The organism is Clostridium sp. TJA038, assembly GCF_058310255.1.
The window spans coordinates 115344-173014 of the sequence record NZ_JBZEFA010000002.1; the positions used below are offsets into that span (position 1 = coordinate 115344).

Annotated in this window: 50 protein-coding genes and 1 riboswitch (1 of these 51 only partly in view); of the genes, 5 read left to right on the top strand and 45 right to left on the bottom strand. The window is 26.7% G+C overall.

Going from position 1 to position 57671, the window contains the following annotated elements; all coding sequences use genetic code 11:
* Positions 1–94: 94 nt before the first annotated feature.
* The 17 genes from AC4FQV_RS06455 to AC4FQV_RS06535 form a co-directional block, all read right to left on the bottom strand.
* Positions 95–1441, bottom strand: coding sequence for an FAD-binding oxidoreductase (locus AC4FQV_RS06455; RefSeq protein WP_491165135.1), 1347 nt, complete (start codon positions 1439–1441; stop codon positions 95–97).
* A gap of 133 nt (positions 1442–1574) precedes the next feature.
* Positions 1575–2588, bottom strand: a complete 1014-nt coding sequence (locus AC4FQV_RS06460) for a LacI family DNA-binding transcriptional regulator (protein ID WP_491139634.1) — start codon at positions 2586–2588, stop codon at positions 1575–1577.
* 29 nt (positions 2589–2617) lie between these two features.
* A complete protein-coding gene (locus AC4FQV_RS06465; RefSeq protein ID WP_491165136.1) occupies positions 2618–4633 on the bottom strand; it encodes a heparinase II/III family protein in 2016 nt (671 codons plus the stop codon).
* A gap of 137 nt (positions 4634–4770) precedes the next feature.
* Positions 4771–5049 carry a preprotein translocase subunit YajC gene (locus AC4FQV_RS06470; RefSeq protein WP_491139636.1) on the bottom strand — a complete coding sequence of 93 codons (279 nt, stop codon included), beginning with the start codon at positions 5047–5049 and terminating at the stop codon, positions 4771–4773.
* Positions 5050–5051: 2 nt separating this feature from the next.
* Positions 5052–5465, bottom strand: a complete 414-nt coding sequence (locus AC4FQV_RS06475) for a PTS sugar transporter subunit IIA (protein WP_491165137.1) — start codon at positions 5463–5465, stop codon at positions 5052–5054.
* Positions 5466–5534: 69 nt separating this feature from the next.
* Positions 5535–6350 carry a PTS system mannose/fructose/sorbose family transporter subunit IID gene (locus AC4FQV_RS06480; RefSeq protein ID WP_491165138.1) on the bottom strand — a complete coding sequence of 272 codons (816 nt, stop codon included), beginning with the start codon at positions 6348–6350 and terminating at the stop codon, positions 5535–5537.
* On the bottom strand, positions 6334–7134 hold the full coding sequence (locus AC4FQV_RS06485; protein WP_491139638.1) for a PTS mannose/fructose/sorbose/N-acetylgalactosamine transporter subunit IIC: 801 nt from the start codon (positions 7132–7134) through the stop codon (positions 6334–6336). The genes AC4FQV_RS06480 and AC4FQV_RS06485 overlap by 17 nt, the downstream gene beginning before the upstream one ends.
* Before the next feature lie 41 nt (positions 7135–7175).
* Positions 7176–7664, bottom strand: a complete 489-nt coding sequence (locus AC4FQV_RS06490) for a PTS sugar transporter subunit IIB (RefSeq protein WP_491165139.1) — start codon at positions 7662–7664, stop codon at positions 7176–7178.
* A 14-nt stretch (positions 7665–7678) separates the two neighbouring features.
* The gene (locus AC4FQV_RS06495; protein WP_491165140.1) at positions 7679–8869 is read right to left on the bottom strand and encodes a glycoside hydrolase family 88 protein; all 1191 of its coding nucleotides are present in this window, start codon (positions 8867–8869) and stop codon (positions 7679–7681) included.
* A gap of 16 nt (positions 8870–8885) precedes the next feature.
* Complete coding sequence (gene kduI, locus AC4FQV_RS06500) at positions 8886–9716, bottom strand: 5-dehydro-4-deoxy-D-glucuronate isomerase (RefSeq protein WP_491139645.1); 831 nt, start codon at positions 9714–9716, stop codon at positions 8886–8888.
* 155 nt (positions 9717–9871) lie between these two features.
* On the bottom strand, positions 9872–10891 hold the full coding sequence (locus AC4FQV_RS06505) for a sugar kinase (protein ID WP_491165141.1): 1020 nt from the start codon (positions 10889–10891) through the stop codon (positions 9872–9874).
* 1 nt (position 10892) lies between these two features.
* A complete protein-coding gene (locus AC4FQV_RS06510) occupies positions 10893–11534 on the bottom strand; it encodes a bifunctional 2-keto-4-hydroxyglutarate aldolase/2-keto-3-deoxy-6-phosphogluconate aldolase (protein ID WP_491139643.1) in 642 nt (213 codons plus the stop codon).
* A complete protein-coding gene (kduD, locus tag AC4FQV_RS06515; protein WP_491165142.1) occupies positions 11531–12307 on the bottom strand; it encodes a 2-dehydro-3-deoxy-D-gluconate 5-dehydrogenase KduD in 777 nt (258 codons plus the stop codon). Before kduD ends, AC4FQV_RS06510 begins: the two co-directional genes overlap by 4 nt.
* A 26-nt stretch (positions 12308–12333) precedes the next feature.
* Positions 12334–13164, bottom strand: a complete 831-nt coding sequence (gene kduI / locus AC4FQV_RS06520; RefSeq protein WP_491139645.1) for a 5-dehydro-4-deoxy-D-glucuronate isomerase — start codon at positions 13162–13164, stop codon at positions 12334–12336.
* A gap of 108 nt (positions 13165–13272) precedes the next feature.
* A complete protein-coding gene (locus AC4FQV_RS06525) occupies positions 13273–16071 on the bottom strand; it encodes a polysaccharide lyase family 8 super-sandwich domain-containing protein (RefSeq protein WP_491165143.1) in 2799 nt (932 codons plus the stop codon).
* Between the two features lie 215 nt (positions 16072–16286).
* The gene (locus AC4FQV_RS06530) at positions 16287–17159 is read right to left on the bottom strand and encodes a YitT family protein (protein WP_491139647.1); all 873 of its coding nucleotides are present in this window, start codon (positions 17157–17159) and stop codon (positions 16287–16289) included.
* A 413-nt stretch (positions 17160–17572) separates the two neighbouring features.
* Entirely contained in the window at positions 17573–18106 is a 534-nt protein-coding gene (locus AC4FQV_RS06535; RefSeq protein WP_491139648.1) for a YcxB family protein, read from the bottom strand.
* Between the two features lie 264 nt (positions 18107–18370).
* Positions 18371–18472: riboswitch (purine riboswitch) on the top strand.
* A gap of 245 nt (positions 18473–18717) precedes the next feature.
* Between AC4FQV_RS06535 and AC4FQV_RS06540 the strand changes: the two genes are divergently transcribed.
* Positions 18718–20073, top strand: a complete 1356-nt coding sequence (locus AC4FQV_RS06540) for a nucleobase:cation symporter-2 family protein (protein WP_491165144.1) — start codon at positions 18718–18720, stop codon at positions 20071–20073.
* A 62-nt stretch (positions 20074–20135) separates the two neighbouring features.
* Here AC4FQV_RS06540 and AC4FQV_RS06545 read toward each other — a convergent pair whose 3' ends face one another.
* The 5 genes from AC4FQV_RS06545 to udp form a co-directional block, all read right to left on the bottom strand.
* Entirely contained in the window at positions 20136–20996 is an 861-nt protein-coding gene (locus AC4FQV_RS06545) for an NAD(P)-dependent oxidoreductase (protein ID WP_491139650.1), read from the bottom strand.
* 68 nt (positions 20997–21064) lie between these two features.
* Positions 21065–21217 (bottom strand): hypothetical protein, encoded by a 153-nt coding sequence (locus AC4FQV_RS06550; protein WP_491139651.1) that lies wholly within the window; start codon positions 21215–21217, stop codon positions 21065–21067.
* 42 nt (positions 21218–21259) lie between these two features.
* The gene (locus tag AC4FQV_RS06555) at positions 21260–22093 is read right to left on the bottom strand and encodes a metallophosphoesterase (protein WP_491165186.1); all 834 of its coding nucleotides are present in this window, start codon (positions 22091–22093) and stop codon (positions 21260–21262) included.
* A 488-nt stretch (positions 22094–22581) separates the two neighbouring features.
* Positions 22582–23772 carry a phosphopentomutase gene (locus AC4FQV_RS06560; protein WP_491165145.1) on the bottom strand — a complete coding sequence of 397 codons (1191 nt, stop codon included), beginning with the start codon at positions 23770–23772 and terminating at the stop codon, positions 22582–22584.
* Between the two features lie 66 nt (positions 23773–23838).
* Entirely contained in the window at positions 23839–24618 is a 780-nt protein-coding gene (gene udp / locus AC4FQV_RS06565; protein ID WP_491139654.1) for a uridine phosphorylase, read from the bottom strand.
* 226 nt (positions 24619–24844) lie between these two features.
* Between udp and AC4FQV_RS06570 the strand changes: the two genes are divergently transcribed.
* Positions 24845–25576 (top strand): GntR family transcriptional regulator, encoded by a 732-nt coding sequence (locus tag AC4FQV_RS06570; RefSeq protein WP_491139655.1) that lies wholly within the window; start codon positions 24845–24847, stop codon positions 25574–25576.
* A 26-nt stretch (positions 25577–25602) separates the two neighbouring features.
* On the opposite strand, the gene AC4FQV_RS06575 is transcribed toward AC4FQV_RS06570, so the two are convergent.
* Entirely contained in the window at positions 25603–26421 is an 819-nt protein-coding gene (locus AC4FQV_RS06575) for an SDR family NAD(P)-dependent oxidoreductase (RefSeq protein ID WP_491139657.1), read from the bottom strand.
* A gap of 359 nt (positions 26422–26780) precedes the next feature.
* Here AC4FQV_RS06575 and AC4FQV_RS06580 point away from each other — a divergent pair, with 359 nt between their 5' ends.
* Positions 26781–27656: a polysaccharide deacetylase family protein gene (locus tag AC4FQV_RS06580; protein WP_491165146.1), complete on the top strand. Its 876-nt coding sequence runs from the start codon at positions 26781–26783 to the stop codon at positions 27654–27656.
* A 68-nt stretch (positions 27657–27724) separates the two neighbouring features.
* On the opposite strand, the gene AC4FQV_RS06585 is transcribed toward AC4FQV_RS06580, so the two are convergent.
* From AC4FQV_RS06585 to AC4FQV_RS06635, 11 genes are all read right to left on the bottom strand, one after another.
* Positions 27725–28123, bottom strand: coding sequence for a phage holin family protein (locus AC4FQV_RS06585; protein WP_491139659.1), 399 nt, complete (start codon positions 28121–28123; stop codon positions 27725–27727).
* A gap of 112 nt (positions 28124–28235) precedes the next feature.
* Entirely contained in the window at positions 28236–29261 is a 1026-nt protein-coding gene (locus AC4FQV_RS06590) for a GH25 family lysozyme (RefSeq protein WP_491165147.1), read from the bottom strand.
* Positions 29262–29587: 326 nt separating this feature from the next.
* Entirely contained in the window at positions 29588–31366 is a 1779-nt protein-coding gene (locus tag AC4FQV_RS06595; RefSeq protein ID WP_491165148.1) for an ABC transporter ATP-binding protein, read from the bottom strand.
* Complete coding sequence (locus tag AC4FQV_RS06600) at positions 31359–33092, bottom strand: ABC transporter ATP-binding protein (protein ID WP_491139662.1); 1734 nt, start codon at positions 33090–33092, stop codon at positions 31359–31361. Before AC4FQV_RS06600 ends, AC4FQV_RS06595 begins: the two co-directional genes overlap by 8 nt.
* A 317-nt stretch (positions 33093–33409) precedes the next feature.
* Positions 33410–35203, bottom strand: coding sequence for an oleate hydratase (locus tag AC4FQV_RS06605; protein ID WP_491139663.1), 1794 nt, complete (start codon positions 35201–35203; stop codon positions 33410–33412).
* 331 nt (positions 35204–35534) lie between these two features.
* Positions 35535–36116: a TetR/AcrR family transcriptional regulator gene (locus AC4FQV_RS06610; protein WP_491165149.1), complete on the bottom strand. Its 582-nt coding sequence runs from the start codon at positions 36114–36116 to the stop codon at positions 35535–35537.
* A 201-nt stretch (positions 36117–36317) separates the two neighbouring features.
* Complete coding sequence (locus tag AC4FQV_RS06615; RefSeq protein ID WP_491165150.1) at positions 36318–38585, bottom strand: family 16 glycosylhydrolase; 2268 nt, start codon at positions 38583–38585, stop codon at positions 36318–36320.
* 293 nt (positions 38586–38878) lie between these two features.
* Positions 38879–39250, bottom strand: a complete 372-nt coding sequence (locus AC4FQV_RS06620; protein ID WP_491165151.1) for a hypothetical protein — start codon at positions 39248–39250, stop codon at positions 38879–38881.
* A gap of 39 nt (positions 39251–39289) precedes the next feature.
* Positions 39290–40117, bottom strand: a complete 828-nt coding sequence (locus AC4FQV_RS06625) for a carbohydrate ABC transporter permease (RefSeq protein WP_491165152.1) — start codon at positions 40115–40117, stop codon at positions 39290–39292.
* A 16-nt stretch (positions 40118–40133) separates the two neighbouring features.
* Positions 40134–41060 carry a carbohydrate ABC transporter permease gene (locus AC4FQV_RS06630; RefSeq protein WP_491165153.1) on the bottom strand — a complete coding sequence of 309 codons (927 nt, stop codon included), beginning with the start codon at positions 41058–41060 and terminating at the stop codon, positions 40134–40136.
* Positions 41061–41129: 69 nt separating this feature from the next.
* Complete coding sequence (locus AC4FQV_RS06635) at positions 41130–42398, bottom strand: ABC transporter substrate-binding protein (RefSeq protein WP_491165154.1); 1269 nt, start codon at positions 42396–42398, stop codon at positions 41130–41132.
* A gap of 169 nt (positions 42399–42567) precedes the next feature.
* On the opposite strand from AC4FQV_RS06635, the gene AC4FQV_RS06640 reads away from it, so the two are divergent.
* A complete protein-coding gene (locus AC4FQV_RS06640) occupies positions 42568–43431 on the top strand; it encodes an AraC family transcriptional regulator (protein WP_491165155.1) in 864 nt (287 codons plus the stop codon).
* Positions 43432–43789: 358 nt separating this feature from the next.
* Here the strand turns inward: AC4FQV_RS06640 and AC4FQV_RS06645 are convergent, their stop codons facing one another.
* The 5 genes from AC4FQV_RS06645 to AC4FQV_RS06665 form a co-directional block, all read right to left on the bottom strand.
* Positions 43790–45733, bottom strand: coding sequence for a GmrSD restriction endonuclease domain-containing protein (locus AC4FQV_RS06645; protein WP_491165156.1), 1944 nt, complete (start codon positions 45731–45733; stop codon positions 43790–43792).
* Positions 45726–47045, bottom strand: coding sequence for a DUF262 domain-containing protein (locus tag AC4FQV_RS06650; RefSeq protein WP_491165157.1), 1320 nt, complete (start codon positions 47043–47045; stop codon positions 45726–45728). The genes AC4FQV_RS06645 and AC4FQV_RS06650 overlap by 8 nt, the downstream gene beginning before the upstream one ends.
* A gap of 299 nt (positions 47046–47344) precedes the next feature.
* The gene (rlmD, locus tag AC4FQV_RS06655) at positions 47345–48712 is read right to left on the bottom strand and encodes a 23S rRNA (uracil(1939)-C(5))-methyltransferase RlmD (RefSeq protein ID WP_491165158.1); all 1368 of its coding nucleotides are present in this window, start codon (positions 48710–48712) and stop codon (positions 47345–47347) included.
* 139 nt (positions 48713–48851) lie between these two features.
* Positions 48852–50411 carry an aminotransferase-like domain-containing protein gene (locus AC4FQV_RS06660; protein ID WP_491165159.1) on the bottom strand — a complete coding sequence of 520 codons (1560 nt, stop codon included), beginning with the start codon at positions 50409–50411 and terminating at the stop codon, positions 48852–48854.
* Between the two features lie 82 nt (positions 50412–50493).
* Entirely contained in the window at positions 50494–50781 is a 288-nt protein-coding gene (locus AC4FQV_RS06665) for a DUF2628 domain-containing protein (RefSeq protein WP_491139669.1), read from the bottom strand.
* A gap of 198 nt (positions 50782–50979) precedes the next feature.
* On the opposite strand from AC4FQV_RS06665, the gene AC4FQV_RS06670 reads away from it, so the two are divergent.
* Positions 50980–51138, top strand: coding sequence for a DUF1540 domain-containing protein (locus tag AC4FQV_RS06670; protein ID WP_491139670.1), 159 nt, complete (start codon positions 50980–50982; stop codon positions 51136–51138).
* 60 nt (positions 51139–51198) lie between these two features.
* On the opposite strand, the gene cls is transcribed toward AC4FQV_RS06670, so the two are convergent.
* The 6 genes from cls to AC4FQV_RS06700 all read right to left on the bottom strand — a co-directional run.
* Entirely contained in the window at positions 51199–52734 is a 1536-nt protein-coding gene (cls, locus tag AC4FQV_RS06675) for a cardiolipin synthase (RefSeq protein ID WP_491165160.1), read from the bottom strand.
* Between the two features lie 66 nt (positions 52735–52800).
* The gene (locus AC4FQV_RS06680; RefSeq protein ID WP_491165161.1) at positions 52801–53598 is read right to left on the bottom strand and encodes an SDR family NAD(P)-dependent oxidoreductase; all 798 of its coding nucleotides are present in this window, start codon (positions 53596–53598) and stop codon (positions 52801–52803) included.
* 139 nt (positions 53599–53737) lie between these two features.
* The gene (locus AC4FQV_RS06685) at positions 53738–54094 is read right to left on the bottom strand and encodes a DUF1540 domain-containing protein (protein WP_491139673.1); all 357 of its coding nucleotides are present in this window, start codon (positions 54092–54094) and stop codon (positions 53738–53740) included.
* A gap of 411 nt (positions 54095–54505) precedes the next feature.
* On the bottom strand, positions 54506–55909 hold the full coding sequence (gene pyk / locus AC4FQV_RS06690; RefSeq protein ID WP_491139674.1) for a pyruvate kinase: 1404 nt from the start codon (positions 55907–55909) through the stop codon (positions 54506–54508).
* Between the two features lie 99 nt (positions 55910–56008).
* A complete protein-coding gene (gene pfkA, locus AC4FQV_RS06695) occupies positions 56009–56968 on the bottom strand; it encodes a 6-phosphofructokinase (protein WP_491139675.1) in 960 nt (319 codons plus the stop codon).
* Positions 56969–57647: 679 nt separating this feature from the next.
* Positions 57648–57671, bottom strand: the end of a protein-coding gene (locus tag AC4FQV_RS06700) for a DNA polymerase III subunit alpha (protein WP_491165162.1). The gene runs 3555 nt beyond the window's last position; the window shows 24 of its 3579 coding nt (coding positions 3556–3579); its start codon lies beyond the right edge, outside the window; the stop codon is at positions 57648–57650.

Consider the following 57671-nt stretch of genomic DNA (forward strand, 5'->3'; position numbering starts at 1 on the left):
ATACAAAATATTTCCTCAAATATTTTGCAATGTATCAAATTTACTACATATAAATAGAAAGCATAGAAAACTTTGAAGTTTTCTATGCTTTCTATTATTTAATTCCTTGCTCAAAGGCAAAAAATCTATCCTTATCATATTTTTTTCTTACATCTCTTAATTTATATTTATTTTTTCCATAATAATCTTCCTCATAATCCATAAGACCTTTAAAAGGAAAGTTTATAAAGGAACCTTCTGTAATGCTTTTTACATACTTAAAATTATTTTCTACCCATTTTATATTTTTTTCTGCAAAACAATCTTCTTCCCAAACTGATTGTATTCCCATTATAAATTTCGCATCTCTATAATAAAATGCACTATCCTCTTTGTTTATATCTTCTACAGCTCCCCCTAATCCATAAAAAGATATTGCATTATAATATGCTCCTTCAGCTTTTTTTGAAACTATATTTATAAGATTTTCTATTTCTCCTATACTATAATCTCTAAATACAAATCTTCCTGTTGATTTATATTTCTCATAAGGAGGATGACTATATTCTATTTTTCTAATAACATCTAAAGCATTTTCATAAGTTAAATTAAAATCAATATTTGAAGGAAACTTAAAGGGAAGTAAAATTTCATTAGCTTCATCTTTATTTCCGTAAAATATTCCTGTTATTTTAATTCCTACCCCCTTTTCTTTTGAATTATAAATTGCAGTCTTTAAATTCATTCTTCTATCTAAGGCTTTAAACTTATCTTGTAAAGTTTTTATTATATAAACAAGTTCTTCTCTATCAGCATTTTTATAATCTATATCTATTAAAGTAGCCTTTTTTATTTTATTTTGAAGTTTAAAGGTCATTGAAATAACTATTCCAAAATTTCCTCCTCCACAGCCCTTAGAAGCCCAAAATAAATCTTTATTTAAAAATTCATTTGCAATTATAATTTCTCCATTGCTATTTAAAAACTTTATTTCTAAAAGATTATCACAAGTTAAACCAAATAATCTACTAGAATATCCCCATCCTCCTCCAAGAGTAAGACCTACAACACCTACTGTAGGACATCCCCCACCAGGAAAAGGATAATCTAAATTTCCTAAAGCTTCATATATATCCTCATTTGTAACTCCACCTTCTATAGTTACCTTTTTATTTTCTTCATCTATAAATATCCCCTTCATTTTGCTAAGGTCTATTACTAAAGCATCATTTTCTATAGAATATCCTTCATAATTATGTCTTCCCACTCTAATTGTAAAGGGAATTTTATTCTCCTTAATCCATATTAATGCATTTTTAATATCCTGAATATTTTTACAAAAAACTATTCCTAAAGGATATTTTTTTATAGCCCTATTCCACGACTTTATTTCTTTTTCATATTTTACACATTCTCTTGTAACTAAATCACCAGTTAATTTAGTAAAATCAACCTTTACCATAAACTTCACCCTCTATACTAAATATTCTATTTTATGATAATATCACAAGTTCTTTATTTATAAAACAAAAAAATAAGTGAAAGATTACTACCTATTTTGTAAATAAATTAATCCTTCACATAAATATATAAAATTATAAGTTTGTTGATTCTTCCCAATTTATATTACATTTAAAAATTTCTGATTTATAAAAATCCTCTTTTTCTTCAATCATTTCAATAAGCATTTTAGCTGCATATTTCCCTTCCTCATATGTTGGTTGGTCTATAGTTGTTACAGAAGGAGTAGCATACATTGTCCAATCCCACTTATCAAAACCAATTATTCCAACATGATTTGGAACAGTAAATCCTTCCATTTTTATTGCTTTAAAAACCTTTTGAAGTATTTTACCATTTATTGCAAAAACCAAAGTTTTTTTCTTAGGATTTATATCTATTTTTAACATCTCTGCTATTTCATCCACTTCTGTGTTTTCATTTATAATTTCAATAATACTTTTACCATTTACTCTACTTACAGCATCTTCAAAACCAACTTTTCTCTCCATTCTTGCAGCTAGTTTATCTGGAGATTCAGTAACTAAAATAAACTCTTCATATCCCTTTTCTGATAATTTTAAAATAGCTTCATAAACTATTTCATAATTATTTGTCTTTACCCATTTTCCAGTATACTTTGAAGAAACACTATCTAAAACTACAATCTTTTTTCCTTTGTTTTTTATAGATGGATATAACTTGTCAAAATTTTTAGTAGGTTGAACTATAAATCCATCAACACCCATATCTAACATCTTTTTAAAATATTCCTCTTCATTATAATAATCTAAATTAGTGCTTCCAACTAAAATCTGATATCCTTTTCTTCTAGCTATCTCACCAATTCCTTTAACTATATTACTACTAAAAGGATTTGTTATATCTGCAACTACAACTCCTATTAAATTAGATTTTTTTAATTTTAAACTTCTAGCCATTATATTAGGACTATAATTAGTTTCTTCAATGACCTGCTCTATCCTTCTTTTTGTATCTGGAGACATCTTGTCAAATTTTCCATTTAAATAAAAAGATACAGTAGTCTTTGAAGTTTTAGCTTTTTTAGCAATATCATTTATAGTTAGCTTAACTCCTTCATTTACCACAATTTACCTCCACATAAAATATTTTTATATTACGATTTTAAACGAATTATTTCTTTTTTATCTTTTAGGGTATGTATAACTAAAACTTTACCATAGATAGGTAATCCATCACAAATATATACCTTTGCTCCTTTAAAAGTTTCTTTATTAAATATAATAGCAGTATAACTTTCCTCTTGATTTATAATAATTTTTTTAGCAACTACCATATTTTCATCAAATTCACCTTGGAAATTATATTGTACAATACTAGGGTCATCGATTTCTATATTTTTTAAACTTTGGCCTAAAATTATATCATAGTTTACAAAATTATCAGTAAAAATTTTTTCAGTTACTACTTTTTTACTATTATTTATGCTATTATAATTTTTTGAAACCAAATTTCTTTTAATAAATCTTCTATCTATATTCTTATTATACATCCTCATTTTATTTTTTTTACCTATAAGACTTACATATTCACCTTCTTCAATAGGCTTAATTCCACAATCTAAATTATAATAATTTTTGCAAGTATGTGTTCCACTACATCTTACTTCATTAACAATTATCCATATATCCTTAGATATTACTAACACCTTTCTTATAACTGTATAAGGAGTTTTATCTTCTAAAGTTGCTAAATACACCATCTCTCCATAGGATATTTCATTGCTTTCTCTAAAATAATTTTTAACTGTTTCAGGATACTTACAATATTCCCATGAATTTTTAGGAATAGCAAAAGGTGAATCATCAATTACAGTTACATTGTGAGCCTTTACTGACTTTAAATACTCTCTTAAAGGGTCCTCTTCAACATAAGTATAACGACCAGAATCTATAAAAAATGGCTCCCCTTCATAATGAATTGAAAAATGCCCTAAATCGGAATGACCATGACTACTTCCTAAAGTACCATTTTTTAAATAAGTAAAACTAGATTTTTTACTCCAACCACTTCTTATATAAATATTTCCTGAGTCTATAAAAGATTTGCTAAAGTTTTCAACTTCTTTAGCCTTTATATTTTTATATTTAAAAAAACCTTCTTTTCCAAATAAAAATAAACTTTTTAAATCAATTGTTTCAAAAGACCTAAACTTTAAATAAGGGTCATTAAACAATATAGCTGCTCTAAGAGTAACATCCCTAATATCGGTTCTATCACTATCCCCTTGAGATACTTGCATATAATTTGAATCTGAACAATAAATTAAGTACTTAGCCATAGAATGTATTTTACTTAAAAAGTTTTTATCTAGATTAACATTAAAATAATTACAATAATATATGGTTAACATAGATGAATTTAAAACCTCAATATGATACATTATAGATTGTTCCCAATGAGAACCATCTTCTAAAACTTGAAGATTTATCTCCCTGTATAATTCATTTACAGCCCATTTATATAAATTATCCTCTTCAAAAAAATCCTTTAACCATAAAGTAGAAATTATTATAGCTGTGCTTTGTAATACTCCCCAATTACTAAGAACATATTTATCAATATAGGAATTTCTTAGGTATTTTAATTGCTCCTTTATACTAAAAACTAACTCTAATATTTCATCATTATTAATCTTATTTTCATAAATTAAGTGCATTAAAGCTTTAATAAAACTAAGAGTTCTTATTCCTGTATCTATTGTTCTTATTGTCTTTCCACCCTGTTTTTTTATTTTATTTTTTCTAATCCAGTTAAATATTAACTCCTTTAATTTATCTAAATATTTATAATCATCACTATAGTAATAGGCTATAATTAATTTATCTAAATATTCATGTCTATTAAGCATAAATATCCATTCTTCATCTCCATTAGGAGTAAATTCCCAGTTCAAATTTTTATTTACATAAGGTATATTACATTGTTCCATATCCCATTTATCATCAAATATAAAGGAATTATTAAGTAATAAATTAGCCCCTATAAGCTTTTTTTTCAAGTCATTACTAAAGTTCTCTTTTAAATAACTTCTAAAAAAATTTGTATCATATAAACTCATAAATTTATTAACTTCTAATTTTAATTTTTCTATTTTAATTAAATTAACCATAAAATCCTCTCCAAATTTTAAAAAATAAAGACTACTTAAAATAAGTAGTCTTACTCTCAAATTAATATTTTATTATCCCAGTAATTTGCTCTTTAAGCCACTTACTTAAATAAAAATTTAATGACTATTTTATAATCTTAATTTAGAACTCCCATAATACTTTCTTTGTCTATTTCTACTATAACGCCCTTAGAAATTTCTAACTTAACTATATTTTTCTTTATATCTTTTATTATTCCATATATTCCTGAAATAATAATAACTCTATTTCCTACCTTTAAATTTGATAAATACTCATCTCTAGCTTTGCCTTGTTCCTTAATTCTTTTTTTCTGTATAATAGGTAAAATAAATGATACCAAAATTGTATATGCTGCAAGTATTAATATTATTAGCCAAAGTACTCTTTCATTCATATTTAACAAACTAAATCCTTTCTACAAATAACTGATGACATTTCATGTAATTTATTTAAAGACTCATCTATTATACCTCTATGATTAGAATTATTATCTAAAACTAAAGTATTCATTACAACTTCTAAAATACAAGCTACAGAAACTCCACCAACTACATACTGACTATCTGAATTTTCATTTAATAAAATTTCTCTTGAAGTTATTTGAAAAGGTGCTCCTCCTGTTATATCAGCAAAAACTATAACTTCTTTATTATTTTCTATATAACTCTTAACCTTAACTGCAAATTCATCATGAGTTATTTCCTCATTTAAGTTTATGGCATCAATGCCTTCTTCCACTCCAGTTAATAATTTTATTACAGATTTTATACCTGTTGAATATTCTCCATGTCCTACTACTAATATTTTCATATCTCAATACTCCCATATCAAATTTATTTTAGAGAGTAGACTTTTATCTACTCTCTAATATTTATTCTATTAAGCTAAAACCTTTAAAACAGATCCTAAAATACCAATAGCTATTGTTAATATAACTAAACGGTAAGTTGTCCATTTACGTTTCTTTATAAGATAGAATACAAATATTGTATATAATGCTGGTAAAAGAGCTGGTGCTATTTTATCTAACATTTCTTGTATTGATACAACTTTTTCAGCTCCATCTGGCATTTGAGCTGTATATTGATAAGCAATTTTTATTTTTGTAAAAGAAACTGCTAAACCTGAAATTACAGTAACCCCTATCATACTAGCTACAGCAGATATTTGAGCCATTTTTTCACTTAAAACATCTATAATACTAGTTCCTAGCTTATATCCATATATTCCTGTTAATAATTTAATTGTTAATAAGATAGAGTTCATTGCTACAAAAAATAATATAGGTCCAGCAATTAGTCCATCTTGTGCTAAACTAGCTGCTATTGTTGAAAATAATGGTGCTAGGCAAAATTGTGAAAGTGAATCACCAATTCCTGCTAAAGGTCCCATTAAAGCAAGCTTTATAGTCCTAGCTTCTTCTGAAGATCTTCCTGAATCAAGCATTACTAGATGTAAACTTGTAATAAAAGGAAGGAAATGAGGGTTAGAATTAAAAAACTCTACATTTTCTCCTAAAGCTTTTTTAAATTCATCTTCATTATTTCTATATATCTTTTTTAAAGCAGGATATAGTATATTTGCATATCCTAACCCTTGATAGTTACCATAGTTAAATCCATTCTGTAAAAAGAATGCTCTAAGAGATGTTTTTATATAATCACTTTTAGTTAATGCTCTATATTCCACCTTCAAATACAACCTCCTCATCATCATTATAGCCATCGCTTGAACCACTATTAGAATTACTTGCTCTAAAGTGTTCTATTAAAGCAAAGATTGCTCCTACAAAAGCTACTCCCATTACTGGTAAATTTAAATATCCTACACATACATATCCTAATAATACAAATGGTATAAGTTCTGTTTTTGCCATTATTGATAATATCATTGCAAAACCTATAGCTGGTAGCATTTTACCTGCTATTGATAAACCGCCTATTAACCAAGCTGGTATAAGTTCTACTGCTGCTTGTAAGCCACTTGTACTAAATGCTCCAGCAAACCCAATAATAAATCCTACAATAGCAAAAACCCAAATAGTTGCATTTGCACCTATTTTAAATTTTATCCAATTACCTTCTTTAATTCCTTTATTTGCATACTGTGTTAATCCTGTTGCAAAAGTATAAGTTGCTGTTATTAAGAATTGAAAAGCTACTGCAAAAGGGAAGGATAATGCAAGAGCTGTTGCAGGATCCATTCCTTGACTTTTCATAGTAATTGCCATTAAAGTACCTATAATTCCTGGTCCCATTGGATTTGGTGGAACTGTACCTCCAGCACCTACTCCAAATCCCATGAAAGCTATTTCAGAAACTGCTCCCATAGCTAGTGCAGTTGGAATATCACCTAATATAACCCCTACACCTAAAGATAAGATAATACAACGGTTTGTATAAAGTCCAAGTAACATACCTGCTAAACAGAAGGATGTCCACAAACCTATTAAAAGACATTGAATTAATGTAACCTCCATATAATTACCTCCATTTTAAATAACCCTTTACCGTTAAATTATTATAAATATTTAGTTATATCTACTTGCATTGCTCCATCATCACCTCTAGGTGTTGTTTTTGTATTAAATCTTATATTATATTTTTCTGATAACTCTCTTAAAGCTGCCTTATCTCCTTGTCCTAGGAAAATTGAACGAGTAACTTGCTCTTTTCCTTCAGCATTGTGTATATTTCCTATATTAATCTCACTAACAGGAACTCCACCTGCAATTAGCTTTAATGCATCATCAGTTGTTTTACATATTAAAAATATTTTTTGTTGTGGTGAAGCTTTATGAATTAAATCACAAGTTTTTTGAATTGAAAAAAATCTCATAGCTATAGATTTTGGTACAACTGTTTTCATTAAAGTTTGTTGTATCTTATCTTCACTAGCAATATCATTTGCAACTATTACTGTATTAACTCCTAAAGAATTTAACCACATTTGTCCTTGACCATGAACTAGTCTTTCATCAATTCTCATCATTTCAATATTTACACCCATTTTCAACACTCCTTCTACCAATAAAGGTTCCAATCTTTATAAAATCTTATTAATGCTTCTAGGAAGAAATAATCTCCCCATATATTTCCTTCATCTATTCCTTTACCTGAATGCCATGAATAAACACCATGTAATAAAACCGGTTTTCCTTCTTCTATATCAGGATTCATATAATTTTCAATTAATGCTCTTAAAATATTATGCATTGCATATTTATATACTTCTTTATTTTCATCAACTTCTGGTAAATACTTATTCATTTCATGCATTCCACAAACTGCTATAGCTGCTGCTGAGGAATCCTTTGACTGTTGATCTCCATCATTAAAAATTAAATCCCAGTAACAAACATTATCCTTAGGTAATCTATTTAAGAAATAATTAGTCATTCCCTCATAAAGGTTAAAACAATTTTCATTTCTTGTATATCTATAATTTAATGGAATACCATAAATTCCCCAAGCTTGTCCTCTAGCCCAAGAAGAATCATCACTATAACCTTGTCTAGTAACCCCTCTTAAAGGTTTTCCCGTTTCATTATCCATATAAAATGTATGGAATGCAGAGGCATCATCTCTTATAACATTATTACAAGATGTTACAAAATGTTTATCTGCTATATTTCTATATTTTAAATCTCCAGTTTCATCACTAGCCCAATAAAGTAATGGTATATTTAGTAAACAATCTATTATAAATCTATAATGGTCTTTACTTCCAAGTTCACCCCAAGCTTGAATAAACTCTCCCTTTTCTTGATACCTAGAAATTAATTTATTAGCAGCTTTTATTGAAGCTTCTCTAGCATCTTTAGACTTTGTTAATTTGTATCCACTTACAGTAGCTAAAGAATATAAAAACCCTAAATCGTGATGATCTAACTCTATATCTTTTTCCACTCTGTTTTTAAAGGACTGAACATTTTTATCAGCTAAATTCTTATATTTTAACTTTCCTGTATAGTCATAAGCAAGCCATAATAATCCTGTCCAAAACCCATCTGTCCATTCTATATTCTCTATAATCCCATATTTATTATTCTTTGTTGCAGAAGATGGAAATTTTTCTTTAAAATATTCAATATTTTTGTCTATTTGCTTTATAACTAAATCAATAGCATTTTTAACTTCATTTTTAGTTAATAATTTAGTTTTCAGAAATTCTTCTCTTTTTTTAATCTCCTCAACCTTTATCTCCTTAATCATAAATAACCCTCTCAATCTATCTTAAAACATCCATTGGAATATTATCCATATCATCAAAAGTTTTATTTTCTCCACACATTCCCCATATAAAGGTGTAATTACTTGTACCTACTCCTGAATGTATTGACCAACTTGGTGATATTACACATTCTTCGTTTTTAACAACTAAATGTCTAGTTTCTCTTGGCTCTCCCATTAAATGAAATACTCTTGTATCTTCTTCCATATCAAAATAGAAATAAACTTCCATTCTTCTTTCATGAGTATGACATGGCATTGTATTCCAAGCATTTCCTGGCTCTAACATTGTTAATCCCATTAATAGTTGACAACTTTCACAGACATTTGGATGAACATATTGATATATTGTTCTCTTATTTAAAGTTTTATTATCTCCTAATCTTACTGGATTAGCTTTTTCTATATCTATCTTAACGTTTTCATACTCCTTATGTGCTGGTACTGAATTAATATATAACTTTGCTGGATTTTTTGGATCTACTGATTTAAATTTAACTTCCTTATTTCCTTTTCCAACATATAAACCATCTTTTTCTTTTAATTCATATTCTACTCCGTCAGTAGTTACTATAGCTTTTCCACCTATATTTATTATTCCTAATTCTCTTCTTTCTAGGAAATATTCAACTCCCATTTCTTTTCCTGCTTCTAATTTAAGTTCTTCATAAACCGGTTTTATTCCACCAAAAATAATTCTATCTACATGGCTATAAACAAGTTCTATCTTATCATCCTTAAATATATCTTCAACTAAATAGTTTTCTCTTAATTCTTCTGTATCATATCTTTTTGAATCCCTTGGATTATTAGCATATCTAACTCTCATAATTTCCTCCCACTTACTTATTAAAACGTTTTACATAAACTGTTTTACTAACTTATATTTTTATTATATTCTTACAAAATTCCATTGTCAACGTTTTCTTTTATTTATATTAAAAAAATATTCACATCATTTTATCAATGTTCAACTTTTAGAAACTATCTATTTACACTTCCTAAATTTTTATTGTTTATTAAATCAATTATATCCTCATTAGAGGAAATACTTACATCTCCAAGTTGAGTTTGTTTTAATACTGCCGATGCAGTTCCAAACTCTACAACTTCACTTAATGATTTATATTTATTATTAATCAATGACTTTATAACTCCAGCAGCAAAAGCATCTCCACCACCAATTCTTGATATCATACTAAATTCATATTTTGAGGATTTATAAACTTTCTCTCCATCATAAAATACTCCTTGTAAGGTATGATAATTATACGGTGTTCCTGCTCTTAAAGTTGTTACAATGTTTTTAACTCCTAAGTCTTTAGAAGTATAACTAAATCTTTCAACAAATTCTTCATCTGAAATCTCTTTAAGAGATGCATCTAAAACACTAAAAGGCTCCCCCTCTTTATTTAGCCATCCAAAACATAAATAAGCATCCTTTACTACAGGCTTCATTATTTTAACAAACTCATCATAGCTTTCAAATAATTTAGCCCTGTAATTTAAATCAACACTTATTTTTATTCCTCTTTTTTTTGCTTCATTTATTATTTTTAAAGAAAGTTCACTTACCTCCTTAGATAATCCAAAAGTTATGCCTGACACATGTAATAAAGAAACATCTTTAAATAAATTTTCAACATCTATATATTCATACCTTAAGTCATTAATAGCAGAATATTTTCTATCATATATAACTTTAGACTTTCTAGCTGAACATCCTTCCTCATAATAATACAAGCCAATTCTTTCTCCCTTAGAAACTATGAAATCACAATCTATAAATTGTGATTTCAAAAAGGATTTTGCAAAATTGCCAATTTCATTATCAGGTAGAGCTGTTAAAACTCTAGTTTCAATTCCTAAATTACTTAATCCAACTGCTACATTAACCTCTGCTCCTCCAAAACAAACATTAAAATTATTAACTTGTCCTATTTTATTATTGTTTGGAGGAGTTAATCTCATTAACATTTCTCCTAATACTAAAACCTTCTCCATATTAAACCTCATACTTGCGTAATTTTTTAATACGCTCTATATACTTTTTAGTTTCTTCTTCTATCTTATTAAACTCTTTTAATTTCGTAAGGGCACTTCCAATACTAACTATATCACAACCATTGTCTAACCATTCGTCCATATTCTCAAAACTAACTCCACCAGATACCATTATGGCAATACCTTTTATAGGTCCCTTTAAATCCTTTACAATGCTTGGCTTAAAAGCTGAACCTGGAAATAATTTTATTACATCAACCCCTAGTTCTCTTGCTTCTTTTATTTCTCTTGCTGTAAAACATCCAGGAATATAAGGTATTCCATATCTATTACATAAAATTGCTGTATCTTTGTCAAAACTTGGACTTACAATAAACTCTGCTCCTGAAAGTATTGCAACTCTAGCAGTTTCAGAATCTAATACAGTACCTGCACCAATAATTACATTGTCTTTTTTATCCTCAATAAGTTCTTTTATTATCTCATCAGCTCCTGGAGTTGTAAAAGTAACTTCTATAACATTACACCCTCCACTTATTGCAGCCTTTGCAGTATTTATACCTTCAACCTTTGTATTGGTTCTAAGAACCAATACAAAAGCTTCATTTATTAAATTTGTTAGTGTTTTTATTTTATTTATCATCTTACTAACCATCCACCATCTATAGCTAATATATGACCATTTAAATAGTCAGAAGCTTTACTTGATAAAAAGACAACTGTTCCCATTAAATCTGAAACTTCTCCCCATCTACCTGCTGGTATTCTTGAAAGAATCTCTTGATTTCTAACTTTATCAGCTCTAATTGGTGCAGTATTAGCTGTTTTTATATATCCTGGTGCAATAGCATTAACTTGAATATTTAAATCTGCTAATTCATTAGCAAATGCCTTTGTTATACCTGCAACTCCATGTTTACTTGCAGTATATGGTGGAACAAATTTTCCTCCTTGGAATGATAACATAGAAGCTATGTTTATAATTTTACCATATCCTTGCTTAGCCATTACCTTTGCAACAGCTTGTGATAAGTAATATACTGCATTTAAATTTATATCTATTACAGCTTGCCAATCTTCATCTTTATATTCAAGTAATGGTGCTCTTCTTATTGTACCTGCATTGTTTATTAAGATATCTATTTTTCCAAACTCATCTAAACAAGTTGAAACCACTCTATCTCTTGTTTCTTTCTTAGTTAAATCTCCTTGTACAAAAACAATTTTTCTACCTAAAGATTCAACAATATTTTTAACTTCCTCAATATTATTATCAAAAGTTGTTACTAATATATCTGCACCTGCTGTTGCAAGAGCTTCAACATAAGCCATACCTAATCCAGTATTTCCTCCTGTTACTATAGCTACTTTCCCATCTAACTTAAAAAAATCTAAAGAAAATTTATCCATATTCATTAATCCTCTCTCCTTTTATATTAAAATTATCTTAAAACATCCATTGGAATATTATCCATATCATCAAAAGTTTTATTTTCTCCACACATTCCCCATATAAAGGTGTAATTACTTGTACCTACTCCTGAATGTATTGACCAACTTGGTGATATTACACATTCTTCGTTTTTAACAACTAAATGTCTAGTTTCTCTTGGCTCTCCCATTAAATGAAATACTCTTGTATCTTCTTCCATATCAAAATAGAAATAAACTTCCATTCTTCTTTCATGAGTATGACATGGCATTGTATTCCAAGCATTTCCTGGCTCTAACATTGTTAATCCCATTAATAGTTGACAACTTTCACAGACATTTGGATGAACATATTGATATATTGTTCTCTTATTTAAAGTTTTATTATCTCCTAATCTTACTGGATTAGCTTTTTCTATATCTATCTTAACGTTTTCATACTCCTTATGTGCTGGTACTGAATTAATATATAACTTTGCTGGATTTTTTGGATCTACTGATTTAAATTTAACTTCCTTATTTCCTTTTCCAACATATAAACCATCTTTTTCTTTTAATTCATATTCTACTCCGTCAGTAGTTACTATAGCTTTTCCACCTATATTTATTATTCCTAATTCTCTTCTTTCTAGGAAATATTCAACTCCCATTTCTTTTCCTGCTTCTAATTTAAGTTCTTCATAAACCGGTTTTATTCCACCAAAAATAATTCTATCTACATGGCTATAAACAAGTTCTATCTTATCATCCTTAAATATATCTTCAACTAAATAGTTTTCTCTTAATTCTTCTGTATCATATCTTTTTGAATCCCTTGGATTATTAGCATATCTAACTCTCATAATTTCCTCCCACTTACTTATTAAAACGTTTTATATAAACTGGTTTACTAACCTTAGGTTAATTATATAATTACAAAATACTATTGTCAACGTTTTAATAAGTATAAATTATTTTTTTCTCTTTCTAGTAAATAATGTTCCAACTGTAGCTAACACAACTCCAATAGCTCCAAAACTTAAATTATTTATTCCACCAGTCTTTGGTAAAACATCCTTATAACTACTTAAATTTTGATTTTCTTCATTAATCTTTTCTTCAATATCTTCCTTTAATTTCTTGTTATCTAAATCTTTATTCTCCTTATTTTCTTTTTCATAATCAATAATCTTTTCGTCTATTTTATCCTCTTTGTCATTTACATCAGAGTTAATAATCTTGTTTTCTATTAAATTAGCTTTATCTTTAACTAAATTATTTTCATTATTATCTTTAATCTTTTCTTTTAAAACTATTTCTAAAGATTCTCCAGAAAGATTTTCTGTATTTGCATTAAATTTTATCTTTCCATTACTTAATTCTATATCAGATATTCTATGGTCAGCTTTTAAAACTTCTGTAGCTTCCTTATTTATTTCTATAGGAATATTTTTTTCTAAGAATGTTGGGTCAGAAATAGCTATACTTAAAGTATTATCATCCTTATTTTCTTTTATAATAACAGAAGATTTTCCTGTTGAAGTAATATTACCAACAGTATTTTTACCTTCTTTCCAAAAGTTAACTGCTTCAATATTTAATTTTTTATTCTTAACTCCATGAGCCACATCATCATTTTGAATTATTTCAATATTTGGATTTTTAGAGTATTCTTCAACCATTTTTTCATTTTTATTTGGTAACAATACATAACTATATTTTTCATTCTTTATATTTTTACCATGATTTATATACATAGTTAAATAATTATCTTTAACTATTTTATCTGCTTCTGCCTTAGAAGAATTTACGTTAATCCAATTTCCTTCTCTTTCATCTCTTATTAAATTAATATCTACTCCCTCAGGAAAATAATAACCTATATCTGAACCTTCTACATTCCCTTCTAAGTAAGCCCATTTTGCCTTAGTAACCTTATCTTTATCATTTAAATTTTCTACCTTTTCCTTTCCATCTACTATAAATTTATTCGAACCATCTGCCTTTATTTTTCTATTCTCAATTATTGTTTCATTTTCAAAATCCTCTTCGTTGCTTATTCCAGAGCCTAAAGCAACTATTTCATCATCAAACATAAACCAAGACTTTTTAGCTTTTAGTGAATCATATTTATTATCAATTTCCATACCTGCTATTCCATAAGAATCTAATTTACTTCCACCAGACCATGAAGCATTTCCTAATTCATAATAAACTTCATTTTGTTGTGATGCACCTGGGTCTAGCCCTTTTATTATTTCCTTTGGCTTTCTTTTTCTTGTATCTACTGTTGTTCCTGGCATCCTATATGAATCTACTGTTGCCCAGAAATTACCTGAAAATTGATTTAAATCATTATTATATAAATAAGTCATTCCATCTCCTTGAAACCAAGGTGTTAAATTTTCTTTGTTCATAAATTCATACTTGCTTATTCTTTTTGAACTTCTTGATATACCTAATGCAAAATTTTCTCTTTTATGAACAGTCTTGTCCATGCTATTTAATGCATAATGATTATTTTCTTCTTCTAAAGGTTTTATATTTTCATTTTCCATAATCTCATTAAACTTACCTATTACATTTATTGATTTAAATCTTGTAGAAAAATCTATAACACTACTAGAATCAATAGCCCATTTCTTTACTAAAGAATTTATTTTATTTGCATTTTCATCATCTGAAATCATAGAAATTTTAATCATTCCCTCAAGAATTCCAGCTGCCTGTAGATAACCATTAGCATTATATCTTGATATAGCTCTTCCTCTAACCATATCCATAACATAACCCTTGTATATAATTGGATTAAAACTTTCAAAAACCCAATTATATATATTATTTTTATTCTCTGATTTTATTGACCATGGAGTATTACCTAATAAAAACATAATATTAGATATTTTTTCAATAAGAACATTTCCATAAGAACCTGTATATGCTATAATTCCATGCTGAAGATATGAACCATCTTTATAAAATCCATCTCCACTATCTACGTAATTAAAAACTCCAACTATATCCTCTGATGCTTCCTGAATTTTTTCTGAATTATTTTCATTTACTCCCTGCAATAATTTATTCATGCAAACATCTGCTAAGTTTGCTCCTGTATGATATTTACTTCCTGGTTCAATACTCGGTAAAAATTTCTGTATTGCACTCATATAGCTTTCAATCTGCTCTTTACTTAAATCATCATACATTAAAACAACAACATTATTTAATCTAGCTGGAATACCAATCATCCAGTCCCACCAGTTACCATACTGTTCTATTTCACTATTATAAACATTTTTGTTTATCCAATCTAAAGAATATATTATTTTTTCTTTTAATTCTTCACTTTTATAATATTTATTATTTGGTAAATTATAAGCCATAGACATGGTTACTAAATTATTAAACATTGATGTTATCTTAGCTGGATTCTTTTTATAATCCTTTGTGTCTTCCCAAAGAAAATCAAGCTCTTTTTTAGTATTAAGCTTTCCTAATAATTTTTCTGTATTATTTTCATAATATTTTATCTTTTTAGATATACTCTTATTTCCTACATCTAGATTAGTGCCTCCAACTAAATCTTCTTTCCATCTTAATCTAATATTCTTAATATATTCAACTTCACTATTGTAATTTGATACATTATCATAATTATTTTTAACTGTATTATCATTAGCTAAAACCTTTTCATAGCTACTAGCAACAACCATACAAGTTATAATTGATGTTGATATAAGTGCATTGACTTTTCTTTTCTTCGCTTTCATAAATATCTCCCCCTTTTTTGTAAACGTTTATAAACGTAACAAATCCATTATATCTTTTTTATGAATTTTTTGTCAATAATCCTTTTCTAATTGTTAAACTTCTAAAAATAAATTAATAAAAAAGAGGGGAATATTCCCCTCTTTTTTATTAGTTAAAATAATTTAACTTAATTTATTTTTATTATAAATTTAAATAAACACTTCTTAATTAAATTTTAAATCAATGAATTATCGTAAAACTTACCAACTACTTCCACTGTTGGTTGTACATTTACAAAGGCTTCTGGGTCTATATCTGAAACATTTTTCTTTACAAGCAATAACTCTTGTTTTGAAATTACAGTTGTAACTGAACTTAAAGGTTCATTTGTATATCCTCCGTAAAGATTTCTTCCAATTGTAACCCCTCTCATTTGACTGTTTATTAAACTATCAACAATTTCCTTCTCTTTCTTAGTGTAAATTGTTACTGTAAGTTTGTACTGTTGTATATAGAATAAGTCTATAACCTTTGTAGTTACATAGATTGAAACTAAACTATATAAAGCTAATTCCCATCCATAAACTAAGCCAGCAACTAATAATATTATTGCATTTACTATAAATCCTAATTGTCCTACAGATTTTCCTGTCATCTTTTGAACAACTAAAACTATTATATCTGTACCACCAGTAGAAAAACCTGCTCTAAAGCACATTCCTACTCCAGCACCCATAAGAACTCCACCAAAGATTGAATTTAAAAGTTGATTTGAAGTAACTTCTCTTGTTGGAATAATACCTATAAAAAATGATAGCGATATTATAGATAAAAAGCTATATATAGTAAACTTCTTACCTAATTTTTTAAATGATAAAAGGGCAAGTGGTAAATTTAAAATTAAAACCCAGGTTGAAATATCTATGTTTATATTAAAAAAATCTAGTCCAATAGATGATAATAACTGTGATATTCCAGTAACTCCTGAAGAATAAATGTGTGCCGGTGTTAAGAAAAAATTAACCCCAATTCCAGCTAAAGCCCCAAAAAGAATTATAGCAGCAATCCTATAGGCAACTTGATAAATACGTTCATTTTTTTTACTCACTATATTCACTCCGTTCAAAATTATTTTTTTCTTTTTATATTATTGCTTGTGATTTTGCTTAATCTATTATATCACCATTAAAATTCTTTTAAAGTGTTTTATTTACTCTTTTTGTAATTTATGATATTTTACGCTTTTTAATATCTATTTATCATTTTATACACATTTAAGTTTAAATATTAATATTCGATACTAGTTGATTTTTTATGTCTAAATATAACTTTTTTTTAACAAAGAAAAAATACCTCATCCCTATAAAAAGAGACGAGGTTTAATTTTTCAATTCATATGTATATTATATCTTATATTTTTATTTGTCAATATTTTCTTCATTTATTGCTATTTTTGAATCTTAATAAGTTTTTTATTACTAAAAAATGAATTCTATATATTTAAAATTTTTAATTTTAAAACTATCCAAGAAGTTTTTTATATCTTGTATCTAATTTTCCTTTTAAGAAGTTTATTAAATCCTCTAATTCTTCTTTCTTTAAATCTTTTTTTCTTATTATAGATGCTTGTTTTCTAGTAAAATAAATAATTATATATTTTTTACTCTCTAAAACCTCATATATTTTTTTATATCTAATCTTGCTTTTTCCTTTAATAGCTGAACTTTTAACTGTTATCATATCATCAAAAAAATCTAATGTTTCTACAGCTTTGAAAAAGTTTCCATTATCCTGCTTAGCTTTTTCTCTACCTGTAACTTCTATTTTTATTATTATTGCAAATAGAGTTATTATAAGCAAGAATATCCAGTAAATAAAAAAGTGCTTAAAATTCATATTTTTATTACTATAGGAAACAAAAAGTCCCATAAGTGCTGTAAGTAATATTATAAATGGCACAGTAAGCTTTCTTCTCAAAAAAGTTGCTATGTATAAAAATCTAGTATAATCTTTTTTATTTATAGATGTTTTAATTGTATATAACTTTTTATCCATAAAACCTCTCCTCCTTTACAAATTTTATATAAATATATTCTAAATCCATTTTCTAATACTTAATTTTCTTTTATAAAAATCTCAATAACATTTTATCATAATTTATACATAAATTTCATTATGATATACTTTAAAAACTTATTATTAAAATAATTTTTATATTAAATATAACTACCTATTTTTAAGTTATTCTTATATATAAATCTACCAAGTAAATTTAGCGAACAATATAAAGTATTGATATTTAAATTTTTCGTGATATAATAAGTGTATTAAATTTCAACTCGTATATAATCGGTAATATGGTCCGAAAGTTTCTACCTGCTAACCGTAAAATAGCAGACTACGAGGAGTTGTACTAAAGAATCTAGAATACTAGACCACTTAAAACAACACCTCTAAAAAGGGTGTTTTTTTATTATGTATAACTTCCTAAAATTATAAGAAACCTTTCTTTATATGAGTTTTAAGATTTAAAATACTAAAAATAAAATTATTTAAAGTAAATTAAATAAATCTCATATTTTATTAAAGTTCTTATAAAAATTTTATTTTTTATATTTTTAAATCTTAATATTTTAATTCAAAAATTATAAGGAGATTAAAAATTTATGGAAAAGCAAAATTTAAAAAATTCGGAAGTTAACTTAATTTATGGAGTGGATGATGACTTAGCTTTACCAAAAAAAGTTCTATTTGGACTTCAACATATATTTGCAGCTTTTGGTGGTATTATAGTTGTCCCTTTAGTTATTGCTAGTTCTCTTGGCTTTGATAGTAAAGTAACAACAGCTTTAATAAGTGCTTCTATTTTAGGCTCTGGACTAGCTACCATTATTCAAGCTAAAGGAATTTGGAAAGTTGGTGCAAGAGTTGCCTGTATTATGGGAACTGACTTTACCTTTGTATCTCCTGCAATTTCAGTTGGTTCAGTTCTTGGTCTACCTGGAATAATAGGTGCTACAATCCTTGGTTCTTTGTTTGAAATTATATTAAGTTTTTTTATAAAGCCTTTAATGAAATTCTTTCCTCCTCTTGTTACAGGAACAGTAGTTACTTTAATAGGCTTAACCTTACTACCTGTATCAATTGATTGGGCTGCTGGTGGTGCTGGTTCAGCTAATTATGCTAGTTTAGAAAATCTAGCTGTAGCTATGTTTGTTTTAGTTGTAACTCTTTTGCTTAATAATTATGGAAAAGGAATTATTAGTAGTGCTTCAATACTTATAGGAATAATTTTAGGATATATAGTATGTATCCCTCTTGGACTAGTTGATTTTACACCTGTAAAAGAAGCAACATGGTTATCCTTCCCTAAAATACTTGAGTTTGGAGTAACCTTTGATGCTAAAGCGGTTATAGCTTTTATACCAGCATATTTTGTGGCTACAATAGGAACAGTTGGATGCTTAAAGGCTATTGGAGAAACATCTAACATAAATATTGGAGATAAAAAAGTTGCTGCTGGGGTTTTATCTGATGGCGTAGGAAGTGCTTTAGGTGGATTATTTGGTTCTTGTCCTAATACATCCTTTAGTCAAAATATAGGTATTATATCATTAACTAAGGTAGCTAGCCGTCATGTAGCTGTAATGGCTGGAATATTATTAGTTATTCTTGGATTCTTACCTAAAGTAGCAGCTATAATAACAGGAATACCAAACCCTGTTTTAGGTGGTGTAGGTATTATGATGTTTGGAACTGTTGCTGCTGCTGGTATTAGAACCTTAAGCAATATAAAACTTACAGAAAGAAATCTTTTAATAATAGCAATTTCTCTTGGTCTTGGATTAGGTGTTACCTTTAGACCTGATGTAATACATAACCTTCCTGAAGGAATAAGAATGATATTTTCTTCTGGAATATCAACAGGAACCATAGCTGCTTTAATATTAAACATAGTATTAAAAGAAAATAAATCTTCAATGGAATTTGAAAATATATATAATGAAGAAAAATCTAATTAAAAATAAAAAGTCCTTTTAAGGACTTTTTATTTTTAATATTTGAAATTCATATATTAAACAACTTATTTATAATGTTTTATTAAAGCTTGTGTTCCTAAATCTCCAAATCCTTCTTTTTCTAATTCTTCATAATTTTCTAGAGCCTTACTTAAAATTTCTAACTCTAAAGCATTATCTAAAGCTTCTTCCTTTGCTAATTTCATATCTTTTATAAAATGTTTTATAAAAAATCCTGGTGCAAAATCCTCTTTTAAAATCTTTGGAGAAAGTAACTCTAATTGCTTACTTCCTGCTGCTCCAGTTGCTACAGAATTTAGCATTCTCTCAACATCTAACCCCTTCTCCTTAGCATAAGCCATTGCTTCACACACTCCTGATATGGCACCTGCTATCATTATTTGATTTGCTAATTTAGTATGTTGACCAAAACCTGCTTTTCCTTCATAACATATATTAGTACCCATAGCTTTAAAAATAGGTAAACAAGCTTTATAGTCTTCTTCTTCTCCTCCTACTAAAATAGTTAAAGTACCATTTTTAGCGCCAACATCTCCTCCAGTAACTGGTGCATCTAAAGCTTTTATTCCCATAGTTTTTGCTTTTTCATATATTTCAACAGCTAGTTTTGGACTTGATGTTGTCATATCAATAACATAAGTCCCTTTTTTAACATTTTCAAGTATTCCCTGTTCTCCAAAATAAACTTCATAAACATCCTTAGGAAAACCAACTATAGTTATTACTGCATCACAATTTAAAACACATTCTTTTATTGTTGAATGAAATATTGCTCCTTCTGAAATAACATCTAAAACTTTTTCTTTATTTCTTGCAAAAATAGAAACTTCAAAGCCCTTCTTAAGTAAATTACGAACCATTGATTTTCCCATTATACCTACACCAATAAAACCTATTTTCTTCATAAACTCTTTCCTCCTAACTAAAATTTAAATATATATCAAAATTATTTATATTAAATATAAATATTCTCTTACTTATCAAATAATCCTCCACCATTATTCTTCTTTCTTCCCCCTTGAACAGTTCCAATGCTTTTCTTAGCTCTAAGATTTGAATTATTAATCTTCCCCTTATTTTTCTTTTCTTCTATTAATTTCTTCATCATTTCAATATTTTTATTCATTTTAATTCTCCTTTTTATAAAATAAAATTATGATATGTAAAACTATTTAATCTTCACATAAACCAATTCTGGTCTATTAAAAAGCCTAGTTATTTTAGCACTATTCCCAAGCCCTCTACTAATTATAAGCTTATTTTTATCTCCATGAACCCCTTCTGTATACTTAGGAAAAATACCTTGTCCTGGTGCATAAAGTCCTCTTCTAATTATAGGTATTACAAATTGTCCTCCATGGGCATGTCCCGAAAACATTAAGTGAAAATTATATTTTGAATAATTTCTTTTAAAAAGTTCTGGATAATGACTTAAAACTATTTTAATACCTTGTAACTTTTCTAATTCATTAAAAACTTTAGAATACTCTTCTTTTTTAAAACTTTCTTCCTTCTCTTTAGAATCATTATTCAATATTTCCATACCTTCTTCAAACATACCTAAAACATTTAATTTTTCTTCTCCTATAGAAAAACTAAATATTTTATTTTTTAAAACCAAAACTCCTCTTTCCATTAAAGAATTAAAAATATAATCTGCTTTTTCACATCTTTTTTCATTATTTCCTGAAATATATATAACCTTAACCTCTTTGTTTAAATCACATAAAAAGTCTATTGTTTCATCCATATTTATAAGATTAGAATCTATCATATCTCCTGTGGCAAAAATTAAATCTGGATGTTTCTTTAAAATAGACTTTTTAAGTCTTATATTTCTTTTTCCAAACTCCTTACCATGAAGGTCCGATAAATGTATAATTCTTAATTCATTTTTCAATCCTAAATTTATATTATATGTACTAGTATCTATAACATTATTTTCGTAATAAAAAAATAAAATTAAAACAACAACCAAAAAACATATTAAAAATAAAATAATCACAAATCCCTCCTTAACAAAATCAAATTTTTTATGTAATACATTTTATATTAATTATATAAAAAATGAAGCTAATTTATAATGGATTTTTATTCTTATAATATAAACTTTGTAAGAAATATTTCCAAGATAAAAGGTAATAATTATAAACATTGTATAATTTTTAATTTTTACTTATCAAAAAACTAAAATTAAATTTACTTTTATATTTAACATTTAAAAAAAGCTTTAAAATCTTTTTATTATTATAAAAGGCCAATTTGTAAGAAAAATTTAAAGTGTTATAATCTTATTTAACAAGTAGAAATATTTATTCCATTATTACTAAGTTTCTTAGAAAATTTAGTATATTTTAATCTTAAACAAACTACTAACATACCAAAAACCTATCCTAAAAAGACTTTTAGCAAAAAACTAAAAGTCTTTTTTTAATAAAAAAAAGTCATATCAAAATAACTTTGATATGACTTTATATTATTTAAAAGGTGTTAAACTAACTTATTTAAAACTGATTCACCAATAGTTCCCTCTGGCATTTTTAATCCAAAGTTATCTGCAATAGTTGCTCCAATAGTTGCAAAAGTTTTTGGAGTTTCTAATTGTCCATGACCTTTCATTGATGGTGAATAAGCTAAAAATGGTACATACTCACGAGTGTGGTCTGTTCCTGTATATGTTGGGTCATTACCATGGTCAGCTGTTATTATTAATAAATCATCCTCATGTAACTTATCTAATACTTTTCCTAAGTTAACATCAAATTTTTCTAATTCTTCTGCATATCCTTGTGGATTTCTTCTATGTCCCCATAAAGCATCAAAATCCACTAAGTTAACAAAACAGAATCCTGTAAAATCTCTATCCATTATTTCTAATGTTTGTTCCATTCCATGAACTGAACTCTTAGATTTATTTCCTTCTGTTATTCCTTCTCCATCAAAGATATCTTTTATTTTACCAACTGAAATAACATCAAAATTATTATCTTTTAATTCATTAAGAACTGTTCTTCCATATGGTTTAAGAGCATAGTCATGTCTATTGCTTGTTCTTTTAAACTCGCCTTTTTTAGTTCCTAAATAAGGTCTTGCTATAACTCTTCCAACTTTCCAATCATCTTTAAGAGTTAATTCTCTTGCAATCTCACAACATCTATATAACTCATCTAATCCAAAAGTTTCTTCTTGACCACAAATTTGTAAAACTGAATCTGCTGATGTATAAACTATCATATCTCCAGTTGCAATTTGATGTTCTCCTAATTCATCTAAGATTTCTGTTCCACTAGCACTTTTATTTCCTACAATTTTATGACCAGTTTTTGCTGTTAACTCATCTAATAATTCTTGTGGAAATCCTGTATCTGTAAAAGTCTTAAATGGTTTAGTTATGTGTAACCCCATCATTTCCCAATGTCCTGTCATAGTATCCTTACCAACACTTGCTTCAGCCATTTTAGCTTGGTATCCAATTGGGTCTTTAACTGGAGGTACATTTTTTATTGGATGTAAGTTTGCAATACCCATTCTTTGAAGATTAGGTATATTAAGTTTATCTACTGATTCTGCTATATGACCTAAAGTATCTACATTAACATCACCGTATTTTTCAGAATCTTCCATTGCTCCTATACCTAATGAATCTATAACTATTGTAAAAATTCTTTTATATTTGCTCATTATTAAACCCCCTGAGTGTATTTCCGTATATATTATAATTTTTAAGATTATTATTTTCTAAATTTTTTATTTTTTCTTCTTATCTTCTTTAATTAAGTTTCTTATTCCCTCTATACCTGCTTTTATTGCAAGTTCTGTATCATGAACTTGAGGATTATCAAGTCCTTCTCTTTCTCTTTCTTGGTTAGCTATAGTTAGGAAAACTGCTCCAACTCTTACTCTTAAATAACTTCCTACTATAAATAATGCAGCACCTTCCATTTCTGAACCTAAGCAACCACATCTTTTCCATGCTTCCCATTTATTTAATAATTCATAACTTACTGGCTTAGTTTCTGGTGAATGTTGTCCATAAAATGAATCCTTTGATTGAACTACTCCAGTATGGAAAGGCACTTTTAATTCCTTTGCTCCTTTAACTAAAGCATTTACAACATCTAAATTTGCAACAGCTGGAAATTCAATTGGTGCATATTCTCTTGAAGTACCTTCTGCTCTTATAGAACCTGTAGCTATTATAAGGTCTCCACCTTTAACATTTAAATCCATCCCTCCACAAGTTCCTACTCTTATGAAAGTATCTGCTCCACAATTAACTAACTCCTCTAAAGCTATAGCAGCTGAAGGTCCACCAATACCAGTTGAGGTAACGCTTACTTTTTCTCCATCTAAATATCCAGTATATGTAACATATTCTCTTTTGTCAGCTATTAATTTAGCATCATCTAAATATTTTGCTATTTTAGCACATCTTTTTGGATCTCCTGGCATTATTACGTATTTTCCAACTTCTCCTGGTGCAACGTCTATATGAAACTGTTTGTCTGAACCTTGTGTATAAATCATTTACATTTCCTCCTAATACTTGTTCCTTATAACATTTTAACTTGTCTACTTAGTTGTCTATTTTATATTTATATAATACTATACTTTTTAAAATTTATCAAACGTTTACAGAAAATTTTTTAAATTATTTATTGGTTATTTGTATAAAATCTCTTATAATTTATATAAATACTATTTTTTGTTATTAACTTGTATGAAACTTGTCTACTTTAGAAAGGTGATTTAAATGGAAATATTAACTGTAAGTAAGACTAAAGAATTACTATACGTTACTGTATATGATAAACTCTTTAAAATGATTAAAGAAGGAACTTTTCCAGAAAACAGTAGGCTACCTTCTGAACCTAAACTTGCAAAAACTTTAGGTGTTAGCAGAAGTACATTAAGACAAGCTTTAGCCCTTTTACAAGATGATGGTCTTATAAAAAATATAAGAGGTAAAGGAAACTTTATAACAAAAGAAAATAAAGAAAATAAAACTGGATTAGAAAAAATAGGACATCCTATATTTAAATGCTTAGATGTTACTACTAATAATATTGAAATAGACTTTAAAATAGACCCTCCTTCAGATTATTATAAAAAAATTTTAGGAGAAAATTCTGTTGCTACTGTTTGTATAGATAGATGGTATTTAGAAGATACTCTTGCCTTAGCATATTCATACACAATAATATCAATTGAAGGAATATCAAAATTCAATATAGATTTATCTAAAAAAGAAAACTTATTAAATTTTATAGAAGAAAGATGCTATAAGGAATGTTCAAAAATCAAAAGTACTATAAAATTCACAACTTCAGGGAATTTTGTAACTAAACGTCATCCAATTCATGGAGAAAGTCATTTTTATTTAATAGAAGAAGCTATATATTTTGATTCAGAAATTCCAATAATTTTTAATAAACATTATCTTCCTATGAAACATAGTACTATAAAAATAAACCCTATGAAATAACATTTCATAGGGTTTATTTTTATATTTTAATATGCTGTAAATCCACCATCTACTGGCATAAATATTCCTGTTATATTGCTTGCTTCTTCTGAAGCTAAGAATAATATTGCATTTGAAACCTCTTCTGGTTTTGCAACTCTCTTTTGAGGTGAATCAACTTTTCCTGATACGATTCCTTCATCATCTTTAACTCCAGCTTTTTTAGCAGCTTCTCTCTTGTTCTTTAAGAACTCTAAAGCTTCATAGTACATTGGAGTTTCAGTTGTTCCTGGGTTTACTGCATTTACTCTTATTCCATATTTAGCATAGTCTAAAGCCATATTTCTAGTTAATCCATTTAAACCATGTTTAGAAGTTACATAAGCACAGTGTCCTGGGAATCCTGTTAAACCAGCTACTGATGAAATGTTAACAATAGCTCCACCTCTATTTTGTTTAATCATTTCTCTTATTCCATAGTGTGAGCAATAGAATGCTATCATTATGTTACAATCTAAAACATTTCTAAACATTTCTTCACTCATTTCATGTACTGGTGCAGGTGTTCCTGTAATACCTGCATTATTTATTAATATGTCTAAAGCACCAAATTTTTCAATAGCAGTATCTATAACTTTTTTACAAACATCTCTATCTTTTAAATCACCTATTATAAATTCAACATCAGGTGTTATTTCTTTTATTTCTTTTAAAGTTTCTTTACTCATTTCTTCTTTTCTATCAGCTAAAACTAATTTAGCACCTTCTTTAGCAGCTCTTATAGCAGCAGCTTTTCCTATACCACCAGCAGCTCCTGTTATAACCATTACTTTGTCTTTAAATCTATCTTTTATTATTTCACACATAAATTTCTATTATAAAATATACGAAATATTTTATAATATTTTCACCTCCATTTTCTATTAATCCCCTAGGTTATTAAGTAATATATACCTTTAAAAAACCTATGTCAACACCTTAAAAATACATTATTTACTGAATATTCAGCAAATTTCAACAAAATATTTGCCATAGTGCATATCTTTTTTAATAAGTTAATATTAAAATTCTCACATATGAGAATATTTATTAAATTTATACAAATAATAAATTTTTAATATTTATTTTTTAGAGGACAATATTCGCAAAATAACACCCTAAAATTTACCTTTAATGATATAATAAGTTACTGTAAGTAAATTTTAATTTATAAGGAGAATACAATATGAAACTTTTAAGAAACAAAAGATTTTTAATAGGACTTACCCTTACTCTTGTAATAAGTTCCTCTTTTATAGGATGTAATACTAAAAATGAAAAGAATTTAGAAAAAGAAAAGGTTACCGTAGATAATAGTACTGAAAAATCTAATATTAATTCTACAGAATCTGAAAAAAATAAAGATAGATTTGAAGGAATAAAAACTACTACTAAGGATATAAATATTCCTGTTTTATGTTATCATGATGTAACACCAAATAATCCAAATAATAATGAACTTTTAGTAAATCCTCAAAAATTTAAAGAGCAACTTAAATACTTAAAAGATAATAATTACACACCTATAACTTTAGATGAACTTTATGATTATTTAAAAAATAAAAAACCAATACCAGAAAAACCTGTAGTAATAACTATAGATGATGGCTATGAAGGAAATTACGATTATGCTTATCCTATACTAAAAGAATTTAATTTCCCAGCTACTATTTTTGTAATATCAAATTATGTAGGTGCAAAGGATTATATGACAGCTGATGAATTAAAGGAAATGTCTGATAATGGTATAGAAATAGAAAGCCATACTTTTAAACATGATGATTTATCTACCTTAGATGAAAATAAACAAATAGAAACCTTTAAAAGTTCAAAGGAAAACTTAGAAAAAATAACTGGTAAACCTGTTGATTTTGTGGCATATCCTTTTGGAAGATATAATGATGAAACAAGAATAGCTGCTGAAAAGGCTGGATATAAACTAGGCTTTAATTTAAGTGGTGATTTTGCTGATAGAAAAGATAACGATTTTAATATAGACAGAATTTATGTTAGTAACAATGATTCTATAGAAAAATTTGAAAGTAGATTAAAAGGAAATTAAAAATAAATTAGGTAGCTTTTAAGCTACCTAATACAATTTACACATAAAAATTTTAAATTATTTTAAAGCTATTCTTTTTTATCTAATTGTTTTAAAGCCTGTCTTAAAAATTCTGGTATAGGTACTCCTAACTCTGCACAATTTTCTAATATGCTTATTCCCTCATTAGATATATAAAAATAGGCTATTAAAGTCCTAAACATCCATGTTCCATTTTCTAAAAGTCTATCTAACATTACTGCAACCAAAAGTACAACTAAAATTAAACCTTTTTTAGTTATTCCTCTTAATCCAGCCTTTGAACACAATTGATTGCTTTTACCACTTTTTAATACGCCAGTTAAATAATCTAAAAAAATAAATACTAATAAAGTTATTATTGGCATATCCCAAGCACCAAATATCCAAGTGAATAAGGTTCCTAGGAATACAACCCCTAACTTAATACCAACTATTATACTCTCCATAAGAACAATACTCCTTAAATCTATTAATAAATTTTCTATAAATATATACTCTTAATACTTCTTTTCTATTCTTTAAAATATAAATAAATTTATAAAACAAGGGAATATTATCCTATATTTTTTCAACAAACTTTGATTGAACAAATCCACTTTTTCCTTCTTTATTTGTTATTCTATACCATCCTAAATATCTAGAATCTACCCAATCTATTCTAAAAACCTCTCCATTTTCTAAAAATGCAACTATATTAGATTGTATATTTGCTTTTTCATACACATTTAATATATCTTTTACATTCTTAGTTGTTGCCTCTTGAAATTTTCTTACATATTTCTCACTTACATATCCTATAATATTTTTATACTCAATAAGACACCAGATTGAACCCTCTTTATATTTTTTTATAATAAATTCTCCTTTAGCGGGTATTCTTCCTATAATCTTTGAATTTAAACTTGCTTTTTCTCTTATATTTAAATATGTGGATACTCCTTTTGTTGTACCATTATAAAGTTTAAATTTAATTTTTCCATCTAATATTTCACTTTTAAGTTCATTTAAATCACAAAAACCTGATACTCCTAAAACATTTCCTCTACTTGAATATTGAAATCCAATCCACCTATCCCAAATTTTATTATCTTTAGGCTTTTTAACTCCATATTCAGCAATCCAAAGAGGATATATTCCTAATCTTTTATCTAAATTATTATTAGCAAAACTTGTATATGTGTAAACAACAACTTCTCTTCCACTTAATCTTTTAACTTCTTCTAAAAACTCAATACATAAATTAGTTAATTCATAAGGACTTTTACCATCTGATACTTCAATATCTAAGGCTAATTTCCCCTCATATTCAGTAGCACCTATATAATTTAAATAATCTATAAAATATTTTGCTTGCTTTTTAGCTCCTTTATTTGGTTTAAAAAAATGATAAAATCCTATTTTAAAGCCTTCCTTTTTTGCTCTTTCATAATTTTGCTTAGCATATGAATCTCTAAAGTAATCCCCCTCTGTAGCCTTTATATAAACTATCTCAAAACCTTGACTTTTAACTTTTTTAAAATCTATATCTCTTTGCCAATTTGAAACATCAATACCTTTTAAATTTTTACTATTTCTTTCTTCCATAAATATCCTTCCTCTTTTGTATATTTTTATATTACATTTTATGCAATCTATATATTAAAGCTACATAACTTTTAATTTTATTTTTTTAAATTGACTTTTAAATTTATATTAATTTTTTTTAAAAAATTATTTGACTTTATAATAAAAAAACCTTAAAATAATTTTATACAATTTAATTTTAACAAATCAATTATAAAAATCCCCTAATATATACTTAAGATTGGATTTAATCCAAAACTTAAATAATATTAATTAAAAAACACAATAATTCATTAAATACTTAAAAAGAGCAATCTAATTTAGATTGCTCTTTTTGTAATATTAAATTATTTTTCTTTATTTACAAATTGACTATTATAAAGACTTTCATAATAGCCACCTTTTTTTATTAATTCTTCATGGGTTCCCTGTTCAATTATATTTCCATCATTCATTACTAATATTAAATCAGCATTTCTGATTGTAGAAAGTCTATGTGCTATAACAAAACTAGTTCTATTTTTCATTATATTTTTCATAGCTTTTTGAATTAAAATTTCAAGTCTAGTATCAACTGAACTTGTAGCTTCATCTAAGATTAATATAGTTGGATTTTTCAAAATCGCCCTAGCTATAGTTAAAAGTTGTTTTTCTCCTTGAGATACATTTGATGCTTCTTCATTTAGAACCATATTATACCCTTCTGGTAAGGTTTTTATAAAGTGATGAACATTAGCAATCTTAGCGGCTTCAATTACTTCTTCTTTAGTAGCATCAAATCTACCATACCTAATATTATCATAGATTGTTCCCTTAAATAGCCATGTATCTTGAAGAACCATTCCAAATAAACTTCTTAAATCTTCACGCTTCATCTCTCTAATGTCTACTCCATCTATTTTAATTGAGCCCTCTTTAACATCATAAAATCTCATCAAAAGATTTATAAGAGTAGTCTTTCCAGCTCCTGTCTTACCAACAATAGCAACCATTTGACCACTTTTAACATCTAAACTTAAATCTTTTATAAGATTTTTATCCTCATTGTATGAAAATTTAACATGCTCAAAACTAACATTTCCCTTTGGCTCTTTTATTTTTATAGGATTTTCTAAATCTTTTACTTCTTCCTTCTCCTCTAAAAATTCAAAAACTCTATTAGCTGCTGCAAAGGCTGATTGTATAGCTGAAGATAATTGGGTTACTTGAGATAAGGGTTGGTTTATTTGCCATATATAACGTACAAAGGCTTGAAGATTACCAACAGTTATTACACCCCTTATAGACATTATTGCACCTAAAACTCCTATTATAGCTATCCCTAGATAAGTAATAAGGCTTATTAAAGGAGACATTATGCTAGATATAAACTGTGCTTTAAAACCTGTTTCTCTTAATTCCTCATTTACCTTTATAAACTCCTTTAAAGAATCTTCTTCCTTTCCATATAACTTTAATTCATTAAAGCCTGTATACATTTCTTGAACTTTTCCATTAAGATTTCCTAAAGCTTTTTGTTGATTATTAAATAACCTTTGAGATTTAGATACTATTATTTTTGTAATTAAAATACTTAAAGGAATTATTAATGTTGCAATTAATGCTAATTTAAAATTTATAGAATACATCATTATTAAAGCTAACCCTACAGATAAAAAAGCATTTATTACTTGAACAAAACTCTGTTGTAATGCATTAGAAATAGTATCTACATCATTAGTAATTCTACTTAAAACATCTCCATAACTATTAGAATCAAAGTATTTTATAGGAAGTCTATTTATCTTTTTTTCAACCTCACTTCTAAGGTTTCTCATAGTATTTTGAATTGCATTAGTTAATAAAAAACTAGATATAATATTAGATAAAGTTCCAAGGGTATATACCATAAATAGTACTACTAATACCTTTAAGATATAATTAAAATTAACTGTAGCGCCAGTAACTCCCTTTATAATTTCTTCAAAGTCTTTAGTTAATTGAGTTATTATCAACCCTTCTGTTACTGGAGCTACAGCTGCAAAGATAGCAGAAAAAATTATAAATAAAATTGCACCTAAAAAAGACCACTTATATCTAAAAACAAAGGGAGAAATCTTTTTTAATACTAATTTTAAATTATTCATCTTTTAATTCCTCCTCTGTAAGTTGTGATGTAGCTATTTCATAATATATAGGACAATTTTTTATTAATTCTTTATGTGTACCAGCTCCAACAACTTCTCCTTCATTTAACACTATAATTTTGTTAGCATCCATTATAGAACTTATTCTCTGGGCAACAATTAATACAATAGAATCTCTTGTTTCTTCCTTTAATTCTTTTCTTAAAATAGCATCTGTTTTAAAATCTAAAGCTGAGAAACTATCATCAAAAATATATATATCTGGTTTTCTAACTACTGCCCTAGCTATTGAAAGTCTTTGCTTTTGCCCTCCTGAAACATTTGAACCACCTTCTGTTATAATTTCATCAAACTTCTTAGGCTTATTTGAAATAAATTCATAAGCTTGTGCTATTTTAGCTGACTCTTCAACTTCTTTATCTTTAGCATCTTTTTTCCCAAATTTTATATTACTAGATATACTTCCTGTAAATAAAAGAGTTTTTTGTGGAATAAATCCTATCTTTTCTCTCAAATATTTTAAATCATAATCTCTTACATCTACTCCATCTATTTTTATGCTTCCCTTAGTAACATCATAAAACCTTGGTATTAAATTTATAAGTGTACTTTTGCCACTTCCTGTACTTCCTATAAAAGCAATAACTTCTCCTCTTTCTCCCTTAAAAGATACATCTTTAATAACAGGTTCTTCCCCATTTGGATAGGTAAAAGATACATTTTCAAACTCTATAGTACCTTTATTTTCAACCTTTTTAACTCCATTTTTAGGATTTTTTATTATAGGCTCTGTATTTAATACTTCCCTAATTCTATTTGCAGATACTTGTGCTTTTGGGTACATTACAAAAACCATAGAAAATAACATTATTGAAAACATTGCATGAAATAAATATTCAATAAAAGCCACTAACTGACCAACTTGAAGAGTTTTATCACTTATCATATTACTAGATACTAAAAATATAACTATAATCGCTATATTAAGTAGAAAAAAGAAAAGAGGTTGAGCTACTCCCATAAGCTTATTTAATTTTTTAGCAATTCTAGCATAAGAATTATTTGTTTTATTAAATCTTTCTTCCTCATATTTTTCATTGCCAAAGGCTCTTATGACTCTTATTCCTGTTAAATTTTCTCTAGATATTCTATTTAATTTATCTAAATTTTTTTGTAATTTTTCAGATAAAGGCTCTGAAATTTTAGCAATAATTATAACACCAATTATAATTAAAGGAATAACAAAGGCTAATATTAGTGAAAGAGAAAGACTTGTTTTTAATATCATAAATAAACTTATAATAAACATAATAGGAGTTATTAAAGCTAACCTTAAAAGAGTATTAGTAAACTGTAAAATAACAAAGGGGTCATTTGTAGTTCTTGTTATCATAGAAGATACTCCAAAGTTATTATATTCTGTATGAGAAAACTCTTGAGCCTTTTTAAATATATCATTTCTTATATCTCTAGTTATTCCTGTTGATATTTTTGAAGAACAATACCCAAGTAAAATAGTTCCCATAACACCTATAATAGATATAACAACTATTAAAATTCCCATACTCTTAATGTAATTTATATCTTCTCTTATTATTCCTATATCTATAATCTTAGCCATAATTGTTGGTATTCCTAGTTCTACTAAAGCAAAACCAAAAACAGATATAAAATTTAGAATAAGCAATCCTTTATAGTTTTTTAAATAACTAAGTATTAGTTTCATAATTATAATTCACTTCCTTTCTTTTAAAACTCATTTAATTACTAATTATACCAAATTTAATCACTTATGCTAAATATCATTTTAAGGCTTATCCCTTTAATCTAAAGCTAAATATGCTTTATTAAATATAATATACAAAGCTTTTAATATATATTAATTTTCAAAATTTTATTCTCTCCAAAAAACAAAAAAATAAAATAGATAAGCTAAATTAGATTTTATTTAAATCCCTTAGCTTAATCTATTTTATTCTAAGAAAAATTTATACTATTTAAAATTTAAGTAATATAATCTAGGTATTAAAGTATTTATAGTATTTAAATTAATCCATACTCTTTTAACATTTTTTCTATATCAGTTCCAGATATTTGTTTCATTAATTTTTTCTTTAATAAGAAAGGTATATGAATATCTGGTTTTTCACCATCTAATAAAGCTACCATTGCATTTAATAAATAACGAATATCATATCTTGAAGCAAATACTTCAGGTACACCTTTTTCAACTCCAGTTAAAACATAAACGGCTTCCATAGCTGTACGTCCTGAATATTCTATAGTAAATACAGTATCTCTTCCTGGGTCATCTAAAGTTTCTGCAAATTGACCAAGGAATGCAAAGTTAACTGAATGTTTTGGAACAACATAAGGTCTATCACCAAATTCACGAGGCATAAATTGTGATGTTATAAATGGCATCATTACAGGTACTGCTGTACAAGATTTTGAAAGTTCTTCAATTTCATCAGTAGGAACTCCTATATGGAATAGCCACTCTTTAGTAATTTCCTTACCTGTACAATCTCTCATAGGCTTTTTAATGTAATCTCCATTTACATCTGTAAATAATCCATATACCCAAACAACTATATCTTTCTTTGGTTGTCCATAATATTGCTCTTGACGGTTTATAGTCCAGCTCATAAGCCATGAAGAGTCCATAGCTGTTACTATACCACCTGTTACTGTTCTTCCACCATAAGGAGAACGTTTAGTTATTTTTTCAATATATCTTGGTACACGCTCATCATGACAAGTTATTGTACAAGACTCCCAATTTGATTTTTCTGTGTCAGTACAGAACTTATCTGGATGTCCAAACTCATCAGATTGTTTTGCGATATTTCTCCATAATTCCCAACAACCTTTAGGTTCTTTGTTAAATGGTGCAGGAGTATTATCATCACCATATCCAGAACCCTCTGTCATTGAACCATTTGTTATGAATACTAAATCCTCTTCTGTTAAATCTACAGATATGTCATTTCCATATTTATCTTTTGCTATTATTTTTTTAGCTACTTTTTTATTTTCAGTTATTTCAATTTCAACATTTTCAACATGAACACCATATTCAAATTTAGCTCCATGGTCTTTTAAATACTTAACCATTGGCTTAACAAAAGATGTAAATTGGTCATGTCTTGAAAATTGTAGTGCTGAAAGAGTTGGTAGTCCTCCAACATGGTGTATGAATCTATTCATATATAATTTCATCTCTAAAGCACTATGCCAGTTTTCAAAGGCAAACATTGTTCTCCATAAAGTCCAGAAATCTGTACTTAAAAGTTCTTGAGAAAATACTTCTTCTATAGTTTTATTTTGAAGTTCTTCATCAGGTATAAGAACAAATTCTGCTAATTCCTTAGCTAAGTCTTGTCCTAAATTAAACTTCGCATCATCATATCTTTCTCCATTATTATGAGTTATACGACAATTACTATAGTTTGGATCATCATAGTTTGTATAGAATAAATGATCTAAAACTGTCATGTTTGGGTCTTCTGTAGAAGGTAATGAGCTAAATAGTCCCCATAAAACTTCAAAGTGATGTCCAAGTTCACGACCTCCACGAGCAACATACCCTATATTTTGAATATATTCTCCATCTAATGAACCACCTGGTATTTCTAACTGTTCAAAAAATGTTATTTTGCTTCCATCCATATGTGCATCTCTAATTAAGAAACATCCTGCAGCTAAAGCGCCTATTCCTGTTCCTATTAAATAAGCCTTTTTATCATCAATTCCATAAGGCTTTCTAGCATGAACTAATGCATGATAGCTTCCGTTTGTTAATGTAAGTCTTTCATCATGTGTTTTAAGTTTCATTAAAATCCCCTTCTTTCTTAAAACTATGTATAATGTCTTAAAAGAAATATTATCACCTTAAATTACCCTTTTTATAACTTTAAACTTCTTTAAATTAAAAATTTTAATACTAAGGCTAAATAGATTTAATTTCCTTTTATTCTATAATATAACCTTTTATATTATCTTTCATTAGATAAATAATTATAGTGTTAAAAGTTATAACACATACATGAAAATGACTAAAATTTAGTTATATAATAATATTTGTCTAAATAAATAATAAAGTTATTTTAAAATCGCTTTTTTCTTTTAAATCAATTAATTTTCTTATATAAAATTTACTGTTTTATCAATTATTTTTTTCCATATTTTCTAATTTTTCACTTCTTTCAAGAGATAATTTTATATTCCCATCAAATAATTTTCCTATCCTTCTTATTATTTCTTCTGGGTCCTCTTTCATCCCTGAAGAAATCCATCTAATAACCATTTCCGTAAGAGCACATTGATAAAATACAGCTATTAACTTCATATCATATTTTGAAGCCTTTATCCCTTGACTTACTTTATTTACATACCTCTCCATCATATTTCCAGAAACACTATATATGTAATTTACTAATTCTTCTCTTTGCATTGAATTATAAATATTATATATTAATTTTTTATTTCCTAATGCAAATCTTGTAGCAAGAACAAAACTTTCTTCCCATGACATAGTATCATTATATTCACTTATAATACTCTTAAGCTCTGTCTGAAAAATTTCAGATAAAAGAGCATATATATCTGAATAATAATAATAAAAAGTATTTCTATTAATTCCACAAGAATTAGCTATATCCTTTACAGTTATTTTATTTAAAGGTTTTTCATTTAACAGTTCTATAAATACGCTACGTATAAGTTTCTTAGTATATTGCTGGGCCAAATGAATCTCCCCCTTTGTTTTTTTATTAATAAATTATACCATTAACTTTATATATTTTTATTTAACTTATATAAATTATTATAAAGAAATTATATCAAATTTCTCTCTTACTAATGTTACTATTTATAAAATAAGTATTTAATAATAAAAAATACTCTTTAAAGACCTTATAAAAAGTTCTTTAAAGAGTATTTTATAAATTTACTTTTTTAAATAAAAACCTAATATAGAAATACTTAATCCTAGAAAAAACAATCCACCTTTATATCCAGTTTGAGGCAATTCATCCGGTTTATTATTTTGATTTGAATTGTCATCTGGTTTATTATTTTCAGAATCTATTTCTTTTTCTTTTACTGTAACACTAATTTTTTTTGTAATAGATGCTCCATTACTATCAACTACTTGATAAGTAATATAATATATTCCTGGAACATTAATATCTAAGTTATTTGATATTATATTTTTATCTGTAATAGAAATATTTCCATCTTCTTTATCGTAAGCTATAACACCTTCTAATGGATCAAATTCATTACCACAATAAATAACTTTATCATCTGCTTTTATATTAGGAACTGTATTTATTTTTTCTATTTTATTATTAATTAAAAAAGTTACTTTAGCTAACTGAATATCAGTATTTTTTATATACTTCTCCTCTCCATTATTTAATATATATTTTTTATCTTTATATTCTGGAAAATCTATTTTTAAAAATTTAGTATCTTTAGGCAGATTATAAGCATCAAATGTAGTTCTAGCATAACCTGGATGTTTTTCAATGAAATTGTCAACAATTTTTACATTATCAAACTCATTCCAATTCTCTCCATCTTTTGATGTAAATATTTTGAAATCTATATCTCCATCTATTAATGAAGATCTAATAGAATATCCTTCATATGAATTTGCACTTTCATTCCATGTCATTTTATCTTCAATAGTTTGATAATAAGTAGTTAAATGTACATCCTTTACATTAGGTATATTATAAATTATAGAACCATTTTCTTGACCATTTCCAAGTGCTAAGCGACTATTTTCTAATCTAGGCTGTCCACCATAATAAAAATTATCCTTATTTTCTTCATTTGAAATCCCATCTGTTAAAACCATAAAATTATTTGTATGAGAATAAGGACTTATTTCATAATTACTACTTTTTTTATTATTTATATCTTTCAAATCATCAAACTTTACATATTCTTGATTAGGCATTTGATATATTCTAATCCAATCAATTAAATACTCTGAATCTTGCTTGGTATTTTGTTTATTATAATCCACATCTCCAACCCAACCATCTCCAACTTGTGTTTCTAATATAGGAAACATAGGTCTATTGTGCATACCATCTCTTCCATCATCTTTTGCCTTATCACTTTTAAAAACCATTTTACCATCTATATACCATTTTATAAAATTTGGATCCCACTCCACTTCAAAAACATGGAAATCTTGACTCCAAGCTTCATAGTTAATATTTTTTACTCCATCAGAACCTTTATTTTTTCCTAATATACCAAAATGATTAGTAGTCCAAGCCCCCCATGGATCCTGTCCCAAGTACTCTAAAACATCTATTTCATCATGTCCTGTTTCATCTTGAGCTAACATCCATATAGCTGGCCATATTCCTTGAGAATCATTTACCTTTGCTCTTACTGCCATTCTACCAAATTGGAATGAAAATTTATTTTTCGACTCAACTCTTCCTGATGACCAAGTAACCTTCTCTCTATTTATAGTTTGACCTAAATAATTATCAACTCCTACTGCTTTAATTAATTCATCTGTACTGTTAAAATTTTTAGTATTAATAGATAAATAGCTCTCTTCACCATCCTTTTTTATACTTACAGCTCCTCTATTATATATAGCCCCATGATTAACCATACCATCTATTATAGTCCATTTACTTTCATCAATTTTTTCACCATTAAATTCATCACTCCAAACTAATTTATTATACTTAGATGTAGGTTCTATATATTCATCTTTACTTTCATCATAATTATCTCCTGAACCCCATATCTCAATCTCTGAGTATTTAGTTTTACTTTTACCATCTTTATCAACTATAAAACGTATATATCTTGCTTTCGTATTATAAGGTAAATTTACTACTTCTAGCTCATCATCATGTATCCAATTCTTCTTGCTAAATACTTCTCTAAATCCACTATTAGGAGAATTAGAAATTAATACCTTAACTAAATTATATTTTCCTGGTTCTAATTTAAAATTTATATTATTAATAGTGTATATATTTTTATATTCAAATTGCAACCAATTTTCTCCTTCAGTATTGTGAATAGCATAATTATTATCTAATTTATTATCTGTAATTGCTTGAATATTACTCGGCTCCAAACCATATACATATGGTAATTTTCCAGAGGATAAATTTATAGGTTCAATATTATCAGGTTGTTCTGGAATTTCTTGTTTAGGAACATTAGCCATAACTTCTATTTCATTATAAAGGTTACCATTGCTATATCCTTTCCATGAACTATTAATATTTTCAATGTAATGTCCCTTTCCCCATATTCTTATATATTGAGCATCAATAAGTGTATCTAAATTTATAACTTGAGGTTTTCCTTTATCATTTATATTCTCAATAATATCTTGTTTTTCAAATACTACATGAGTTTTGTCTTCCTCAAAATTAGGACTAGTTGATAATTCAACTTTTACATCTTTAAATGTTGATATTGCATCATCATAAGTATTTCTATAAATCTTAATTTCCTTTACTGAATAAATTTTTCCAAAGTCATATTGTAAAAAACATCATCCCATTTACTATATCCATTATCTACTTCCCCAGTTTCATTACCAACTATAACTTTAGTATTTAAATTATCATCATTACTAGATAGATTATCTCCATCAGTTGCTAAATTAGGGTTTAATATTGATACTTGTGGTATAGTAAAATCTCCACTATCAATCATATGTTTGCTATTAGTAGTAGGAATTAATCCATTTAATATGTTAGTAATAATATATTCATTATTTTTAGCTAATACTATCTCATTAAAGCAGTTAAATAAATTCATAAATATTAAAATAAATAGAATAAAGATTGCAAATACTTTTTTTAAATATAATCGAAAACTCATATACTACTCCTCTACATAATTTTTCACATAAATTAAAACTTAAAGTTTTCCACCTGAAGTTGCTATTCCTTCTATAAATTGTTTTTGGAATATAACATAAATTAATAACATAGGCCATATTGCTAATACTGATGCTGCCATAAGTTGTGGATAATTTACTGAATAAGCACTCTGTATTTTAGATAGTGCAGATGATAAAGTAGCTGCATCTGTATTTGAATTTACAATTAATGGCCACATTAAATCTTTAAATGCAAATAAAGCTGTAAATATACTTAAAGCTATTAATCCTGATCTTGCTAAAGGTAACATTACTTTAAAAAAAGTTTGTCCTATATTGCATCCATCTAAATAAGCTGCTTCTTCTAGTTCCTTTGGTAATCCAATAAAAAATTGTCTTAAAAGAAATGTCCCAAAAGCACTTACTAAACCTGGAAAAACCAATGCAAATATAGTATTTCTCATATTTATTTGATCTATCATTAGATATTGTGGAATTACAAAAACTTGTGCTGGAATCATCATTTGAAATAAAACTAATCCGAATAAAATATTTCTTCCTGGAAATTTTAGTCTAGCAAAAGCATACGCTGCCATAGCACTAAATAAAACTGAACAAAGAACTCTAAATATCATCATTAAAAATGTATTTGCATATAACCTAAAAAAATTATTTCCTTGTATAACATCTATATAATTTTCTAGTCTTAATTTACTTGGAAAAATAACAAATGGATTCATTTGAGTAGATTCTGTTACAGTTTTAAATGAAGTTAACACCATCCAAACAAATGGTAATATCATTATTATAGCTATAATTATTAAAAATAAATGAATAAATATTCTAGATATTTTTTTTGTATGCATAATATTCATCCTTTCTTTACATATAATTTACCCATTTTTTTTGTAGTTTCATCTGAATAAATGTAAAAATTAAAATAATAATTAATAATAATATTATGATTGTTGAACCATATCCTTTATCAGAATACTTAAATGCATTATTATAAAATAAATAAACAAGTGAAACTGTTTTTTCATATGCAGGGCTTGTTATATCTATCATCATATAAATAACATCAAACACTTGCATACATTGAATAACAGTAGTTACTATTACAAAAAATAATGTTGGTGAAACTAACGGAAGTGTTATGTTAAAAAACTGTTTAATAGAATTAGCACCATCAATACTTGCGGCCTCATAATAATCTTTTGGTATTTCTTGAAGCCCAGCTAATATTAAAACCATACTATATCCCACTGTACTCCAAATTCCAATAATTATTATTGAATATATAGCTATGTTTGGATTATTTATCCAATCTATTTCAGAAATTCCTATTTTACCAAGTAAATAATTAATAAGGCCAAAATTTGTATTATATAGCCATTTCCAGACCATAGTTATAGCAGCCGGTGTAGCTACCATTGGAATAAAATAAATTGTTCTATAAATATTTCTTCCTTTTATCTTCTTATTAAGTATAGTTGCTAAAATAAGTGCAATAACAACATTTAATGGTACAACAAAAACCGTATATTTTAGAGTATTTATAGTTGCTTGCCAAACCTGCTCATCACCTAATAATCTTATATAATTTTCAAATCCTACAAAAATATCATTTCTACCAAAATCACCACTTTTATAAAAACTCATTTTTATAACTTGAAAAATAGGTATTATATTCAATATAATTAAACCTATAATAGTAGGAGCTATAAAAAAATAACCCCAAATCCACTCTTTTCTACTCTTATTAGGAACAAAAAGTCTTTTAAATAAATTATTTTTTGTAAGTTCCATAATTATTTCTCCTTATATTCAATAAAAAAACAATAGCTAATTTATAAATTCGCTATTGTTTTTTTAAATTTAATTTTCTTGACTTAAATAATCATTCATCATTTTAGCTGTATCTTTACAAGCTTCTTCAACTGACATTTCTCCAAGATAAGCTTTTTTCAATATTTCAGTTGCTTTATCTTCCCACTTAGCTGTTGAATTAGAGTATGGTCTAATTTGTGCATAATCTAACATTTCTACATAAGCACTAGTATTAAAAGTTTTATTATTTTTTGCCCAGATTTCTGCTGCTCCATTATATGCAGGAATAGCCACTCCTAATTCTCCTTGTTTTTCTTGCCCTTCCTTTGAACTTAAATACTCTACCCATTTCCATGCTTTTTCAGGATGTTCTGTTTTAGCTGAAATAGCATTACCTAAGCCATTGAATATAGTAGCTCTATTACCATTATTTGCTGAAGGTAGTACAGTTACATCAAAATTCTCACTCATATATTCATTTTCTGAAAATGATGCCAAATTCCAAGAACCAAAAAACCCCATAGCAACTTGTCCATTTTGTAAAGCTTCTGCTCTTTCTTTATCATTAAAAATCTTAGGAGATAATCCTTCTTTAGATAAATTAAAGTAATATTCCATAGCTTCTATAGTTTTAGGATTATCATAACCTGATTTTTTATTGTCATCTATTATAGTACCTCCATTTTGATAAACAAAATTATAATATCCTTCTTGATTATGCAATGGTGCTAATATTCCATATTGACTTCCATCATCTTTTGTTAATTTTTTAGCAACATCATATAATTTATCCCAATTCCATGTTTCGTCTGGATAAGGTATATTAGCTTCATCAAACATCTTTTTGTTATACCATAATCCTATAGTATCGAAATCTTTTGGTATTGCATATTGATTTTCATTAATATTATAAATTTTATTCAATCCCTCTGGATAATTCTCTAAATTAACCAGTTCACTTTTATCTATATATTCATTTAAATTTAATAACATTTCATTTGAACCATATCGATAAATCTCATTTGAATGCATCCAAAATGTATCAGGCAAAGATCCTCCAGTTGCAGCAGCTTCTAACATTGTCCAATATTCGTTCCATCCTATTACTTGAATATTAATTTTTGTATCTGGATTCTTACTTTCAAATTCATCTGCTATCTTACGTATTCCTTTTTCTTGTCCTGAATCCCATATAGCATAAGAGATTGTTACAGGTTCTTCATCTGATTTTGCTGAATCTTCTTTAACATTGCTTCCACAACCAACTAAAAATAAAGCACATAGGCTAAGAGATATAATTTTAAACCTCTTTTTCATTTTATTTCCCCCTAAAAAAATATTTAAGCATATTTATTGCTATAAATAAATTTTATCATTGAAAACTTTACTAAAAAATGTTATTATTACTCTAAAATATATTAAAATTTGTACTTTTTTACATTTTTTATATATATTGTATTAATAAATATATATTTTGGAGGAATATATGCATAAATTTGAAACTTATGTATTTAATAATGAAAATTATATTGATTTGAAACTAATTCAATTTGGATATGAAAAATGTGAATCTTTACACTCAATAGGACCAACAATAAAAAATAATTACCTATTTCATTATGTAATATCAGGAAAGGGAAATTTTTTTTGTGTGGATCCTAAAACATTTGAAAAAAAATCTTATGAAATATCAGCAAAAGAAGGTTTTTTAATTTCTCCTAATGAAATTTGTTCTTATCAAGCTGATAAAAACACTCCTTGGACTTATATATGGATTGAATTTAATGGTATAAAAGCTAAAATTTTTATGGAGAAATCAGGATTAACACCATCAACCCCTGTATTTAAACTTAAAGAAAAATCAGATTCAAATAAAATTATTGAAGAAATCAATACAATAATTAAAAATAACAAAAAAAATTCTTCATTTTTAATAGGTCACCTTTACATTCTTATGAATAATTTAATAGAATATTCAGCAAATAATACTATAACAAACTTAAACTGTTTAAAAGAAATATATATCAAAGAGGCTTTAAATTTTATAGAAAAAAATTATAATAAAAATATTTCAGTAGAAGATATATCAAATCACTGTAATTTAAGTAAATCATATTTTACTAGGCTATTTAAAAATCATATGAATATAACTCCTCAGGAATTTTTAATTAAATATAAAATGTTGAAAGCATGTAATTTGTTAAAAGATAAAAGATTATCTATAAATCAAATTTCAGAAATACTAGGTTATTCTAATCAATTTAATTTTTCAGTAGCTTTCAAAAAAAATTTAAATTTATCTCCTTCTAAATGGAGAATAAGTTATTATGAAAATAATAAGAATATCTAGATAATATTTATTAATTTTATCCAAAACATTATTGTTTTAATATAAAATTTTAAAATTATAAATAAAAGAGAAAATTAATCTTATAATAATTTTCTCTTTTAAAATTATATCTTTAAATCTTATATTAAATTATACAAAATACAATTATAATTTTTTATTTCCTTCTTTTAATTTTGTATTTTAGCTTTTACAATAAATCTCAATAAATTAATTATTATCAAATATTTATTCTATAATCCATTTTTATACTTATATTATGTTAAATTTTGCTTATTTTAAATACTATAAAAAGTATAATTTACTATTATTTTACAAAAATCAAGTTTTATATACTAAAATTTTTTTGATTTTATATTAATTACTTCTCAAAATAATAACAAGCTTTATATAGCTTATCAATCATTTTATATTCATGTTCTTTACATTTTGCATCTTTCCAATATAAGCTAGCATTTTTCCCCTCTCCCTCTTCAGTAAGTTCACTCATTATCCTTAACTTTATACTTCCTTTTGATATCATTTCTTTAAAAGTGCTCTTCTTTGCTTCAGGAGACATATTAGAAAATTTTGAATTAATATTACTCTGAATAATACATAGATTTCCAAAGCAATCTATTCCTTGAGACCATGGTTCAAAGGTTCCTTCTGATGGATTTTGCGGATACCAATGCTCTATAGAATTTCTAAATTCAAATGTAAAATTATCATATTTTTTAGAATCAGATTTCCATAATAAAAAATCTAAATAATTAAATACAATATGAGGTGTACTTACTCCCATTTTATAAACTCCATCTTTACACTTTTCAAAAAATTGTTTACGTACTGAATTCTTAGCTATTTCTTCAATAATATTTGTAAAAATAGACAAATCCTCTCTAAAAACCTTAGCATAATTATCTTTAGATAACCAAATTAATATCTGTGTTATCCAATGCATTGCTTTTGGTGATGTATAAGAAACTCTTAATGCAGACTGAAGCATTATATTTATCTTATTACGCTCATTACTCTTCTTTTCTTTATTATGTTCTCCTTTACAAACAAACTCTGTGTTTCTATAATAAGGCTTCTTCTTTGACTGTTGTCCTGAAACATGAAGTGATTTTATACTCCATTCTCCATCAATACTATCATTTGAATACTCTCTTTTTAAAATATACTTATCAAATAAATACCTTGTTCTTAAAAGGCATAAGATAAAATCCTTTGAAAAATCCTCTTTATTATCATTAATTCTACCTTCTCTATTAATTCCATGTGAAATAACTTTCATAAAGCTATCTATAAGCTTTTTATCATCAAGTAATTCCTCTATAAGTTTTAAATTCTTATTTTCGTGTAAAATATCTTTAATTGATATATAAACTTTCAAGGTATGTATAAGAAAATAAGGAAAATCAATAATACTATGAAATCTTATTTTTAAATCATTATCTAAATAAATATTATCTATAGTTACCGAAAAATTAACATTAATAATTTCATCAATAGTATATCCCTCATTATTTGATAAATTTAATTCTAAATTTTCTTTATAACTTATCCAATCACCTAAAGGCATACAATCCCAAGTACTTCCAAAAAATTCTTCACGAATTTCATTTCTTTTACTCATAAAGTGCATTTGAACATAACCTGTCATATCACTACAGGCCTCCCAAATTATTGAAAATATTTCCCTATCTTTATCACATTTAAGATAACTCATAAGAGTTGCTTTAAGAATATCATGTTGTTCAAGCTGTTCGCCACGAGTATTCATTATTTCAAAATAACGGTTAAGGTCAGTATTTTTAGGAACTTCTATACGATAAATAACTACCTTAGCAAGCTTTTTACAAAATTCATCTTTATTAAAATTTCTCCTCTTTATTTCTTGCATGATTATTTTTATACCATTTTCAATACTGTTCTCAATTCGTTCTATATCAATATTACTATAATCATTATTTATTAATTTCTTAATATTTAAAAGAGTATAATTTGATTTTTCTCTACAATCAAACTTTAAAGATTCTTTAACTTCATATCCTAAACAATTTAATAAAATATATAGAGATGTTAATCTTTGTTGTCCATCTACAACCTCAAATTTATTATCTTTTCTAGATATAATTAAAGAACCAATATAATAATTTTCATCATTAGAAATATCTTTAATATCCTCTATAAGATTAATAATATCTTTATATTCCCAAGCATATGCTCTTTGATAAAGAGGAATACTATATTCAATATTAGTATCGAATATATTACCTTTATCTTCTAAAACATGTAATTCATTAACTAAATCACTCATTTTCTTCCTCCAACAGCCCATTCATAATCTTTAACCTATTATATAAATAATTCCACTTTTCACTATTTGCCTTATCTGGATTTCTCTTGACCTTTATTTGTAAACTTGAAATATCCTTGTGAATACGAGCTAAACTTATCTTTGAAAACATTTCTAATGAATTTGTATATCTTGAATTTTCATTATTACCAATAGCATATTTATTTACACTATCAAAGCCTAAATTCTCCATATCAACACGAAGCATAAAAGCCCATGTAAATAATTTTTTTACTGCCATTTCATCAAAATTATTAAACTTATTGTAATAACAAAGTAGTACACAATAAAATAAATTTTTTGTATATTTAAAGCCAACTGAACCATACTTTATAGCTTCCATTTCTTTTACAGTATATACCTTTTTACCATTGCAAAGTATAAATTTCATATGAGAAAAAGAAGAATTATTTAAAATTTCTGTTTTTATATCGGTTAATAAATATAAGTAGTAATCTACCATTTCAAAAAAAGCCTTACCAGAAATAAAAGGTTCATTAATCTGAAAGCAAGGCATAGATTTAATAGTTCGTTTAGCATATGAATAAGTTGATGATTCAGATACTCCCTTATATATATCTATATCTTTTACAGTAAATTCTCTGCTCCTTACTCCTCTTGACCAATTCCATATTGGAAATAAAAATAAATTAAACAAATCTCTTATCTCAGAATTCCTCTTTAACTCCCAATTATTAACTGCTCTTTTCATTTCATATGGATACTTTTTCATTTCTCTTAAATGATATGCTTTTAAAATATCATGTGGCTCTAATGCCTTACCTCTTGTATTCTGAGAGTCAAAAAGTTGAAAAGCCTCTGATATATTTCTAACACTAAGAACAACTACTTCTAATATATTTTCAAAAGCATTAATAAAACTTACTTTATTTTCATCACTTTTTATAGAAAACCACTCTCTAATAAACATATAATTATTATGTATATTCGCTTGAGTAAACTTATTTATAAATTTTTTCTTTAATAAAGGCATTTTAAAAAAAGGGTCAATACATTTCCTTATTAAAGCTAATGAAATAATACGTTGTTGACCATCGACTACATCAAATTCTTCTAAATTATTTTTATGGAAAATAATTGTCCCAATACGATATTTATATTTATTGTTATATTTTTTTGAATCATCAATAGCTATACTAATATCCTCAAGTAATTCCTTAATGTTTTGTACTGTCCATTTATATGGCCTTTGATAACTAGGAATATTAATTTTCATTTGTAACAAGTCATTTATACTTTTTATCTCGGCCATAATAAACCTCCTATATCTTAAAAAAATTTTAATTTATCCAATTTAATCTAAAATTTTTTTTTATTTTAATCTTTTATTATTTTAAATTTACTAAAATAATATGTAATAAATTTATGTTAAATTGTAAATCAAATAATTAATACTTTCAACATACCAATTGTAAAATTAATTATTAATTAAAACTTAAATAAACTTAATTAAATAAAAAAATAAAAACTTTGAAGACATAATTTTAAGCATTCAAAGTTTTTATTATATATTCTAAATTAAAACAATTTATTTTTCTTTATTATAAATATTTATCTTTTTACTAGCAATGCAACATTTTCTATATGTGCAGTATTTGGAAACATATCAACAGGCTGAACTTCTATAGTTTTATATCCATTATCTTCTAATATTCTTAAATCTCTTCCTAATGTACTTGGATCACAACTTACATATACTATTTTTTTAGCATTTATATTTGTTATAGAATCTAATAATTTTTTATCACACCCTTTTCTTGGTGGGTCTACTACTACAACATCAGCTTTTACTCCCTCATTTATTAAATTTGGAATTACAACCTCAGATTCGCCAACAAAAAACTCTACATTTTCCACATTATTTTCTTTTGCATTAAGCCAAGCATTCTCTATAGCCTGTGGTATTATTTCTACTCCATATACCTTTTTTGCCTTTTGAGATAAAAATAATGTTATTGTGCCAGTTCCACAATATGCATCAAAAACTTCTTCCTTTCCTGAAAGATTTGCATATTCTAAAGCTTTGCTATATAAAACCTCTGTTTGAATTGGATTTACTTGAAAAAATGATAATGGAGATATATTAAATTTAAAATCTCCTATGTAATCTGATATTGTATCCTCTCCCCATAAAGTTTTATTATCTAATCCTAATATTACATTAGTTTTCTTTTGATTTATGTTTTGTATAATGCTTTTTATTCCCTTAACATTTTTAACTATTAAATCTATAAATTCCTCTTTATGTGGAAGCTTTTCTCCATTTGTAACTAAAACAACCATAACTTCATTAGTAGTAAAACCTCTTCTTATCATTATGTGTCTTACTATTCCCTTTTCATCATATTGTCCCTCTACATTATAAGGTCTTATATTAAATTTCTCTATCCACTCCCTAGTAAGCTTAACAACCTTATCTCCTATTTCATCTTGAATTAAACAAGATTCCATATCAATAATGTCATGACTTCTTTGAGCAAAAAAACCAATTTTAACCTCTCCATTTATTAAACCTATTGGCAACTGAACTTTATTTCTATACCTCCAAGGATTTTTCATTCCTAAAGGATATTTAACAATACTAGAATCTATTTTACCTATTTTACTAACACAGTCTTTAACTCTCTCCCATTTAAAATCTAACTGTGCTTTATAAGATGCATGTTGAAGTTTACATCCACCACATCTTTTATAAATTGCACAAGGAGGAGTAACTCTTTCTTTTGAAGCTTCTATTACCTCCATAAGTTTTCCGTAAGCAAAATTTTTATTAACCTTTACTATTTTTACTCTAACCTTTTCGCCTTTTAAAGCACCTTCAATAAAAATAGGATATTTATTATCTATTTTAGCTATTCCTTCTCCCTCATAACCTTGAGAGATTATATCAAAAATATATTCTTTATTCTTTTCAACCATTAACTAAAACTCCCTTATATTTTTAATCATTATTTTCTCTAATTTATCTATAAATAAATTTAACTACTAACTAACCTTTAAAGTTTATCATAGGAAATAATCTTTTACAATTAAGCTTTTATAAGCTTTTATTAATTATTTATTTTAAAAATTTATCAATTTCTTCTCCTATTATCTTTATTCCCTTTTCTATATCTTCTTCTGAAAGTCTTGTAAATCCAATTCTTAAAGTATCTCTTTTATCTCTTTTTATAACCTTATCTAAATTAATATAAAATATTCTATTTTCTTTTTCTAAATAAATTTCATTATCTATATAAAACAAATCTCCTGGCATAAAGATAACGCCTCTTTTATAAGTATTTTTTAAAAGTTTTCTTGTATCAACACCTTTTACTTTTAAAAACATATAAAGTCCACCTTCGCCCCAAACTTCTACACCTTTTATATATCTTTCTATTATGTTTTTAGTAAACTTATACTTTTCTTTATAAACTTTTCTAACTTTTTTTATATACTTTTCAAAGGCTCCACTAGTCATAAAATCATAAAGAATTCCTTGGTCTAAAAATGAGGTATGAATATTTCTGCATCTTTTAACACTTTCTAGAATCTCTATAATTTTCTTATCACCATAAATCCATCCTATTCTAAGACCTGGAAATAATATTTTAGAAAAACTTCCTATGTAAATAACTCCATTATTTTCTTTATCTAAAGAAGCTAATGGAATAGTTGGAGAACTTTCATATAAAAGTTCCTCATTAAATCCATCCTCTATAATAGGAATATTAGCTTTTTTTAAGATATTATATACTTCCTCTCTTTTCTTTATAGAAGCAACAACTCCTGTGGGATTATGATATGATGGAATTAAATAAGCAAATTTAATTTTTCCCTTGAATTTATTGATTTTTTCTTTTAAATCCTTTAAATTCATACCATCTTTAGTCATTTCCACACCTATAATATTTAGCTTATGAGTTTTAATTATCTTTAAAGCTGTATTATGAGTTGGATTTTCACAAAGTATATAATCTCCTTCCTTAGTAAAAGCAGAAAGCATAATATCTAATCCTTCTGTAAATCCATTAGTTACTATTATTTCTTTCTTTTCTGAATAAGCTCCCTTTTCTTTCATATAATCTTTTAAATACTCTATAAAGGGTTTATATCCAAGAGCATATCCATAATTAAGTATTTTATCTTTTTCTAAAGCAATTCTATTATAAAAAGACCTTTTTAATTCTTCTATATTAAACAAATCTCCAGGAGGTGCTATACTTTTAAAAGAAATCATTCCTTTCTCCCACTTATCTTCACTTTTTATAATATCTAAATTTTCTGCTAACAAACCATATTCATTTACTTCTTTAATCCAATTAATATTCCAATTTTCTTTTTCATCTTTTAAATCTTTTTCTTCATCTACTACACTTTTAAAAAATTCTTTATAAGAAGCATTTTTCTTAACAAAAGTTCCCTTACCCTTTATAGATTCAAGAAGTCCTTCACTTTCTAAAATTTCATAAGCTGACATTATAGTATTTCTTCCTATAGATAAAACACTACTAACCTCCCTTGAAGAAGGAAGTTTACTTCCCTCTATTAATACTCCTCTATTAATAAGGTCTCTTATATAATTTGCTATTTGTATATACTTCTTCTCATTTTCATTAAAAGCTAAATTTTTAAACATAACTTCCTCCAAAGTAAATAATATTAAGTATAACATTATTTAAAACAAAAGAAAGCAAGGCTAAAATTTTGCCTTGCTTTCTTTAATCTAAAGCTAAAAATCCTTTATTAGCTAATATATGTTTATCAGCTTCACCTATAGGTTTAAATCCTTGTTGTAAAAGATTATTTATATAAATTTTATTATATGTAAAAGAAAATACTATATTACTTACAATTGGAACAAATATACATAGAACAAATTGAATAAGTCCCCACTTCCAATCACCTCTACAAAAAGCTGGGAAAAATCCAAATAATAAAGTAGTCCAACTATATCCAACCTTACATTCCTTAATCATACCTATGTTATTTTTCAATCTAATATTCATATTTTCACCCCTAACTTTATCTATCTATTTCTAGAATAGAATACTATTTATCTCTCTAAAATTCAATAATTTTCAAATTATATTTAAAATTATTAAAAAATAAAAATTTTGTCTGTATAAATAATATTATATTTACACATTCTATATAATGTTGGTGGTTCCAACAATGAGGTTCTTAAATTTAAGGAGGAATTTATTATGAAACATAATTCAAGCATAGGCTGTACAGTTAACGAATGTAAGTATCATTGCAATGAAGACAACTTTTGTACTTTAAATAAAATACAAGTTGTAAAACACAATGCTGAAGCTTGTTCTACAGAATGTACTGACTGCGGAAGTTTCGTAAGAAAATAATTAAATTTTTAACTTTAACCCCAAAAGGAGACTAATTACTTAGTCTCCTTCTTTCTTTAATTACATAAGAGGGGCAAAAACTCTGATTATTGCCCTTAAGATTCTAGTTGGTAATTTAACCTTAGCACAATCTTCTAAAGTAATCCTTTGACATTTTTCTAAAGTACATAAAAAATCATCTTTTATCTCTCCAACCGATTTAGTTTTATAAAGCCAAACTGCACATTCAAAATGAAGATATAAACTTCTATAATCCATATTTATAGTACCTACTACACCAATCTCATCATCAGAAACAAAGGTTTTTGAGTGTATAAACCCTGGAGTATATTCATATATCTTAACCCCCGCCTCTATAAGTTGAGGATAATAAGCCCTTGTAACTATATGAGCATACCATTTATCTTCAATATGAGGCGTAACTATCCTTACATCCACTCCACTTTTAGCAGATAAAGTAAGTGCTGTTACCAACTCATTATCTATAATAAGATATGGTGTGTTTATATATACATAATCTTTAGCCTTATTTATAATATTTAAATATACATTTTCACCTACTATTTCATCATCTAAAGGACTATCTCCATAAGGCTGAACATATCCATCCCCTAAAAATTCATCTTCATGATAAAAGTAAGGATAGTATTTTTCATACTGTTCCTTTCTCTCACTATAAAAATTCCAAGTTTGAAGAAACATAACTGTTAAGTTCCATACAGCATCTCCTTTAAGCATTATTGAAGCATCCTTCCAATGGCCAAATCTAACGACTTCATTTATATATTCATCTGCTAAGTTTATTCCTCCTGTAAAGCCAGTATGTCCATCAATTACAGTTATTTTCCTGTGGTCTCTATTATTCATTCTTAAAGATAAAAGTGGAACAAAAGGATTAAAAACCATACATTTAATTCCTTTAGCTTCTAAGACTTCATTATATTTATATGGCAATGTACTCAAACATCCCATATCATCATAAACAAATCTAACTTCTACTCCCTCTTTAACCTTTTCTTCTAAAATTTCTAAAATTGAGTTCCACATAACTCCTTCATTAACTATAAAATATTCCATGAAAATATAATGCTCTGCTTTTTTTAATTCTTCTTTTAATCTTTCAAAAAACTTTTCTCCTGGTGATAAATACTCTGTAATAGTATTTTTATATACAGGAAATTGAGAGTGGTCTACTATATATCTTGATTGATTTGCAATACTCTTATCTAAACTTTCTATCTCTTTTAATACCTTCTTATCATCATATAATAAATGTGCTGTTTCATCATAAGAAGATTTTATCTGTCTCCTAAATCTTTTACTTGTCTTGTTTCCCCCAAAGATTAAATAAAACAACCCTCCAAAAACAGGAATTAAAAGTACAGGTACTGCCCAAGCTAATTTATATGAAGGATTATCTTTTCTACTAACTATATAAATAAAAACTACAATACTTATGAATATAAATAAAAAATACACATATATAAAATTCTCACTAATTTTCCATATGGCTAAAATAAGTATAATAAGTTGGATAAATATAAGAAAACCAACTATAAAAGTTCTACTAAATAACTTTTTAAGAAATTTGTCCATTTACTCCTCCTTAAAATTTAAACATATACTTTAGTCAATTATTTATTTAATAATAGTTTCTTAAAATTAGTCCATTAAATCCCATCCCTTAATAGCAACTTTATAATATAAAAATTTCGGTGTAAATTTACTTACAAAATATAAAATTTTATTGCAACCTCCAGGTATTACTAATACCTTTAAATTTTTATTTAAGTTCTTTAGACTTATCCTAACTACTTCTTTTGTACTCATCCATCTTACAAGCCCTTTATTTTTTAATTTACTTTCTTCCATATTTAATTTGCTATGAAAATCAGTTCTAGTAAATCCAGGACATAAGCATTGTACCTTTATGTTATACTCTAAAAGCTCCATAGCTAAACATTGAGTAAAGCTTATTAAGAAAGCTTTAGTTGAACAATACATAGCTGAAGTTGGAAAAACATTAAATCCAGCCATAGAGCTTACATTTATTATGTAGCCTTTCTTATTTTTCTTCATAATATTACCTACCACATGACAAAGTTTCATTGTAACAATCATATGAACCTTAGCCATATCATATTGTTTGCTATACTCATCTTTAGTAAATGAATCTTCAGCACCATAACCTGCATTATTTACTAAAAACTCAATATTATAATTATTTTCTATACTTCTAGTAAAATTATCAAACTCCTCTTCCTTTGTTAAATCTAAAATAACAACTCTACATTCAACATTAAATTCTTCTTCTATATCTTTAGCTACTTTTTTTAATTTATCTTCTCGTCTACCTATTAATATTAAATTATATCCCCTTTTTCCTAATTCATAGGCATATTCTTTTCCTATTCCACTAGTAGCTCCAGTTATTAAAGCATCCTTACCTAAAGTTTTCATTTTACTCACCCTTAAAATTTTATTTTTCTTATTATCTATTATATTTTATTGTTATATTTTCTTATGGTCAATTCTATTAAACTTTCAATAATATTCTAAAAAAAGCTAGAACTTTTAAAATTAGTTCTAGCTTTTTTAACTATCTTTTATGAAAAGTTTCACATTCTGTAGAATCAGAGGCATTGGCTTCTGGTCCAAAAATTTGTATATCCATAGAAGTACAATTCATATCTTTATTATACACACAGTTCATAGCATAACACCTTACCTTATAATCCATAGTATTATCATTATCAAAGGCTTGCATTAAAGTCCCTGCATAATTTGTATTAAAAACATTTTTAACAGCATTTACAAAATTTCTAGGTGCAAAGGTAATACAAGAAGTTTCCTCTCTTCTTTCTGCTCTTTCACCATTAATTTCAATCTTCATAGCTGTGCATACTCCATTTATATAATTAACACAGTTATGAGCTGAACAAGCTAATCTTGTCATAAAAAACACTCCTTAAAACTTCTTTTAAGTTATTTTTTGCACTTATAGATATATTTATACCAATGCTTTTTTAAAGATAAAAAAGAACAAAAAAATAAGCACTCGATGGTATCAGTCATCAAGTACTTTTTATCTTGGAATCAGTTGCCATTTGATTCTACTTATATTATTTCATAAGCACTATCTAATATACACTATTTTTTTATAATTGTCATAAAAAAAATGTTAAGTTTTTGTAAACTATTTATTTTTATAAAAATTATTAAATATAATTAATATTTAACATCTATATACTATTAAAAATTTACATATTTATCTTAATTATTTTAAGTTAACAATTTATTAATATTTTTAATTGTAAAATAAAAAATAGGTAGATTATTCTACCTATTTTTATAATTAGTTATAAAATTATTTTACAACTTCAACTTTTACTATGTTAGTGTTTCCTTCGTTAGCTGGTACACCTGCAACAACTACAGCAGTATCATTAGCTTTAACGAATCCAGCATTTTTAGCTATTTCAACAGCAGTTTCTAATGAAGCATGCTCAGCAACTACTGGGTAAACTCCAAAGCATAATGCAACTTTCTTAGCAACTCTTTCATTTGGAGTTACGGCAACGATTGGTGCATCTGGTCTGCATTGAGATATTCTCTTAGCAGTAGCTCCTGATTGAGTTAAAGAAACTATTGCAGCTGATTTTAATTCATGTGCAGCATTACATGCAGCTCTTGAAATAACACCTGGTACAGCTGGTATATGTCTCTTAGCTCTTGAAGCAGCTAATTCGTAGCTTAACATTTCTTCTGATTTAGTAGCTATTTTAACCATAGTTTCAACAGCTTCTACAGGCCAACTTCCGTTAGCTGATTCACCACTTAACATGATAGCATCAGTACCATCTAATATAGCGTTAGTTACGTCTGAAACTTCTGCTCTTGTTGGTCTTGGGTTTCTCATCATTGAATCTAACATTTGAGTTGCAGTAATAACTGGTTTTCCAGCATGGTTACATTTTTCAATGATCATTTTTTGAACTGAAGGAACATCTTCCATTGGTATCTCAACACCAAGGTCTCCTCTAGCTACCATTATACCATCTGAAGCTTCTATGATAGCATCTATGTTATCAACACCTTCTTGGTTTTCTATTTTTGAGAATATTTGTATATCAGCTCCACCATTAGCAACTAATACTTCTCTTATAGCTTTAACATCTTCTGCTTTTCTTATGAATGAAGCAGCAACCATGTTAACGCCCATTTCACAACCGAATATTAAGTCAGCTCTATCTTTATCAGTCATAGCTGGTAATTTTATTGATACTCCAGGAACGTTAACTCCTTTGTGAGTTCCAACTAATCCAGTATTTTTTACTACACATTTAACTGCATTTCCTTCTACTGATACAACTTCTAATCCAACTAAACCGTCGTCTATTAAGATAGTATCTCCAGCTTTAACGTCTTTAGCTAATCCAGCATATGTAACTGAACACTTAGTAGTGTCACCTATTACATCTTCTGCTCCAGCATATATAGTAAATTCTGTTCCAGCAGCTAATTCAACTTTGCTTGGCTCGAATTTTCCTGTTCTTATTTCAGGTCCTTTAGTATCTAATAATATAGCTACTTCTTTACCTAATCTTTTTGATATTTCTCTTACTTTAACCATTCTTCCTTTATGTTCTTCATGGTCTCCATGTGAGAAATTGTGTCTTGAAGCGTTCATACCTGCCTCGATTATTTTTGTTAAGATTTCTTCGTTTTCACTAGCTGGTCCGATAGTGCATACTAATTTTGTTCTTCTCATTTAAAAAACACTCCCTCGTAAAAAAATTAACCCTAAGTTTAAAAATATATAATAAATAATAAATTATAAAAATTTATTATGTCATTAACTAAAATAAAATTACTCGTTTATAGCTTTTGCCATTTCAAAAAGATTTTCATCAAAAGTTCTTTCTATGTCTAAAGCTTCATCTATATCCATGTCAAATATTTCATTTTCTTTAATTCCTATAACCTTTGAAGTTTTTCCTTCTAATAAAACTTCTACAGCCTTAGCTCCCATTCTTGATGCTAATACTATATCATCAGCAGTTGGTGAACCACCTCTTTGAATGTGTCCTAAAATTGTAGCTCTAGTTTCTATACCAGTTACAGCTTCTATTTCTTTAGCTAATTCAGCAGAACCTCCAACTCCTTCAGCAACAACTATTATGCTATGAGTTTTTCCATTTGTTTTTCCTTCTAAGATAGTTTTAATTAACTCATCTTTATCAAATGGCATTTCTGGAACTATTATAGCTTCTGCTCCACCTGCTATACCAGCGTATAAAGCAAGGTCTCCACAGTTTCTACCCATAACTTCAACTATAGATACTCTTTCATGTGAAGTTGATGTATCTCTTAATTTGTTTATAGCATCTACTACTGTGTTTAATGCAGTATCAAATCCTATAGTGTAATCTGTGTAAGATAAGTCATTATCAATTGTTCCTGGTAAGCCAACAGTTTTAACTCCTAATTTTGAAAGAAGTTTAGCTCCCATAAATGATCCATCTCCACCTATAACTACTAAAGCTTCAACACCATAAGCTTTTAATATTTGAGCAGCTTTTTCTCTTACTTCCTCTTGTTTAAATTCTAAACATCTAGCAGTTCTTAAGATTGTACCACCTCTATTTATGATTTCAGAAACAGATTTTCTATCCATTTTGAATAGTTCTCCATTTATTAATCCAGCGTATCCTCTTTGAACTCCCATTACTTCAAGTCCATGATGTAAAGCCATTCTTGTAACAGCTCTTAAAGCAGCGTTCATTCCTGGTGCATCTCCACCACTTGTTAAAACAGCAATCTTTTTCATAATATTTTCCTCCTCTACACCACTTGGGACAAATTAAGTCCCAACAGTGCCAAATATTACCCACATTTTTAAGATATTATTTATATATGTTAATTGTTTATCAATTTTAGACTAACTTTTGTTTTATCCCAATTTAAATTTAAAGAATTTAAATACCCTATGTAACTTTTTTAATACTATTCTACCAAATTAATTTTACTTAAAGTAAAGCCTATTTTCAACCTTTTTATGCACAATTAAATAAAAAAACTATATATGTGATAATTTTTTCAATTATTATTATGCACTAAAATCATTTTAATATTTAATTAAATATTAAATCTTTAAGTTATAATTTTCTTTTAATTCTTATGCTTTAGGAATTAAAAATTTTAATATAACAAAAATTAGATTCTTAAAATTAAAAAAATTATTATTTTTTTAATTTTAAGAAAATTTACAAATTTATTTTAGCACTTTTAAAAAAAATGTCCACTTTTAAAAGTATTATTACTAGTGTTAAATTTAAAATATCTCTCTCAAACTCAAAAAGTAATCGTTAATACCCCTTTTAACAAAAAATATTTTATATTCTAGTTTTACCTTAAAAATGGACATTTATTTAGCATATTATTTAATTTTAATAAAATTTAATTCTAAAACTTCTATTATTTTCTAATTTTTCTCAAAATTTATTTTTTTATGAAGAAACAACTTTTACATT

What these genes read in the sequence shown, in the direction of transcription:
- AC4FQV_RS06455 (WP_491165135.1), bottom strand. Translation starts at nt 1,441, where the DNA reads ATGGTAAAGGTTGATTTTACTAAATTAACTGGTGATTTAGTTACAAGA.
- AC4FQV_RS06465 (WP_491165136.1), bottom strand. Translation starts at nt 4,633, where the DNA reads ATGGTTAATTTAATTAAAATAGAAAAATTAAAATTAGAAGTTAATAAA.
- AC4FQV_RS06470 (WP_491139636.1), bottom strand. Translation starts at nt 5,049, where the DNA reads ATGAATGAAAGAGTACTTTGGCTAATAATATTAATACTTGCAGCATAT.
- AC4FQV_RS06475 (WP_491165137.1), bottom strand. Translation starts at nt 5,465, where the DNA reads ATGAAAATATTAGTAGTAGGACATGGAGAATATTCAACAGGTATAAAA.
- AC4FQV_RS06485 (WP_491139638.1), bottom strand. Translation starts at nt 7,134, where the DNA reads ATGGAGGTTACATTAATTCAATGTCTTTTAATAGGTTTGTGGACATCC.
- AC4FQV_RS06490 (WP_491165139.1), bottom strand. Translation starts at nt 7,664, where the DNA reads ATGGGTGTAAATATTGAAATGATGAGAATTGATGAAAGACTAGTTCAT.
- AC4FQV_RS06495 (WP_491165140.1), bottom strand. Translation starts at nt 8,869, where the DNA reads ATGATTAAGGAGATAAAGGTTGAGGAGATTAAAAAAAGAGAAGAATTT.
- kduI (WP_491139645.1), bottom strand. Translation starts at nt 9,716, where the DNA reads ATGAGAGTTAGATATGCTAATAATCCAAGGGATTCAAAAAGATATGAT.
- AC4FQV_RS06505 (WP_491165141.1), bottom strand. Translation starts at nt 10,891, where the DNA reads ATGGAGAAGGTTTTAGTATTAGGAGAAATGTTAATGAGATTAACTCCT.
- AC4FQV_RS06510 (WP_491139643.1), bottom strand. Translation starts at nt 11,534, where the DNA reads ATGATAAATAAAATAAAAACACTAACAAATTTAATAAATGAAGCTTTT.
- kduD (WP_491165142.1), bottom strand. Translation starts at nt 12,307, where the DNA reads ATGAATATGGATAAATTTTCTTTAGATTTTTTTAAGTTAGATGGGAAA.
- kduI (WP_491139645.1), bottom strand. Translation starts at nt 13,164, where the DNA reads ATGAGAGTTAGATATGCTAATAATCCAAGGGATTCAAAAAGATATGAT.
- AC4FQV_RS06525 (WP_491165143.1), bottom strand. Translation starts at nt 16,071, where the DNA reads ATGAAAGCGAAGAAAAGAAAAGTCAATGCACTTATATCAACATCAATT.
- AC4FQV_RS06535 (WP_491139648.1), bottom strand. Translation starts at nt 18,106, where the DNA reads ATGGATAAAAAGTTATATACAATTAAAACATCTATAAATAAAAAAGAT.
- AC4FQV_RS06540 (WP_491165144.1), top strand. Translation starts at nt 18,718, where the DNA reads ATGGAAAAGCAAAATTTAAAAAATTCGGAAGTTAACTTAATTTATGGA.
- AC4FQV_RS06545 (WP_491139650.1), bottom strand. Translation starts at nt 20,996, where the DNA reads ATGAAGAAAATAGGTTTTATTGGTGTAGGTATAATGGGAAAATCAATG.
- AC4FQV_RS06550 (WP_491139651.1), bottom strand. Translation starts at nt 21,217, where the DNA reads ATGAATAAAAATATTGAAATGATGAAGAAATTAATAGAAGAAAAGAAA.
- AC4FQV_RS06560 (WP_491165145.1), bottom strand. Translation starts at nt 23,772, where the DNA reads ATGAGCAAATATAAAAGAATTTTTACAATAGTTATAGATTCATTAGGT.
- udp (WP_491139654.1), bottom strand. Translation starts at nt 24,618, where the DNA reads ATGATTTATACACAAGGTTCAGACAAACAGTTTCATATAGACGTTGCA.
- AC4FQV_RS06570 (WP_491139655.1), top strand. Translation starts at nt 24,845, where the DNA reads ATGGAAATATTAACTGTAAGTAAGACTAAAGAATTACTATACGTTACT.
- AC4FQV_RS06575 (WP_491139657.1), bottom strand. Translation starts at nt 26,421, where the DNA reads ATGTGTGAAATAATAAAAGATAGATTTAAAGACAAAGTAATGGTTATA.
- AC4FQV_RS06580 (WP_491165146.1), top strand. Translation starts at nt 26,781, where the DNA reads ATGAAACTTTTAAGAAACAAAAGATTTTTAATAGGACTTACCCTTACT.
- AC4FQV_RS06585 (WP_491139659.1), bottom strand. Translation starts at nt 28,123, where the DNA reads ATGGAGAGTATAATAGTTGGTATTAAGTTAGGGGTTGTATTCCTAGGA.
- AC4FQV_RS06590 (WP_491165147.1), bottom strand. Translation starts at nt 29,261, where the DNA reads ATGGAAGAAAGAAATAGTAAAAATTTAAAAGGTATTGATGTTTCAAAT.
- AC4FQV_RS06595 (WP_491165148.1), bottom strand. Translation starts at nt 31,366, where the DNA reads ATGAATAATTTAAAATTAGTATTAAAAAAGATTTCTCCCTTTGTTTTT.
- AC4FQV_RS06600 (WP_491139662.1), bottom strand. Translation starts at nt 33,092, where the DNA reads ATGAAACTAATACTTAGTTATTTAAAAAACTATAAAGGATTGCTTATT.
- AC4FQV_RS06605 (WP_491139663.1), bottom strand. Translation starts at nt 35,203, where the DNA reads ATGAAACTTAAAACACATGATGAAAGACTTACATTAACAAACGGAAGC.
- AC4FQV_RS06615 (WP_491165150.1), bottom strand. Translation starts at nt 38,585, where the DNA reads ATGGCTAATGTTCCTAAACAAGAAATTCCAGAACAACCTGATAATATT.
- AC4FQV_RS06620 (WP_491165151.1), bottom strand. Translation starts at nt 39,250, where the DNA reads ATGAGTTTTCGATTATATTTAAAAAAAGTATTTGCAATCTTTATTCTA.
- AC4FQV_RS06625 (WP_491165152.1), bottom strand. Translation starts at nt 40,117, where the DNA reads ATGCATACAAAAAAAATATCTAGAATATTTATTCATTTATTTTTAATA.
- AC4FQV_RS06630 (WP_491165153.1), bottom strand. Translation starts at nt 41,060, where the DNA reads ATGGAACTTACAAAAAATAATTTATTTAAAAGACTTTTTGTTCCTAAT.
- AC4FQV_RS06635 (WP_491165154.1), bottom strand. Translation starts at nt 42,398, where the DNA reads ATGAAAAAGAGGTTTAAAATTATATCTCTTAGCCTATGTGCTTTATTT.
- AC4FQV_RS06640 (WP_491165155.1), top strand. Translation starts at nt 42,568, where the DNA reads ATGCATAAATTTGAAACTTATGTATTTAATAATGAAAATTATATTGAT.
- AC4FQV_RS06645 (WP_491165156.1), bottom strand. Translation starts at nt 45,733, where the DNA reads ATGAGTGATTTAGTTAATGAATTACATGTTTTAGAAGATAAAGGTAAT.
- AC4FQV_RS06650 (WP_491165157.1), bottom strand. Translation starts at nt 47,045, where the DNA reads ATGGCCGAGATAAAAAGTATAAATGACTTGTTACAAATGAAAATTAAT.
- rlmD (WP_491165158.1), bottom strand. Translation starts at nt 48,712, where the DNA reads ATGGTTGAAAAGAATAAAGAATATATTTTTGATATAATCTCTCAAGGT.
- AC4FQV_RS06660 (WP_491165159.1), bottom strand. Translation starts at nt 50,411, where the DNA reads ATGTTTAAAAATTTAGCTTTTAATGAAAATGAGAAGAAGTATATACAA.
- AC4FQV_RS06665 (WP_491139669.1), bottom strand. Translation starts at nt 50,781, where the DNA reads ATGAATATTAGATTGAAAAATAACATAGGTATGATTAAGGAATGTAAG.
- AC4FQV_RS06670 (WP_491139670.1), top strand. Translation starts at nt 50,980, where the DNA reads ATGAAACATAATTCAAGCATAGGCTGTACAGTTAACGAATGTAAGTAT.
- cls (WP_491165160.1), bottom strand. Translation starts at nt 52,734, where the DNA reads ATGGACAAATTTCTTAAAAAGTTATTTAGTAGAACTTTTATAGTTGGT.
- AC4FQV_RS06680 (WP_491165161.1), bottom strand. Translation starts at nt 53,598, where the DNA reads ATGAAAACTTTAGGTAAGGATGCTTTAATAACTGGAGCTACTAGTGGA.
- AC4FQV_RS06685 (WP_491139673.1), bottom strand. Translation starts at nt 54,094, where the DNA reads ATGACAAGATTAGCTTGTTCAGCTCATAACTGTGTTAATTATATAAAT.
- pyk (WP_491139674.1), bottom strand. Translation starts at nt 55,909, where the DNA reads ATGAGAAGAACAAAATTAGTATGCACTATCGGACCAGCTAGTGAAAAC.
- pfkA (WP_491139675.1), bottom strand. Translation starts at nt 56,968, where the DNA reads ATGAAAAAGATTGCTGTTTTAACAAGTGGTGGAGATGCACCAGGAATG.